The organism is Nitratidesulfovibrio sp. 1201_IL3209 (assembly GCF_036763125.1).
Lineage (GTDB): Bacteria > Desulfobacterota > Desulfovibrionia > Desulfovibrionales > Desulfovibrionaceae > Cupidesulfovibrio.
Map to the genome: position 1 here is coordinate 1 of NZ_JBAIYT010000028.1, position 53,534 is coordinate 53,534.

The 53,534-nt window shown below is 65.5% G+C and carries 61 protein-coding genes, 2 tRNA genes and 1 pseudogene; 12 read left to right on the top strand and 52 right to left on the bottom strand.

The window, feature by feature from the left end; genetic code table 11:
* From tnpA to rpsL, 33 genes are all read right to left on the bottom strand, one after another.
* The coding region (gene tnpA, locus V6B97_RS12685) for an IS200/IS605 family transposase (protein ID WP_333506892.1) at positions 1–233 on the bottom strand (233 nt) is incomplete at its 3' end.
* Between the two features lie 202 nt (positions 234–435).
* On the bottom strand, positions 436–837 hold the full coding sequence (gene rplQ / locus V6B97_RS12690) for a 50S ribosomal protein L17 (protein WP_333506893.1): 402 nt from the start codon (positions 835–837) through the stop codon (positions 436–438).
* Positions 827–1,870 (bottom strand): DNA-directed RNA polymerase subunit alpha, encoded by a 1,044-nt coding sequence (locus tag V6B97_RS12695; RefSeq protein WP_333506894.1) that lies wholly within the window; start codon positions 1,868–1,870, stop codon positions 827–829. Before V6B97_RS12695 ends, rplQ begins: the two co-directional genes overlap by 11 nt.
* Before the next feature lie 12 nt (positions 1,871–1,882).
* Positions 1,883–2,509, bottom strand: a complete 627-nt coding sequence (gene rpsD, locus V6B97_RS12700) for a 30S ribosomal protein S4 (protein ID WP_333506895.1) — start codon at positions 2,507–2,509, stop codon at positions 1,883–1,885.
* Positions 2,510–2,525: 16 nt separating this feature from the next.
* Positions 2,526–2,915: a 30S ribosomal protein S11 gene (rpsK, locus tag V6B97_RS12705; protein WP_007521058.1), complete on the bottom strand. Its 390-nt coding sequence runs from the start codon at positions 2,913–2,915 to the stop codon at positions 2,526–2,528.
* Positions 2,916–3,067: 152 nt separating this feature from the next.
* Positions 3,068–3,436, bottom strand: coding sequence for a 30S ribosomal protein S13 (gene rpsM / locus V6B97_RS12710; RefSeq protein WP_012611260.1), 369 nt, complete (start codon positions 3,434–3,436; stop codon positions 3,068–3,070).
* A gap of 17 nt (positions 3,437–3,453) precedes the next feature.
* Entirely contained in the window at positions 3,454–3,567 is a 114-nt protein-coding gene (gene rpmJ / locus V6B97_RS12715; protein ID WP_007521055.1) for a 50S ribosomal protein L36, read from the bottom strand.
* Between the two features lie 85 nt (positions 3,568–3,652).
* Positions 3,653–4,447, bottom strand: coding sequence for a type I methionyl aminopeptidase (gene map / locus V6B97_RS12720; RefSeq protein ID WP_333506896.1), 795 nt, complete (start codon positions 4,445–4,447; stop codon positions 3,653–3,655).
* Position 4,448: 1 nt separating this feature from the next.
* On the bottom strand, positions 4,449–5,762 hold the full coding sequence (gene secY, locus V6B97_RS12725; RefSeq protein ID WP_333506897.1) for a preprotein translocase subunit SecY: 1,314 nt from the start codon (positions 5,760–5,762) through the stop codon (positions 4,449–4,451).
* Positions 5,763–5,765: 3 nt separating this feature from the next.
* On the bottom strand, positions 5,766–6,215 hold the full coding sequence (gene rplO / locus V6B97_RS12730) for a 50S ribosomal protein L15 (RefSeq protein ID WP_333506898.1): 450 nt from the start codon (positions 6,213–6,215) through the stop codon (positions 5,766–5,768).
* Entirely contained in the window at positions 6,215–6,385 is a 171-nt protein-coding gene (rpmD, locus tag V6B97_RS12735; RefSeq protein ID WP_007521049.1) for a 50S ribosomal protein L30, read from the bottom strand. Before rpmD ends, rplO begins: the two co-directional genes overlap by 1 nt.
* Before the next feature lie 9 nt (positions 6,386–6,394).
* On the bottom strand, positions 6,395–6,886 hold the full coding sequence (gene rpsE, locus V6B97_RS12740) for a 30S ribosomal protein S5 (protein ID WP_167128961.1): 492 nt from the start codon (positions 6,884–6,886) through the stop codon (positions 6,395–6,397).
* Positions 6,887–6,904: 18 nt separating this feature from the next.
* Positions 6,905–7,264, bottom strand: a complete 360-nt coding sequence (rplR, locus tag V6B97_RS12745) for a 50S ribosomal protein L18 (protein WP_007521046.1) — start codon at positions 7,262–7,264, stop codon at positions 6,905–6,907.
* Positions 7,265–7,278: 14 nt separating this feature from the next.
* Positions 7,279–7,815 carry a 50S ribosomal protein L6 gene (rplF, locus tag V6B97_RS12750; RefSeq protein ID WP_333506899.1) on the bottom strand — a complete coding sequence of 179 codons (537 nt, stop codon included), beginning with the start codon at positions 7,813–7,815 and terminating at the stop codon, positions 7,279–7,281.
* Positions 7,816–7,824: 9 nt separating this feature from the next.
* A complete protein-coding gene (rpsH, locus tag V6B97_RS12755; RefSeq protein ID WP_333506900.1) occupies positions 7,825–8,205 on the bottom strand; it encodes a 30S ribosomal protein S8 in 381 nt (126 codons plus the stop codon).
* Positions 8,206–8,223: 18 nt separating this feature from the next.
* Complete coding sequence (locus V6B97_RS12760) at positions 8,224–8,409, bottom strand: type Z 30S ribosomal protein S14 (RefSeq protein ID WP_007521040.1); 186 nt, start codon at positions 8,407–8,409, stop codon at positions 8,224–8,226.
* 12 nt (positions 8,410–8,421) lie between these two features.
* The gene (gene rplE / locus V6B97_RS12765; protein WP_007521038.1) at positions 8,422–8,961 is read right to left on the bottom strand and encodes a 50S ribosomal protein L5; all 540 of its coding nucleotides are present in this window, start codon (positions 8,959–8,961) and stop codon (positions 8,422–8,424) included.
* A gap of 11 nt (positions 8,962–8,972) precedes the next feature.
* Positions 8,973–9,296, bottom strand: coding sequence for a 50S ribosomal protein L24 (rplX, locus tag V6B97_RS12770; protein WP_333506901.1), 324 nt, complete (start codon positions 9,294–9,296; stop codon positions 8,973–8,975).
* A gap of 10 nt (positions 9,297–9,306) precedes the next feature.
* Positions 9,307–9,675 (bottom strand): 50S ribosomal protein L14, encoded by a 369-nt coding sequence (gene rplN, locus V6B97_RS12775; protein ID WP_007521033.1) that lies wholly within the window; start codon positions 9,673–9,675, stop codon positions 9,307–9,309.
* Positions 9,676–9,684: 9 nt separating this feature from the next.
* Positions 9,685–9,951: a 30S ribosomal protein S17 gene (gene rpsQ, locus V6B97_RS12780; protein WP_333506902.1), complete on the bottom strand. Its 267-nt coding sequence runs from the start codon at positions 9,949–9,951 to the stop codon at positions 9,685–9,687.
* A gap of 4 nt (positions 9,952–9,955) precedes the next feature.
* Complete coding sequence (rpmC, locus tag V6B97_RS12785; RefSeq protein WP_007521028.1) at positions 9,956–10,141, bottom strand: 50S ribosomal protein L29; 186 nt, start codon at positions 10,139–10,141, stop codon at positions 9,956–9,958.
* Between the two features lies 1 nt (position 10,142).
* Complete coding sequence (rplP, locus tag V6B97_RS12790) at positions 10,143–10,556, bottom strand: 50S ribosomal protein L16 (RefSeq protein WP_012611251.1); 414 nt, start codon at positions 10,554–10,556, stop codon at positions 10,143–10,145.
* The gene (rpsC, locus tag V6B97_RS12795; RefSeq protein WP_333506903.1) at positions 10,556–11,197 is read right to left on the bottom strand and encodes a 30S ribosomal protein S3; all 642 of its coding nucleotides are present in this window, start codon (positions 11,195–11,197) and stop codon (positions 10,556–10,558) included. Before rpsC ends, rplP begins: the two co-directional genes overlap by 1 nt.
* A gap of 3 nt (positions 11,198–11,200) precedes the next feature.
* Complete coding sequence (gene rplV, locus V6B97_RS12800) at positions 11,201–11,539, bottom strand: 50S ribosomal protein L22 (RefSeq protein ID WP_012611250.1); 339 nt, start codon at positions 11,537–11,539, stop codon at positions 11,201–11,203.
* A 12-nt stretch (positions 11,540–11,551) separates the two neighbouring features.
* Positions 11,552–11,833, bottom strand: a complete 282-nt coding sequence (gene rpsS, locus V6B97_RS12805; protein WP_007521020.1) for a 30S ribosomal protein S19 — start codon at positions 11,831–11,833, stop codon at positions 11,552–11,554.
* A 9-nt stretch (positions 11,834–11,842) separates the two neighbouring features.
* On the bottom strand, positions 11,843–12,673 hold the full coding sequence (gene rplB / locus V6B97_RS12810; RefSeq protein ID WP_333506904.1) for a 50S ribosomal protein L2: 831 nt from the start codon (positions 12,671–12,673) through the stop codon (positions 11,843–11,845).
* Positions 12,674–12,676: 3 nt separating this feature from the next.
* Positions 12,677–12,967: a 50S ribosomal protein L23 gene (gene rplW / locus V6B97_RS12815; RefSeq protein WP_333506905.1), complete on the bottom strand. Its 291-nt coding sequence runs from the start codon at positions 12,965–12,967 to the stop codon at positions 12,677–12,679.
* Between the two features lie 11 nt (positions 12,968–12,978).
* A complete protein-coding gene (gene rplD / locus V6B97_RS12820; protein ID WP_333506906.1) occupies positions 12,979–13,599 on the bottom strand; it encodes a 50S ribosomal protein L4 in 621 nt (206 codons plus the stop codon).
* An 18-nt stretch (positions 13,600–13,617) separates the two neighbouring features.
* Complete coding sequence (gene rplC, locus V6B97_RS12825; protein WP_333506907.1) at positions 13,618–14,247, bottom strand: 50S ribosomal protein L3; 630 nt, start codon at positions 14,245–14,247, stop codon at positions 13,618–13,620.
* A 12-nt stretch (positions 14,248–14,259) separates the two neighbouring features.
* The gene (gene rpsJ, locus V6B97_RS12830) at positions 14,260–14,577 is read right to left on the bottom strand and encodes a 30S ribosomal protein S10 (protein WP_007521013.1); all 318 of its coding nucleotides are present in this window, start codon (positions 14,575–14,577) and stop codon (positions 14,260–14,262) included.
* Between the two features lie 802 nt (positions 14,578–15,379).
* Positions 15,380–17,455, bottom strand: a complete 2,076-nt coding sequence (fusA, locus tag V6B97_RS12835; RefSeq protein ID WP_333506908.1) for an elongation factor G — start codon at positions 17,453–17,455, stop codon at positions 15,380–15,382.
* Positions 17,456–17,473: 18 nt separating this feature from the next.
* Positions 17,474–17,944 (bottom strand): 30S ribosomal protein S7, encoded by a 471-nt coding sequence (rpsG, locus tag V6B97_RS12840; protein WP_012611244.1) that lies wholly within the window; start codon positions 17,942–17,944, stop codon positions 17,474–17,476.
* A gap of 15 nt (positions 17,945–17,959) precedes the next feature.
* On the bottom strand, positions 17,960–18,331 hold the full coding sequence (gene rpsL, locus V6B97_RS12845) for a 30S ribosomal protein S12 (protein ID WP_007521010.1): 372 nt from the start codon (positions 18,329–18,331) through the stop codon (positions 17,960–17,962).
* A 1,181-nt stretch (positions 18,332–19,512) separates the two neighbouring features.
* Between rpsL and sat the strand changes: the two genes are divergently transcribed.
* Positions 19,513–20,799, top strand: a complete 1,287-nt coding sequence (sat, locus tag V6B97_RS12850; RefSeq protein WP_333506909.1) for a sulfate adenylyltransferase — start codon at positions 19,513–19,515, stop codon at positions 20,797–20,799.
* 190 nt (positions 20,800–20,989) lie between these two features.
* On the opposite strand, the gene V6B97_RS12855 is transcribed toward sat, so the two are convergent.
* Positions 20,990–21,988, bottom strand: a complete 999-nt coding sequence (locus V6B97_RS12855) for a M48 family metallopeptidase (RefSeq protein WP_333506910.1) — start codon at positions 21,986–21,988, stop codon at positions 20,990–20,992.
* A 100-nt stretch (positions 21,989–22,088) separates the two neighbouring features.
* Here V6B97_RS12855 and V6B97_RS12860 point away from each other — a divergent pair, with 100 nt between their 5' ends.
* From V6B97_RS12860 to dsrP, 7 genes are all read left to right on the top strand, one after another.
* Positions 22,089–23,153 carry a hypothetical protein gene (locus V6B97_RS12860; RefSeq protein ID WP_333506911.1) on the top strand — a complete coding sequence of 355 codons (1,065 nt, stop codon included), beginning with the start codon at positions 22,089–22,091 and terminating at the stop codon, positions 23,151–23,153.
* Between the two features lie 343 nt (positions 23,154–23,496).
* Positions 23,497–24,042, top strand: a complete 546-nt coding sequence (locus V6B97_RS12865; protein ID WP_333506912.1) for an RsbRD N-terminal domain-containing protein — start codon at positions 23,497–23,499, stop codon at positions 24,040–24,042.
* Between the two features lie 15 nt (positions 24,043–24,057).
* The gene (dsrM, locus tag V6B97_RS12870; RefSeq protein WP_333506913.1) at positions 24,058–25,065 is read left to right on the top strand and encodes a sulfate reduction electron transfer complex DsrMKJOP subunit DsrM; all 1,008 of its coding nucleotides are present in this window, start codon (positions 24,058–24,060) and stop codon (positions 25,063–25,065) included.
* 9 nt (positions 25,066–25,074) lie between these two features.
* Positions 25,075–26,685 carry a sulfate reduction electron transfer complex DsrMKJOP subunit DsrK gene (dsrK, locus tag V6B97_RS12875; RefSeq protein WP_333506914.1) on the top strand — a complete coding sequence of 537 codons (1,611 nt, stop codon included), beginning with the start codon at positions 25,075–25,077 and terminating at the stop codon, positions 26,683–26,685.
* Between the two features lie 2 nt (positions 26,686–26,687).
* Positions 26,688–27,068, top strand: coding sequence for a sulfate reduction electron transfer complex DsrMKJOP subunit DsrJ (dsrJ, locus tag V6B97_RS12880; RefSeq protein ID WP_333506915.1), 381 nt, complete (start codon positions 26,688–26,690; stop codon positions 27,066–27,068).
* Complete coding sequence (gene dsrO, locus V6B97_RS12885) at positions 27,068–27,847, top strand: sulfate reduction electron transfer complex DsrMKJOP subunit DsrO (protein WP_333506916.1); 780 nt, start codon at positions 27,068–27,070, stop codon at positions 27,845–27,847. The genes dsrJ and dsrO overlap by 1 nt, the downstream gene beginning before the upstream one ends.
* An 11-nt stretch (positions 27,848–27,858) precedes the next feature.
* Positions 27,859–29,022: a sulfate reduction electron transfer complex DsrMKJOP subunit DsrP gene (gene dsrP, locus V6B97_RS12890; RefSeq protein WP_333506917.1), complete on the top strand. Its 1,164-nt coding sequence runs from the start codon at positions 27,859–27,861 to the stop codon at positions 29,020–29,022.
* Positions 29,023–29,424: 402 nt separating this feature from the next.
* On the opposite strand, the gene V6B97_RS12895 is transcribed toward dsrP, so the two are convergent.
* From V6B97_RS12895 to ftsH, 11 genes are all read right to left on the bottom strand, one after another.
* Complete coding sequence (locus tag V6B97_RS12895; protein ID WP_333506918.1) at positions 29,425–30,726, bottom strand: OmpP1/FadL family transporter; 1,302 nt, start codon at positions 30,724–30,726, stop codon at positions 29,425–29,427.
* A gap of 446 nt (positions 30,727–31,172) precedes the next feature.
* Positions 31,173–32,900, bottom strand: a complete 1,728-nt coding sequence (locus tag V6B97_RS12900) for a response regulator (protein WP_333506919.1) — start codon at positions 32,898–32,900, stop codon at positions 31,173–31,175.
* A gap of 138 nt (positions 32,901–33,038) precedes the next feature.
* Positions 33,039–33,431: a response regulator gene (locus tag V6B97_RS12905; protein ID WP_333506920.1), complete on the bottom strand. Its 393-nt coding sequence runs from the start codon at positions 33,429–33,431 to the stop codon at positions 33,039–33,041.
* Between the two features lie 168 nt (positions 33,432–33,599).
* Positions 33,600–33,767, bottom strand: a complete 168-nt coding sequence (locus V6B97_RS12910) for a hypothetical protein (RefSeq protein ID WP_007520997.1) — start codon at positions 33,765–33,767, stop codon at positions 33,600–33,602.
* A 180-nt stretch (positions 33,768–33,947) separates the two neighbouring features.
* Entirely contained in the window at positions 33,948–36,380 is a 2,433-nt protein-coding gene (gene priA, locus V6B97_RS12915) for a replication restart helicase PriA (RefSeq protein WP_333506921.1), read from the bottom strand.
* A gap of 100 nt (positions 36,381–36,480) precedes the next feature.
* The gene (galU, locus tag V6B97_RS12920; protein ID WP_333506922.1) at positions 36,481–37,356 is read right to left on the bottom strand and encodes a UTP--glucose-1-phosphate uridylyltransferase GalU; all 876 of its coding nucleotides are present in this window, start codon (positions 37,354–37,356) and stop codon (positions 36,481–36,483) included.
* Between the two features lie 159 nt (positions 37,357–37,515).
* Positions 37,516–38,868, bottom strand: a complete 1,353-nt coding sequence (gene glmM / locus V6B97_RS12925) for a phosphoglucosamine mutase (protein WP_333506923.1) — start codon at positions 38,866–38,868, stop codon at positions 37,516–37,518.
* A 200-nt stretch (positions 38,869–39,068) separates the two neighbouring features.
* The gene (locus V6B97_RS12930) at positions 39,069–39,968 is read right to left on the bottom strand and encodes a CdaR family protein (protein WP_333506924.1); all 900 of its coding nucleotides are present in this window, start codon (positions 39,966–39,968) and stop codon (positions 39,069–39,071) included.
* Between the two features lie 2 nt (positions 39,969–39,970).
* Positions 39,971–40,714 (bottom strand): diadenylate cyclase CdaA, encoded by a 744-nt coding sequence (gene cdaA / locus V6B97_RS12935; RefSeq protein ID WP_007520992.1) that lies wholly within the window; start codon positions 40,712–40,714, stop codon positions 39,971–39,973.
* On the bottom strand, positions 40,714–41,709 hold the full coding sequence (folP, locus tag V6B97_RS12940; protein ID WP_333506925.1) for a dihydropteroate synthase: 996 nt from the start codon (positions 41,707–41,709) through the stop codon (positions 40,714–40,716). Before folP ends, cdaA begins: the two co-directional genes overlap by 1 nt.
* Complete coding sequence (gene ftsH, locus V6B97_RS12945) at positions 41,706–43,748, bottom strand: ATP-dependent zinc metalloprotease FtsH (protein ID WP_333506926.1); 2,043 nt, start codon at positions 43,746–43,748, stop codon at positions 41,706–41,708. Before ftsH ends, folP begins: the two co-directional genes overlap by 4 nt.
* Positions 43,749–43,994: 246 nt before the next feature.
* On the opposite strand from ftsH, the gene V6B97_RS12950 reads away from it, so the two are divergent.
* Positions 43,995–44,088: transfer RNA gene (locus V6B97_RS12950), tRNA-Sec, on the top strand.
* 315 nt (positions 44,089–44,403) lie between these two features.
* Positions 44,404–45,252: a substrate-binding periplasmic protein gene (locus V6B97_RS12955; protein WP_333506927.1), complete on the top strand. Its 849-nt coding sequence runs from the start codon at positions 44,404–44,406 to the stop codon at positions 45,250–45,252.
* Positions 45,253–45,383: 131 nt separating this feature from the next.
* Here V6B97_RS12955 and V6B97_RS12960 read toward each other — a convergent pair whose 3' ends face one another.
* The 5 genes from V6B97_RS12960 to argF all read right to left on the bottom strand — a co-directional run bounded on the left by V6B97_RS12960 (position 45,384) and on the right by argF (position 50,504).
* Entirely contained in the window at positions 45,384–45,650 is a 267-nt protein-coding gene (locus tag V6B97_RS12960; protein WP_007528059.1) for an RNA recognition motif domain-containing protein, read from the bottom strand.
* Between the two features lie 279 nt (positions 45,651–45,929).
* Positions 45,930–46,550 (bottom strand): hypothetical protein, encoded by a 621-nt coding sequence (locus V6B97_RS12965; protein WP_333506928.1) that lies wholly within the window; start codon positions 46,548–46,550, stop codon positions 45,930–45,932.
* Between the two features lie 264 nt (positions 46,551–46,814).
* Positions 46,815–48,197: an argininosuccinate lyase gene (gene argH / locus V6B97_RS12970; RefSeq protein ID WP_333506929.1), complete on the bottom strand. Its 1,383-nt coding sequence runs from the start codon at positions 48,195–48,197 to the stop codon at positions 46,815–46,817.
* Positions 48,198–48,315: 118 nt separating this feature from the next.
* Positions 48,316–49,521: an argininosuccinate synthase gene (locus tag V6B97_RS12975; protein ID WP_333506930.1), complete on the bottom strand. Its 1,206-nt coding sequence runs from the start codon at positions 49,519–49,521 to the stop codon at positions 48,316–48,318.
* 80 nt (positions 49,522–49,601) lie between these two features.
* Positions 49,602–50,504 carry an ornithine carbamoyltransferase gene (argF, locus tag V6B97_RS12980; RefSeq protein WP_333506931.1) on the bottom strand — a complete coding sequence of 301 codons (903 nt, stop codon included), beginning with the start codon at positions 50,502–50,504 and terminating at the stop codon, positions 49,602–49,604.
* A gap of 197 nt (positions 50,505–50,701) precedes the next feature.
* On the opposite strand from argF, the gene V6B97_RS12985 reads away from it, so the two are divergent.
* Entirely contained in the window at positions 50,702–51,526 is an 825-nt protein-coding gene (locus V6B97_RS12985) for a UPF0280 family protein (protein WP_333506932.1), read from the top strand.
* A gap of 68 nt (positions 51,527–51,594) precedes the next feature.
* On the opposite strand, the gene V6B97_RS12990 is transcribed toward V6B97_RS12985, so the two are convergent.
* Positions 51,595–52,872: a MerR family transcriptional regulator gene (locus V6B97_RS12990; protein WP_333506933.1), complete on the bottom strand. Its 1,278-nt coding sequence runs from the start codon at positions 52,870–52,872 to the stop codon at positions 51,595–51,597.
* A gap of 369 nt (positions 52,873–53,241) precedes the next feature.
* Here V6B97_RS12990 and V6B97_RS12995 point away from each other — a divergent pair.
* A tRNA-Thr gene (locus V6B97_RS12995) sits at positions 53,242–53,317 on the top strand.
* Positions 53,318–53,429: 112 nt separating this feature from the next.
* On the opposite strand, the pseudogene V6B97_RS13000 reads toward V6B97_RS12995, so the two are convergent.
* Positions 53,430–53,534, bottom strand: a pseudogene (locus V6B97_RS13000) (IS200/IS605 family transposase); the annotation flags it as partial.

The following is a 53,534-nucleotide window of genomic DNA, read 5'->3' on the forward strand; positions in this document are numbered from 1 at the left end:
ATAAATCCCGACACACTCATTTTCGGAGGGATTTCAAGAAGCATATGGATGTGGTCGGGGCAGCACTCCGCTTCGACTATATGCACCCCCTTCCACTCACACAGCTTGCGTAGAATTTCCCCTATCGCCCGCTTCTTCTCGCCATAGAATACCTGTCGGCGGTACGTTGGTGCAAAAACGATGTGGTATTTGCAGTTCCACTCGGTGTGAGCTAGACTCTTGGCGTCACCCATCGTGACCTCCTTTTGATTTGTTTGACTTGCAGTTGCCAGACCGCAGGTCTTTCATAACAAATCAAAAGGAGTTTTTCTTACATCACCATAGCTGTAAGCTTACGAGAACCCCGCGCATAGCGCGGGGTTTTCTACATACAAAAACGGGGCGGACCATGCGGTCCGCCCCGTTCTGGGTGCGTGGTACGAAAGGCGTCGCCGGTTACTCGGCGGCCTTCTTCTCTTCCGCCGGAGCGGCGGCGGCGGGCTGGTGGGTCAGTTCGATGACCGCCAGCGGGGCGCAGTCGCCCTTGCGGGGCAAGCCCAGCTTCACCACGCGGGTGAAGCCGCCGGACACGCCGGAGAAGGCGGGGCCGATGTCGTCGAACAGGCGCTTGACCAGCTGGTGCGAACCCAGCACGTCGTACGCCAGGCGGCGGGAGTGCAGGTCGTTGCGCAGGGCCAGGGTGATCAGCGGTTCGACGATGCGACGCAGTTCCTTGGCCTTGGTCTCGGTCGTGCGGATCTTGCCGTAAGTCAGCAGGGCCTTGGCCATGTTGCGGAACAGGGCCTTCCGGTGGGACGGCGTCCTGCCCAGCTTCTTGCCGGAATTGCTATGCCTCATTTTGCTGCTTCCTCTTCCATTCCTGGTATTTCTTCTCGAAGCCGTCGACCTTCATGCCGAAGTCCAGGGTCATGTCGGACAGCACGCGCTTGATTTCATCCAGCGACTTGCGGCCGAAGTTCTTGGTCTTCAGCATTTCGTTCTCGGACTTCTGGACCAGTTCGCCCACCAGGGTGATGTTGGCGCTCTTCAGGCAGTTGGTGGCGCGCACGGACAGTTCGAGTTCGTCGATCCCCTTGAACAGGTTTTCGTTGACGTCGCTGCTGCCCGACGAGTTGCCGGAGCTTTCGCCCGAAATGCGCTCATCGAAGTTGATGAAGACGGAGATCTGATCCTTGATGATCTTGGCGCTGTAGGCAATCGCATCCTCGGGGGTCACGGAACCGTCGGTCCAGACCTCGATGATGAGCTTGTCGTAGTTGGTCATCTGGCCGACGCGAGCCTGCTCCACCGTGTAGGCGACCTTGCGGACCGGGGCGAAGCTGGAGTCCAGCTTGATCAGGCCGATCTCCTCGCTGAGGCCCTCGTGCATGTCGGCGGGCACGTAGCCCTTGCCCATGCGCACCTCGAACTCGAAGGTGAGTTCCAGGTCTTCGGTCAGCGTGGCGATGTGCAGGTCGGGGTTGAGGACCATCACGTGCTGGTTGGTCTTGATGTCGCCGGCCTTCACCGCGCCCTTCTTGTTCACGGAAAGCTCCAGGAACTGGGGCTCGTCCGTGTCCATGGCAAGACGCACCTGCTTCAGGTTGAGGACGATGTCGGTCACGTCCTCGAGCACGCCGGGAATGGTGGTGAACTCGTGCTGCACGCCCGAGACCTTCACCGAGACGAACGCCGCGCCCTGAAGCGACGACAGCAGAACCCGGCGCAGCGCGTTGCCGATGGTGGTGCCGTAGCCACGTTCCAGCGGTTCGCACACGAACTTGCCGTACATGGCATCGGCCGGGTCGCTGTCCCGGGTGATCTGCTCGGGCTTCACGAGCTCCGACCAGTTCCGGGTGTTGATAAGCCTGTCGCCTTGTTTGATGAGCATGCTCACACCCGCTTATTTGGAGTAAAGCTCGACAATCAGGTGTTCGTTGATCGGGAACTGAATGTCTTCGCGCTGCGGCAGGGCCTTGACCATGCCCTTGAAGTTCGGGCCGTCCACTTCGAGCCACGAGGGGCAGCCGCGGCGGGCGATGACTTCCTGGGCTTCGGCGATCACGGGAATCTTGCGGCTGGCTTCGGGCACTTCGATGGTATCGCCCACGCGCACCTGCAACGAGGGGATGTTCACCTTGCGGCCGTTCAGCGTGAAGATGCCGTGGCGCACCAGCTGGCGCGCCTGCTGGCGCGAGTTGGCGAAGCCGAGACGGTAGATCACGTTGTCGAGACGACGTTCGAGAATGGCCAGCAGGTTGGCGCCGGTCACGCCCTTGGTCATGTCGGCCTTGTGGAAGTAACCGCGGAACTGGCGTTCAAGAACGCCGTACACGCGACGGACCTTCTGCTTCTCGCGCAGCTGGACGGCGTAGTCGCTCACCTTCTTGCGGGCGCGGCCATGCTGGCCGGGCGCGTAGGGGCGACGGTCGTAGGCGCACTTGTCGGTGTAGCAGCGGTCGCCCTTGAGGAAAAGCTTGGTGCCTTCACGCCGGCACATCCGGCACTTTGCGTCATTGTACTTAGCCAAGGCTGGATCCTCCTAACTAGACCCGGCGCCGCTTGGGCGGACGGCAGCCGTTGTGGGGAATCGGGGTGATGTCACGGATGAAGGCGACCTTGAAGCCCGCGGCGTTGACGGCGCGCATGGCGGCTTCACGGCCGGAGCCGGGGCCCTTGACGTAGATGCCCACGGTACGCATGCCGTGATCCTGGGCACGCTTGGCCGCCTGTTCGGCAGCCACCTGCGCGGCGAACGGGGTGCTCTTGCGCGAGCCCTTGAAACCGCTCTGCCCGGCGCTGGCCCAGCTGATGGTGTTTCCCCGCGTGTCCGTGAAGGTCACGATGGTGTTGTTGAACGTCGCCTGAATGTGAACGATCCCGACCGGGACGTTCTTCTTCTCTTTCTTTTTGACCGTACGCTTGGGTCTTGCCATGACTTACTCTCTGCGGACTAGAATTAGGGGGCTTGCAGCCGGAACCTCAAAACGAGCTCAGTCATGACAGAGCCGTGCCGCGCTGGTCACCGGGAAATTTTGCATGCCCTGGCGACGCAGGTGAGATTCCACGCCTTTGTGCTAGCCTTGGATTACTTCTTCTTGCCGACGGCGCCGCGACGGGGACCCTTGCGGGTGCGGGCGTTGGTGTGGGTGCGCTGACCATGCACCGGCAGACCGCGACGATGGCGCAGGCCGCGGTAGCAGCCGATGTCCATCAGACGCTTGATGTTGCTGGAAATCTCGCGACGGAGATCGCCTTCAACCTTGTGGTTCTGCTCGAGTTCCTTACGGATTTCGTTGACCTCGTCGGCGCTCAGGTCGTCGATGTTCCGGCTCCAGTCAACGCCGGTAACATCCAGAATCTGAAGCGCGGTAGTCCGCCCGATACCGTAGATATAGGTAAGGGCGATGTCAACGCGCTTGCCACGGGGCAGATCGACACCTGCAATTCTGGCCACTGTTTACTCCTGACGGCTTAGCCCTGGCGCTGCTTGTGCCGGGGGTTGTCGCAAATGACCCTGAGAATGCCCCGGCGGCGGATAACCTTGCACTTGGGGCACATCTTCTTGACGGAAGGCCTGACTTTCATGTTCGACTCCGTTGTTTGTCTTTGACCCGACATGACGGAAGAGCAACGTCGGAACAGGGGTGCATATCACCCCCACCGGCGTCCGTCAACCGGCAAGTCGCGCCGCCTCTGCCTGCGACAGGCTGAGAATGATCGGCCCGTCCGGCGTGATGGCCACGCTGTGCTCGAAGTGGGCCGACAGCTTGCGGTCGCGGGTGACCGCCGTCCAGTTGTCGGCGAGGATTTCGACCTCGTACGTCCCCACCGTGACCATCGGTTCGATGGCCAGCACCATGCCCGGCTTCAGGGGCACGCCCTGCATGCCGCGCGGCACGAAGTTGGGAATCTCGGGCTTCTCGTGCAGCGAACGGCCGATGCCGTGCCCCACGAACCTGCGCACCACCCCGAACCCGGCCGCCTCGACGTGCCGCTGCACGGCCGCCGAGATGTCGTACAGGGTGTTGCCCACCCGCGCCTCGGCGATGCCCTCGAAGAGGGATTCGCGGGTCACGCGGATGAGGCGCGCGGCCTCGTCGCTCACGGTCCCCACCGGGTAGGTGCGGGCCGAGTCGCCGTAGAAACCGTCGTACACGACGCCCATGTCGAAGCTGACGATGTCCCCTTCCTGGAGAATCCGCCTGGCCGAGGGAAAGCCGTGCACCACCTCTTCGTTCACCGAGCAGCACAGGGCGAACGGAAACCCGTGGTAGCCCTGGAAGGCCGGACGGACGCCGTGCTTGCGGCACTCCGCCTGGGCCAGCTCCTCGAAATGCATCGTCGGGACGCCCGGGCCCACGTTTTCGCCCAAGACGTCCAGTATCGCGGCAACGATTCGATTGGCCTCCCGAAGGAGGCCAATCTCGTTGTCGTTCTTGATGAAGACACCGCGAAACTTCTTCAACTCACTGCCGTCCCTTGATGCGGGTCTTGTTCATGAGACCCTCGTACTGCCGTGAGATCAGGTGCGATTCCACCTGGGACATGAAGTCCATGGCCACGCCCACCAGAATCAGCACGCTGGTGCCGCCGAAGTAGAACGGCACGTTGAACTGCGCGATGAGGATCATGGGCAGGACGCAGATCGCGGATATGTAGATGGCCCCCCAGACGGTCATCCGGGTGAGCACCCTGTCGATGTACTGCCGGGTCTTGTCCCCGGGGCGGATGCCGGGAATGAACCCGCCGCCCTTCTTCAGGTTTTCGGCGATGTCCTTCGGGTCGAAGATGATCGCCGTGTAGAAGAAGCAGAAGAACACGATGAGGCTGATGAACAGGATGTTGTACATCACCGTGTGCGGCGCGAACCACGCGGCCACCCGTTGCAGCGTCTCGTTGGCCGAGAAGCTGGCGATGGTCGCGGGGAACAGCAGCAGCGACGAGGCGAAGATGGGCGGAATGACGCCCGCCGTGTTGATGCGCAGCGGCAGGTGCGTGCTCTGCCCGCCGAACATCTTACGGCCCACCTGCCGCTTGGCGTAATGGATGGGGATGCGCCGCTGCCCGCGTTCCATGAACACGATGCAGCCGAGCACCACCGCCATCACCGCCAGCACCAGGATCGCCGTGAACACGCTCATGTCGCCGGCCTTGATGAGCTGGCCCGACTTGACGATGCCGCCGGGGATGCCGGCGACGATGCCCGAGAAGATGATCAGCGAAATGCCGTTGCCGATGCCCTTCTCGGTGATCTGCTCGCCAAGCCACATGATCAGCACGGTGCCGGCGGTCAGGGTTGCGATGGTGATCATCCGGAAGGCCCAGCCCGCTTCCAGCACCACGGGCGCGCCCGCGGGGCTGTGCATGTTCTCGAGGCCCACGGCGATGCCGAAGCCCTGGATCACGGTGATCAGCACCGTGGCGTAGCGGGTGTACTGGGTGATCTTCCGGCGGCCCGCCGCCCCTTCCTCCTTGGCCATCCGCTTCAGCTCGGGGCTTACGACCTGCAGAAGCTGGATGATGATGGAGGCCGAGATGTAGGGCATGATGCCGAGGGCGAACACCGACAGATTGCGGAGCCCGCCCCCGGAGAACATGTCGAAGAGGCCGAAAAGGGTGTTCTGGACGCTGGCGAAGAAGTCGGCCAGCGCTCCGGAATCCACCCCGGGGACCGGGACGTGAACCCCGATGCGGTATGCGGCCAGCAACAGGAACGTCCAGATGAGCTTCCTGCGAAGCTCCGGCAGACGCGCCAGGTTTTCTACACCACTAAGCGCCACGGCTTACCCTTCCAATGCCTTGGCTTCGCCACCGGCGTTGCGGATCTTCTCGGCGGCGGAGGCGCTGAACTTGTGCGCTTCCACCGTAAGGGCCACGCTGACCTCGCCCACGCCCAGGATCTTCACCGACGCGCCGACCTTGCACAGGCCGCGTTCGTAGATGTCTTCCAGGGTGATGTCGGTCTTGCCTTCGAAGGCCGCCACCAGGCGATCGAGGTTGATCACCTCGTAGGTGGCCTTGAAGGGGGCGTTCTTGAAGCCGCGCTTGGGCAGGCGGCGCTGGAGGGGCATCTGGCCGCCTTCGAAACCGGGGCGTACGCCGCCACCGGCGCGGGCGTTCTGACCCTTGTTACCTTTGCCGGAGGTGCAGCCGAGCCCCGAACCGGAACCGCGGCCCACGCGCTTGCGCGATGCCCGTTCCTCGGCGAACGGATAGAGTTCGTGCAGTCTCATTATTCACTGACCTCGACCAGGTGCTTGACTTCGGCGATCATGCCGCGGATGGCGGCATTGTCCTCAAACGACTTCTCGCAACGGATCTTCCGCAGGCCAAGCGCGTCAAGAACCTTGCGCTGCTTGGGTTTGCAGCCGATCCAGCTGCGTACGAGCTTCACCTTGATCATGATTGCGTCCTACTTTCTGGGCGCTTCGAGCTTCATGCCGCGAAGCTGGCTCACGTACTCTGCGCTGCGCAGCGAGGTAAGCCCCGCCATGGTGGCGCGCAGCACGTTGTGCGGGTTGTTGGTGCCGATGGCCTTGGCAAGCACGTCGGTCACGCCCACGGCTTCCATGACGGCGCGCACGGCACCACCGGCGATGATGCCGGTACCCTTGGAGGCGGGCTTCAGCATGACGCAGCCGGCGCCGAACTCGCCCTGGATTTCGTACGGAAGGGTGCCGTCCACCAGCGGAATCTGGACCATGTCCTTCTTCGCGCGTTCGGTGGCCTTGCGCAGGGCTTCCGGCACTTCCTGGGCCTTGCCGAGGCCGAAGCCCACGGCGCCCTTGCCGTCGCCCACGACAACGAGGGCGCTGAAGCTGAAGCGGCGGCCGCCCTTCACAACCTTGGCAACTCGGTTAAGGTAGACGATCTTCTCTACCAACCCGAACTCATTCTGTTCCATGCCAGTACCTACCACCCGTTAGAATTCCAGGCCGCCCTCACGGGCACCGTCGGCAACAGCCTTGATGCGCCCGTGATACAGGTAGCCGTTACGGTCGAACACCACGCGCTTGATGCTCTTTTCGCCGGCAAGACGCGCGATTTCCTTGCCCACCAGTTCCGCCCCGGCCTTGTTGCAGTGCGCTCCGGCCTGGGCCTTGCCGATGGCAAGGGTGGAGGTGGCAACAAGCGTGGCACCGGTGGCGTCGTCCACGATCTGGGCGTAGACGTGCAGGTTCGAGCGGTAGACAACCAGCCGGGGACGCTCGGTGCTCCCGGCGATCTTCTTGCGAATGCGGACCTTGCGCCGCTTTCTGGCATCGTTCTTGGTCATCGTCATTTTCTCATACCTGCCTATTTGCCACCAGACTTGCCGGCCTTGCGGCGAATCTGCTCGTTGTCGTACTTGATGCCCTTGCCCTTGTAGGGTTCGGGCTTACGCACGCGGCGGATGCGTGCGGCGATCTCGCCGACCACTTCCTTGCTGATGCCCGAGATGGTCAGCTTCTGGCCTTCCACCTTGGCTTCGACGCCTTCGGGCATCTCCATGATCACCGGGTGCGAGAAACCGACCGCGAGTTCCACCAGGTTGCCCTTGACGGCGACCTTGTAGCCGACGCCGATGACTTCCAGGGTCTTGGAGAACCCCTTGGTCACGCCCTGGATGCAGTTGGCGAGCAGGGTGCGGCGCAGGCCGTGCTGGGCACGGGCGGTGCGGGTTTCGGCGGTGCGGGTGATGACGACGTGGCCGTCTTCCACCGCGTAGTTCAGTTCAGCATGGGTAGGGGTGACGAGCACGCCCTTCGGGCCCTTGACCTCCACGGCTTCGGTCCCGACCTTCACTTCGACGCCGGAAGGAATGGCGATGGGGAGTTTACCGATTCGCGACATGTCCGTACCCTACCAGATTTCGCAGAGCAGTTCGCCGCCGACCTTGCGGTCGCGGGCCTGCGTGCCCGCAAGGACACCGCTGGAGGTGGACAGGATGCAGATGCCAAGGCCGTTCTGGACCTTGGGGATGTCGGTGGAGCCGACATACACCCGGCGGCCGGGCTTGCTCACCCGCTTGAGGCCGGAAATGACCGGCTTGCCCTTGAAATACTTGAGGGAGATCTTGATCTCGGCCTCTTCCACCGCCACGTCTTCGACGTAGCCTTCCTGCTTCAGGATGACGGCGATGGATTCCTTGATCTTCGAGCGCGGCACACTCACTTCCTTGTGCAGGGCCAAGTGTGCGTTGCGGATACGCGTGAGCATATCAGCAATAGGATCAGTCAGCATTCCTTACTCCTTGGTGACTTACCAGCTCGACTTGCGAACGCCGGGCAGTTCGCCGCGCAGGGCCATGTTGCGGAAGCAGATACGGCAAAGACCGAACTTGCGCATGTAGGCACGCGGGCGGCCGCAGACCGGACAACGGTTGTAGGCGCGGGCGGAGAACTTGGGCTTGCGCTGCGCCTTCACTTCAAGCGATGTACGAGACAAAGCCGTTTCTCCTTACTTCTTGAAAGGCATGCCGAGCTGGTCGAGCAGCAGCTTGCCTTCCTTGTCCGTCTGGGCAGTGGTAACGATCGTGATGTTCATCCCCTTGGGGTTGTCAACGCGATCCACTTCCAGCTCGGGGAAAATGGTGTGTTCCTTGATGCCCAGGGTGAAATTGCCCCGGCCATCGAAGCCACGGTCCGGAATCCCTCTGAAGTCGCGCACGCGGGGCAGCGCGAAGTTCATCAGCTTGTCCAAGAAGTCCCACATGCGTTCCTTGCGCAGCGTCACGCGGCAGCCGATGGGCATGCCTTCGCGCAGCTTGAACGACGCGATGGACTTCTTCGCACGGGTCACGACGGCCTTCTGCCCGGCGATGGCGGTCAACTCCTTGATGGCTTCTTCCATCAACTTGTTGTTCTGGCTCGCGGCGCCGAGGCCGATATTCAGAGAGACTTTCTCAATCCCGGGAACCTGCATCGAAGAAGTGTAGTTGAACTCCTTCTGCAATACCGGAACCACTTTCTCGCGGTATATCTGTTCAAGACGCGTCATCGTCTCTCACCCTATCCGATGATTTCGTTGCACTTCTTGCAGAAGCGAACCTTCTTGCCGTCCTCGGTGTAGCGGTAGCCCACCTTGGTGGCCTTGGCGCACGCATCGCACATCACCATCACGTTGGAGATGTCTACAGGCATCTCCTTCTCGATGATGCCGCCCGGCTGCTGCCGGTACGGATTGGCGCGCATGTGGCGCTTGACCATGTTGACCTTCTCGACAAGCACGCCGTCCTTCTTGCGAAGGACCTTCAGCACCTTGCCGATCTTGCCCTTGTCCTTGCCGGCGATGACGACCACTTTGTCGTCCTTGCGGATGCGGAACTGTTTCATTTCTGGGCTCCTAGAGCACTTCGGGCGCCAGCGAGACGATCTTCATGAAGTTCTTGCCGCGCAGTTCGCGGGCAACGGGGCCGAAGATGCGGGTGCCCACCGGCTCGCCCTGCTTGTTCAGCAGAACGGCCGCATTGGAATCGAACTTGATGTACGAACCGTCGACGCGGCGGACTTCCTTGCGGGTGCGCACGATGACGGCCTGCATCACGTCGCCCTTCTTCACCTTGCAGTGCGGCAGGGCTTCCTTCACGGAAACGACGACGATGTCGCCCACGGTGGCGTAGCGGCGCTTGGAGCCGCCGAGCACCTTGATGCACGCGACCTTCTTCGCACCGGAATTGTCCGCCACCTGCAGCGTGGATTCTACCTGGATCATCGCAAACCCCTACACGGCTTTTTCGAGAATGGAGACCAGATGCCAGCGCTTGTTGCGGCTGAGCGGACGGTACTCGATGATCTTCACCTTGTCGCCGACGCCGCACTCGTTCTGGGGATCGTGAGCGGTGAACTTGTTGCGACGGCGCACGTACTTCTTCAGCAGGGGATGCTGCACCAGCGTTTCGACGCGAACGACGATGGTCTTGTCGTTCTTGTCGCTGACGACGATCCCGGTGAGCACCCTGCCCTTGCGGTTCATCAGTTCTTCGGACATGGGCTTACCCCTTCTCCTTCAGGATGGTCAGAATCCGGGCGATCTCGCGCTTGGTCGCCGGGAGGTTGGAGGTCTTCTCCAACTGCGCGGTGGCGTGGCGGAAGCGCAGATCGAACAGTTCCTTGCGGGATTCGGCCAGCTTGTCCTTGAGCTGTTCAGCGCTGAGCTTTCTCAGTTCTGCGGCGTTCATTCTAGAGGCCCTCCCGCACGACAATGGTCGTCTTGATGGGGAGCTTGTGGGCGGCGCGCGTCAGAGCTTCCTTGGCCAGCTCCAGGCTGACGCCCTTGATTTCGTAAAGCACGCGGCCCGGCTTCACCGGAGCGCACCAGCCCACCGGGGCGCCCTTGCCGGAACCCTGGCGGGTTTCGAGGGGCTTGGCGGTGACCGGATGGTCGGGGAAGATGCGGATCCAGACCTTACCGCCGCGCTTGATGTGGCGCATCATGGCGATACGGGCGGCCTCGATCTGCTGGCTGGACAGCTTGCCGTGTTCCACTGCCTTGAGACCGATATCACCGAAGGAGACAGTGGCGCCGCGGGTGGCCATGCCACGCAGACGGCCCTTCTGCCACTTGCGGAATTTAACCTTTCTGGGGCTCAGCATTACTGTTCTACCTCGTTGTCCAGAATTTCACCCTTGAAAATCCAGACCTTGACGCCGATCACCCCATAGGTGGTGCGGGCCTCGGCAAAACCGAAGTCGATGTCGGCGCGCAGGGTCTGCAGGGGCACGCGACCATCGCGGTACCATTCGGTACGGGCGATTTCGGCCCCGGCGAGGCGGCCGGAACAGGTCACCTTGATGCCTTCGGCGCCGAACTTGCGCGACATGGACACCGTGCGCTTCATGGCGCGACGGAAGGCCACGCGGCGTTCAAGCTGCAACGCGATGTTTTCGGCAACGAGCTGGGCTTCCACTTCGGGGCGGCGGATTTCGTTCACCTCGATGGAGAACTCGCGCTTGAACTTCCTGCGCAGGTCGCCACGGAGCTTTTCGATTTCCACGCCCTTGCGGCCGATGACGATGCCCGGACGCGCGGTGGAGAGGATCAGCCGCACCTTGCCGCCGGCGCGCTCGATCTCGATCTTGGAGAGACCGGCGTGGTACAGCGTCTTCTTCACGTACTTGCGGATGTTGTGATCCTCGAAGACGAAGCCGGGGTATTCCTTCTTGCTGAACCAGCGCGACTGCCAGTTCTTGTTGTACCCCAGCCGGAAGCCGTAAGGATGTACTTTCTGACCCATAACCTATTCCTGCCCTTCTGCGAGAATCACGGTGATGTGGCTGGTACGCTTCCGGATCTTGGTGGCGCGACCCTGCGCACGCGGAAGAAACCGCTTCCAGGTGGGGCCTTCGTTGATGACGATCTGCTTCACGACCATGGCGTCCACATCGATGCCGGGCAGCTGCTCGGCGTTGGCGAGGGCGGAACGCAGCACGCCGAAGATGATGTCGGCGGGCTTGTTGGGCGTGAACTTCAGGATATTCATGGCGTCTTCGACAGGCAGCCCGTTCACGTTCTGGGCGACAAGGCGGGCCTTACGCGGCGACACACGCATGAATTTCGCGGTGGCTCTCGATTCCATCGGATTCACCCACTACTTCTTTGCTTTGCTCTTCTTGTCCGCGGCATGCCCGTAGAACGTGCGGGTCGGGGCGAATTCGCCCAGCTTGTGACCCACCATGTTCTCGGTGACGAACACGGGAATGAACTTCTTCCCATTGTGGACCGCGAACGTCAGGCCGACCATCTCGGGGGCGATGGTGGACCGACGCGACCACGTCTTGATGACGCGGCGGTCGCTGTTCGACACGGCCAATTCCACTTTCTTGATCAGATGGTCGTCGATGAACGGACCTTTCTTCAGGGATCTGGGCATGCTCTACTCCTACTTCTGACCGCGACGCTTGACGATGAGCTTCGTGGAAGCCTTCTTGCGATCGCGGGTCTTGTACCCCTTGGTGGGCACGCCCCACGGGGTCACCGGATGGCGACCGCCGGAGCTGCGGCCTTCACCACCACCCAGCGGGTGGTCGATGGGGTTCATGGCGACGCCGCGGACCTTGGGACGACGGCCGAGCCAGCGATTGCGGCCCGCCTTGCCCAGCGAGATGTTCTCGTGGTTCACGTTGCCGACCTGGCCGATGGTGGCGCAGCAGGCGGCGAGCACCTTGCGCACTTCGCCCGAGGGCATGCGCAGGAGGGCGTACTTGCCTTCCTTGGCCACCAGTTGGGCGTAGGTACCGGCGGCGCGGCAGAACTGGCCGCCACGACCGGGGTAGAGCTCGATGTTGTGCAGCACGGTGCCGACGGGGATGCGGGACATGGCCATGGCGTTGCCGGGCTTGATGTCCGCGCCTTCGCCGGCCTGCACCATGTCGCCCTGCTTGATGCCGAGCGGGGCGAGGATGTAGCGCTTCTCGCCATCCGCGTAGTGCAGGAGGGCGATGCGGGCGGTACGGTTGGGGTCGTACTCGATGTGCGCGACCGTGGCCGCGATGCCGAGCTTGTTACGACGGAAGTCGATGATGCGGTACAGGCGCTTGTGACCGCCGCCGCGACGGCGCATGGTCACGCGGCCATTGTTGTTGCGACCGCTTTTCTTGGTAAGCCCCTCGGTAAGGGACTTCTCGGGCGTGCTCCTGGTGACTTCCTCGAAATCCGAGACGGTCTGGAAGCGGCGACCGGGAGATGTCGGTTTCAGCTTGCGAACAGCCATTGCTTACACTCCCTCGAAGAATTCGATTTTTTCGCCGGGAGCCAGGGTCACGTAAGCCTTCTTGCAGCCGGAGATCCGGCCCACGACGCGGCCCTGGCGGACCTTGTCGGCAGGCTTCTTGGTGACGACGTTGACGTCGGTCACCTTGACCTTGAAGGCGGCTTCGACGGCCTTCTTGATTTCGATCTTGTTGGCCCGGGGGTTCACGAAGAACACGACCTGCTGGGCCTGTTCCTTCACGAAGGTGGCCTTTTCGGACACCAGGGGCTTCACGAGAATCTGCGTATAATCCATGACCAACCTCCCTACTTCAGCCTGGCCTGGACAGATTCGACGGCGCCCTCGAACATCACCAGCGTCGGGTGCTTCAGAATCTCGTAGACGCTGAGCTGGTCGGCGGTGATCAGGGTGATGCCGGGAATGTTGCGGGCCGAAAGGGCGAGGGTGGTGTCCGCTTCGGCGGTGATCACCAGGGCCTTTCCGAGGCCCAGGGTGTCGGCCACCTTGGCGAACAGCTTGGTCTTGACTTCGGGCAGTTCGATGCCCTTGACCACCATCAGGTTCTCGCCGGCAAGCCGCGAGCTCAGCGCCATCTTGAGGGCCAGCTGGCGGACCTTCTTGTTGACCTTGAAGGCGTACTCGCGGGGCTGGGGGCCGAAAATGACGGCCCCGCCGCGCCAGATGGGCGAGCGGTTCGAACCGGAACGGGCGCGGCCGGTGCCTTTCTGGCGCCAGGGCTTCGCACCGCCGCCGGAAACGAAGGCGCGGGTCTTGGTGGCATGGGTGCCGGAGCGCAGCCCGGCGCGGTGCGCGCGGACCACGAGATTGAGAATCTCAGGCTTCACCTCGACCTCGAACACCTCGGGAGCGAGCGTCAGTTCGCCGGCTTCCTTCTTGTTCTGATCGTATACTTTCACCACAGCCATGTGATCATCCTCATTTCGTTACTGCTTGCGCACCAGGACGAGGCCGTTCTTGGGGCCGGGAACGGCGCCCTTCACCAGAATGACGTTGTCTTCGGCGCGGACGTCGACGACCTCGAGATTCTTGATCGTCACGCGCTCGTCACCCCAGTGGCCGGCCATCTTCTTGCCCTTGAACACGTGGCCCGGGAAGGTGTTGTTACCGATGGAGCCACCGGAACGATGCACCTTTTCGCAGCCGTGCGTGTCCTTGGAACCGGCGAAGTTCCAGCGGCGCATGACGCCCTGGTACCCCTTGCCTATGCTGGTGCCGGTCACCTTCACCTTTTCGCCGGCGGCGAACAGGGACACGGTGAGTTCCTGGCCGACTTCGAATTCGGCGGGCGCTTCCAGGCGGATTTCGCGGAGGTTGCGGAAAAGACCCTTGCCGGCCTTGGCGAAGTGGCCGCGGGCGGGCTTGGTGACGTGCTTTTCCTTGGCTTCCTCGAAGGCGATCTGCACGGCGTCGTAGCCGTCGGTCTCGCCGTTGCGGACCTGGATGACCGGACAGGGACCGGCCTGGATGACCGTAACAGCCACGGCGGAACCATCACTGGCGAAAATGCGGGTCATGCCGACCTTGCGACCCAGGATACCCAATTTCTCAGCCATGACTTCCTCTCACTAGAGCTTGATTTCGACGTCCACACCGGCGGGCAGGCTCAGCTTGCCCAGTGCGTCCACGGTCTGCTGCGTAGGCTCGAGGATGTCCATGAGCCGCTTGTGGATGCGCATCTCGAACTGCTCGCGCGACTTCTTGTCGACGTGCACGCTCCGGTTGACGGTGTACTTGTGAATGTTGGTGGGCAGGGGGATGGGACCAGCCACCCCGGCGCCCGTGTTGCGCGCCGTATCCACGATTTCCGCCACAGCCTTGTCGAGGATGCGGTAATCGTAAGCTTTCAGCTTGATTCTGATACGATCACTGCTAACTGTCGTCATTGTTGATTACTCCGTTATCTGGCAAACGTACCCTTGCCGTCCGGCGCCCGACTGCCATGAGGTGAGAGGCAGGTGCCTTGGGCTGCAGAGTTCCTCACGTTCGGTGGCGGCACACCGAGACCCGCCATAAGCATCCGGAGCTACGCGATACCCGGACGCCGCTTCCGCGACGCGGGCACAGGTGGCGCATGACGTCATGGCGGCTTGCCGTCCGGCGGGGGACGGGGTGCCGTGATCTTCTGGGATTCGGAGCGATGGAGAGAAAGGCGGGAGGGGGGCCGGCCGGCACACCCAAAGGCCTTCTCGTTCGCCTCGCGGCGCCGCGTTCGCGGCATCCGTCCGGGAAGATCACCCATGTTGTCGCCAGCCTGGCCCAGGCCGGAGCATGCTCCGGCGAGTGCAGGTGGTCCACAGGGGTCACCGAATAGGGCGCAACGCGCCCCGCACGTACAGTACCTTACAGCCCGCCAACAAGGGGTTAACGACGGACTGGAACGGCATGACATATTTGCGGCATTCGGTAACGCCTGCAAATGTCAAAGCTCGGCTTGCGCCAAACACATCAGGACAGGCTCGACCCGTCCTTCCCCTGCCGTTACAGGGGCCCCCGCCGCTGCGGGGGAACTCGTTTTTCGCACCGGAGAACCGGCGCGAGTGGATTCATTACCCCACCGCACCGCCCCCGTCAAGAATTTTCAGAAAAAAAAGAGCCCCGGACATGTTGCCCGGGGCTCTGCTTTCTACGGAGGCCTTTACCGATGGCTCCGTCCCCACCGCGAAGGGCAAGGGGGCAGTGCGAAGGTTAGCCCTTCTTCTTCACCACTTCTTCGGCGAGCTGGGCCGGAACCCGCTCGTAGTGGTGGAACTGCATGGAGAAGGTGGCGCGGCCCTGCGTCTTGGAACGCAGGTCGGTGGCGTAGCCGAACATCTCGGACAGCGGCACCTGGGCGCGCACGGCCTGGGAGCCCACGCGGGCTTCCATGTTCTGCACGCGGCCGCGGCGGCCGTTCAGGTCGCCCATGACGTCGCCGAGGTATTCGTCGGGGGTCACCACTTCCACGTCCATGATCGGTTCAAGCAGAACCGGCGAGGCCTTGTGGATGGCGTCCTTGATGGCCATGGAGCCGGTCACGTAGAACGCCTGCTCCGAGGAGTCGACGTCGTGGTACGAACCGAACACCAGGTTGACCTTGATGTCCACGGTGGGGAAACCGGCCAGCACGCCGCTCTTCATGGCGTCCTGGATGCCCTTGTCCACCGGGGCGATGTATTCCTTGGGGATGACGCCGCCGGTGATCGAGTTGACGAACTCGTAGCCCTTGCCGGGGTTCGGTTCGATCTCGATGACCGCGTGGCCGTACTGGCCGCGCCCGCCCGACTGCTTCACGTGCTTCATGTCCGACTTGGACGAGGCGGTGATGGTCTCGCGGTAGGCCACCTGGGGCTTGCCCACGTTGGCGTTGACGCTGAACTCGCGGGTCAGGCGGTCGACGATGATCTCGAGGTGCAGTTCGCCCATGCCCGCGATCAGGGTCTGGCCGGTTTCCTCGTCGCCCTTCACGCGGAACGACGGGTCTTCCTTGGCCAGCTTGGCGAGGGCGGCGGACAGCGCGTCGCGGTCGGCCTTGGTCTTGGGCTCGATGGCCACTTCGATGACCGGCTCGGGGATATCCAGCGATTCGAGCACCACGGGGCGCTTTTCGTCGCACAGGGTATCGCCGGTGGCGGCCTGCTTCAGGCCCACCACGGCCACGATGTCGCCGGCGCCCGCCCACTTGATCTCTTCACGCTTGTTGGCGTGCATGCGCAGCAGGCGGCCGACGCGTTCCTTCTTGCCGGTGGTCGAGTTCAGCACGGTCATGCCGGACTCGATGAAACCGGAGTAGACGCGGAAGAAGGACAGGTGGCCGATGTACGGGTCGGAGAACAGCTTGAACACCAGACCGGCCAGGGGTTCCTTGTCGCTGCAATTGCAGACGATGGTTTCCGCTTCGTTGTCCGGGTTCATGCCCTTCATCTGTTCGATGTCCAGTGGCGAGGGCAGGAAGGCGACCACCGCGTCGAGCAGCGGCTGCACGCCCATGTTGCGGAAGGCCGAGCCGCAGAACACCGGAACGATGTTGCGGGCGATGGTGGCCTTGCGCACGCACGAGATGATTTCTTCCTCGGTCAGCTCTTCGCCGCCCAGGTACTTCTCGAGCAGGGCTTCGTCCTCTTCGGCCACGGCTTCCACCATGGCGAGGCGCTTCTCCTCGTACAGGTCCATCATGTCGGCGGGCACGTCTTCTTCGGTGAACTCCACGCCCTTGCTGGACTTGTCGAACTTGATGGCCTTGCCCCGGATGAGGTCGACCACGCCTTCGAACTTGTCCTCGCTGCCGATGGGCAGCTGGATGGGGATGGGCTTGGCGCGCAGGCGTTCGACCATCATGTCGACGCAGCGGAAGAAGTTGGCGCCGATGCGGTCCATCTTGTTGACGAAGCAGATGCGGGGCACGCCGTAGCGGTTGGCCTGGCGCCACACCGTTTCCGACTGCGGCTCCACGCCGGCGACGGCGTCGAACACGGCCACGGCACCGTCGAGCACGCGCAGCGAGCGTTCGACTTCGATGGTGAAGTCCACGTGGCCGGGCGTGTCGATGATGTTGATGGTGTGGTCCTTCCAGCTGCAGGTGGTGGCGGCGGAGGTGATGGTGATGCCGCGCTCCTGCTCCTGCTCCATCCAGTCCATGGTGGCCGCGCCGTCATGGACTTCGCCGATCCTGTGGGAAACGCCGGTGTAATAGAGGATACGCTCGGTGGTCGTGGTCTTGCCCGCATCAATGTGGGCCATGATCCCGATGTTCCTCTGCCGTTCGAGGGGGACGGTTCTTGACACGATGGGTACTCCGGCGCCCTACCAGCGGTAATGGGCGAAGGCCTTGTTGGCTTCGGCCATGCGGTGGGTGTCTTCCTTCTTCTTCACGGCGCCGCCGCGACTGTTGAAGGCATCGATAAGTTCGGCGGAAAGCTTCGCGGACATGCCCTTCTCGCCACGCGAACGGGCGTAGTTGATCAGCCAGCGGATGGCCAGCGAGACCTGACGGTCGGGGCGCACGTCCATGGGCACCTGGTAGGTGGCGCCGCCCACGCGGCGGGCCTTCACTTCCAGGTGCGGCTTCACGGATTCGACGGCGCGCTCGAACGCCTTCAGGGGTTCTTCGCCGGTCTTTTCGCCCAGGGTTTCGAGCGACTTGTAGAACAGCTTTTCCGCAACGCCCTTCTTGCCGTCGTACATCAGGCGGTTGATGAAACGGGCGGCCAGCCGGCTATTGTACACCGGATCGGGCAGAATTTCACGTCTGGGGACGGGACCTTTACGAGGCATCGAAATACTCCCTTGCTATTTGGGACGCTTGGCGCCGTACTTGGAACGGCCCTGGCGACGGTCCTGCACGCCGGCAGTGTCGAGGGTGCCGCGCACGATGTGGTAGCGGACACCGGGCAAGTCTTTCACGCGGCCGCCGCGGATCATGACGACCGAGTGTTCCTGCAGGTTGTGGCCTTCACCGGGAATGTAGGCGGTAACTTCGATACCGTTGGTGAGGCGCACGCGGGCAACCTTACGCAAGGCGGAGTTGGGCTTCTTCGGGGTGGTGGTGTACACGCGGGTGCACACGCCACGGCGCTGCGGGCAGGCCTGGAGAGCGGGGGTCTTCTTCCGCTTCAGCACTGCCTTGCGCTCTTTGCGAATGAGCTGGTTGATAGTGGGCATTCTGCTCCTCCGTGAAAGTGGATCGGAAACAATCGGTAAAGGCGCATGGGCATAGCCCAGCGCCTGACCGTTGTCAAGCAACATGATACGGAGCCCGCCCGATCACCTACGGGCAGGTTCACGCCGAACGCACGGTCACACGGGCTACCGGACGCGCCGCAAGCGCTCCGGTGGGGCGGGGTTCCAGCAGCCAAGCATCCCCGCAAAATCGCCCACCATGGTCCTGAACCCAATTTCTGTACCCCTTTTCCCACCGATGGACAAGTTTTTTCCATGCAAAACCCCGGGCGCCACACGTCGGCGCAGACAGCGCCGGGCTGTGCCCGCCGTATCGGACGGTGCCGGACGGATGCCCACGCCTTCCGCCCCCCCCCAAACACACTCACGCTGTTGCGCCATGGTTGGCCAACGGATCGCCGGGGCGTGGCGTCATGCCCGCAGCGGAGGCGTGCTCTGGTCCGGAATCCCGCCCCTTCGCGCGGGTGGGAACCGTGCCCCCTGCCCCCGGCCGCGCCCCGCAACGGGAATATATCTGTAAGGATGCACCCGGAACGGCCGGATTCCGGCGGCCCGCCCCCCTGTGACACGCTGCACACGAAACCGGACGCTCCATTGACCGCGCAGTCCTTGGTCATTTTATCACAACCAGAATGGTGGACATTCGTCACTTTCGGCGGCCAGCCGGTCACTATCCCTTCCGGCCGCTCTCGCCAGCCCGCCGGACCGGCCTGGAGGACTCCGCCTTTCGGGCGCGATTTCACCCGACTACAAACCCGGCACACCGCAACCGGGGATGCACGGCGGATGCGCCCGCACGAGGGGCGCCCCCGCCCCGCGCATCACGACGCCACGCGTTCGCGCACTAGGTCGCCCCGCGCGCCGTTCCAACGTGGACGCAACGATCCGCAGCAGCCCCCGGCGCCTTCGTTTCCGCGCCCCGCGCCGCACGGATCGCGGACCTGGCCGGGCAAAAGCAATGACCTGCCGCTTTTCCGCCATTTGCCGCTTGACATTATGTAAAATATTTCACAAGAGGGATTCGTGAACGGCGACATGCACTCCCGAATGCACCGCCGCTTCCGCCCGCTTCTCTCACGAGAACAGCTTTTTTTCGTTCGGCGCCGCCCCCGAAGCGGCGCGCCATGGCAACAACACATTCATTCATTTGGAGGATGGAAGGTATGTCCAAGCTGGTTCCCCCTCATGGTGGTAAGGGCCTCGTCTGCTGCCTGCTCGAAGGTGCCGCCCGCGAAGCCGAACTCAAGAAGGCCGCCGGTCTGAAGCAGATCGAAATCAGCTCGCGCGCCAAGGGCGACCTCATCATGATGGGCATCGGCGGCTTCTCTCCGCTGAACGGCTTCATGAAGAAGGCCGACTGGAAGAGCGTCTGCGAAAAGATGACCACCGCCGACGGCACCTTCTGGCCCGTGCCGGTGACCCTCGACATCTCCAAGGAAGACGCCGCCGCCATCAAGGCCGGTGACGAAGTGGCCCTGGTACGCAAGGGCGAAACCTTCGCCACCATGAAGATCGAAGAACTCTACGAAATGACCGAAGCCGACAAGAAGTGGGAATGCGAACTCGTCTTCAAGGGCGACGGCCCCGACTCCCAGAAGTTCTGGGAAGTGGCGCTCGAAGACCACCCCGGCGTGAAGATGGTCATGGAACAGAAGGAATTCAACGTCGCGGGCCCCGTCAAGGTGCTGTCCGAAGGTGACTTCCCCGTGAAGTTCGCCGGCGTGTACAAGCGCCCCGCCGAACTGCGCGCCGAAATGGAAGAACGCGGCTGGGCCAACGTCGCCGCCCTGCAGCTGCGCAACCCCATGCACCGCTCGCACGAATTCCTGGCCAAGATCGCCATCGAAGTGTGCGACGGCGTGGTCATCCACTCCCTGGTGGGCACCCTGAAGCCCGGCGACATCCCCGCCGAAGTGCGCGTGAAGTGCATCGACACCCTGGTCGAAAAGTACTTCGTGAAGCAGAACGTCATCCAGGCCGGCTACCCGCTGGACATGCGCTACGCCGGTCCCCGCGAAGGCCTGCTGCACGCCACCTTCCGCCAGAACTACGGCATCAACCGCATGATCATCGGCCGTGACCACGCCGGCGTGGGCGACTTCTACGGCATGTTCGAAGCCCAGACCATCTTCGACAAGATCCCCTACGTCAACGAAGCCTGCCCCGAACCCGGCAAGGCCCTGATCTGCACCCCGCTGAAGATCGACTGGACCTTCTACTGCTACAAGTGCGACGGCATGGCCTCCCTGCGCACCTGCCCGCACGGCAAGGAAGACCGCGTCATCCTGTCCGGCACCAAGCTGCGCAAGGCCCTGTCCGACGGCGCCCCCGTCGCCGACCACTTCGGCCGCGACGAAGTGCTGGAAATCCTGCGCGCCTACTACGAAGGCCTGACCGAAAAGGTCGAGGTCAAGATGCAGCAGGCCGCTTCCGGCTCCGTGATGAAGTAGGCCCCGGCCGCTTCAACGCTCGCTACATCGGGGAGGCGCCGCAAGGCGCCTCCCTTTTTTGCGGATGCTCGCGGGGAATATTGGGAAACAGTTCGAGTGGATGTTTCCGCAACAGCAGCATGGCCGCGCCGGAAGAACTCCGGGGCGGCCATGTTTCATTCATGCGGGCAAAAGCAGAATGCCGTGGCCCCTACCGGGCCCACCACGGCACATGCGACCAGCCCGAGCGCAGCCCTTCGCGCCACTGGGCGGCATCGGGGTCCACCCTGGCCAGCAGGTCGTGGAAACGGGGGGAATGGTCCAGGTGCACGGTATGGCAAAGCTCGTGCAACAGCACGTGGCGGGCCAGGTCGCGTGGCAGGAACAGCAGGCTGGCGTTGCAACTGATGGTGCCCCGAGCGGAACAGCTGCCCCAACGGGTCTGCTGCATGCGCACCACGCAGCGCTGGTAGCGGAAACCGTGCTCCACGGCCAGCCCGTGCAGCCACGGGGCCAGCCGCCGCCGGGCCACGGCGCGCAGCCAGTCGCGCAGGAGGTCCACGGCCACGCCGTCGCCCGCACCGCCATCGGGCACGCGCAGACGCAGGGCGGCCTCCACCTCGCGCAGTTCCGGGCGCATGCCCGGCGCAAGGGGCGCGCGGATCACGGCATAGCGGGCCTGCACGGCGGGCAGGACCACCTCGGCGGGCACGCTGCGGATGCCGTGCGGCCCGAGAAACACCCCGCCGCCGGAGTGCTCCTGCGGCCCCTGCGCCGAATCCGGCACGAGACCGGGCACTGGTTCGGCCAGCCCGGCCCGCAGCAGGGCGCGCACAATCCACGTCCGGTGCCGTTCCAGCACTTCCGGTATGCGCGTGGCGCTGAAGCCGGGCGGCACCACCACTTCCAGCCCGCGCCGGGGCACGATGCGCAGCCGCACCCGCCGGACGCGCGGGCTGGTGCGCACGTCGTGCCGGGGGGGCCAGGCCACTTCGGGGGATGGCGCATCGGCCAGCGCATCGGCCAGTGCGCCGTCCGATACATTGCCCCGTGCGCCGCACGCTGCATGGTCAGCCGAATCACCTGCCAAAGCATCCGCTGCGTCGGCCAGGCCGTCGTGCCCCGCATCGGGCACGGCGTCCGGTCCTGCGTCGGACCACCCCGAACGGATACCGGCGAACCGCCGCATCAGGTCCTTCAATGGAATCATGGGGCTCATGGGGACGGGTCTTTACCTGTGCCTGTTTACCGCATACTATCGCATCGCCTCGGGCTGGCCTTACGCAAGACCCGCACTGGAGATTCGAGACATGCTCGCGTCCAATCGTTCCGCCTCCATCTGGGGCGGCTTTCTGCTCGCCGCGCTGGGCGCGGTCTTCTGCACCTGGGCCGCCATCGCCCCGTCCGAGTCGCTGTGCGTCAGCACCGGCTGCTCGCTGTACAGCAACCTCACGGTATTGGGGCTGCCCCTGTGGTGGTACGGCACCGGGGCGTTCTCGCTCCTAGCCCTGTTCTGCATCTTCGGCAAGCAGGGCGCCGCGCGCGGGTTCGTCTGGCTGATGCTGGCGGCGGACACGGCGCTGCTGGCCCTGATGGCCCTTACCGCCCCCTGCGCGGCCTGCCTGGTGGTGGCCGCGCTCATCGCGGGCGCCTTCGTGGCCATTCCCGCCGAACCGCGCCGCGACCGGCAGCAGCGCATCTCCATCCTGCTTCTGGCATGGGGCGGCCTGTTCTTCGCCAACGGGACGGCCCTGGCCACCGAGCGCATGGGGGCATGGAACCTCCAGGGGCCGGAAAACGCCCCCGTCACCCTGTACTTCTCTCCGTCGTGCCCGGCCTGCCGCCAGGCCATCGCCGCCCTGGCCAACGCCGCCCCGGACACCGTGGCCTACCGCCCGGTGGCCGAAAACGACGACGACATCCCGGCCATCGAGCAGATGCGGCGTGACGTCGAACAGGGCACGCCCGTGGCCGAGGCCCTGCGCAAGGTGGTGGAAACGCCGCCCGCCCCCGCCATGTCCCTGTTCGAGCAGGCCCGCCTGCGCTGGAAGCTGCTGCGCAACAAGGCCCGCGTGCTGTCCACCGGCGCGGACCGGCTGCCCGTGATGCTCATGTCGGGCATGCCCCGCCTGCCCTTCGGCCACGCAGCGGACGGCGCATCGCCGTCCCCGGCCTCGCGTCCCGCCGCCCCCCAGCAGGGACCGTCCTCCCCGGTGCAGGGGCCGGTGCAGGGCCAGGGCGGCAAGCCCGCGGCCGGTCCGGGCGTCGGGTCAGTCACGGGGCCAGGCGCCGGGCAGGACTCCGCCCTGCCGTTCCTGAGCAACGACTTCGCGGGGTGCGGGCAGACGCCCGCCAGCAACGCCACCTGCGACTAGGTTTCACGCGGGCCTCGCCGCCCTCGACCTTCCCATACCCCGGGCACGCGCCACAGGCCGTGCACGGGCCGGGCGCATGGGCCTGGGCATCCCCTATTCTTACGGAACGGCATACAGATTGATCAATCAATCAGAACCTGCATGATTTGTTGACGTTTCGGGTGTTTCAGACTATGTGAAAAAAATCATTTTTTCAGACATCACACCCGCGCGCGCCGTGCACGGGGTCTGCCCGGGGAGGCGTCGCATCCCCCCTTTTCGCTTGGACAAAGCGGAAAAAACGCCGTATAGGGGGGTGCGCCGCCAGAGGCGTGCCCGCCAACCACAACGGCAAAGAGTTCACATGACCATCCGGGACCTGCTCGTCGAGCACAAGGACGCCATCATCCACAAATGGATAGACGCCATGTACGGCACCTATCCGTTTGACACCGTCGGGTTCCTGCGCAGCAGCAGGGACCAGTTCTCCAATCCCGTGGGGCACACCACGGCGGCCTCCGCGGTGGTCATCTTCGACGCCGTGGCCGGCGACGACGTGGACGACGCCCGCCTTTCCGAGGCCATAGAGGATGTCATCCGCATCCGGGCCATCCAGAACTTCACCCCCGAGCAGGCCGTGGGCGTGCTGTTCGTGCTGAAGACGGTGATCCGCCAGATGCTGCGGTCCGCCATCGTGCAGCACGGGCTGCACGACGCCCAGCTGGAGGTGGAATCGCGCATCGACACCGTGGCGCTCCTGGCCTTCGGCAAGTACGCCGCCTGCCGCGAACGCCTGCACATGATGAAGGTGGACGACTTCAAACGTGGATACGCCCAGCTCCTGCGCAGGGCTGAACGTATATTGGACAAGCCGGTAGGGGAACCGGACACGCAGAAACCGATAGCCTAGCAGCGAGGTAACGGAATGTTCATTTCACTTTTAGCGGTCATTGCGCTGGGTTGCATCGCCTGGCTGGGAGCTGCCTCAGGCTTCCAGTACCTTATCGGGGTGGTGTTGCCGTATGCCGCGGTGCTCGTGTTCATCGGCGGTTTCGTCTGGCGGATCGTGGACTGGGCCAAGTCGCCCGTGCCCTTCCGCATCCCGACCACGGGCGGCCAGCAGAAGTCGCTGGACTGGATCAAGCCCGCCCGGCTCGACAGTCCCTTCACCACCGCCGGCACCGTGGGGCGCATGCTTCTCGAAGTGCTGCTGTTCCGGTCGCTTTTCCGGAACACTTCGGTCGAAATCCAGAAAGGCCCGCGCGTGGTCTACTATTCGGCCAAGTGGCTGTGGCTTTTCGCGCTGCTGTTCCACTACTGTTTCCTGCTCATCTTCATCCGGCATTTCCGGTTCTTCCTCGAGCCGGTGCCCTTCGCCCTGACGGCCATCGAATTCGTTGACGGCATCATGCAGATCGGCGTGCCCCGCATGTTCATGTCCGACGTGCTGGTGGTGGCCGCCCTGGGCTTCCTGCTGGCCCGCCGCCTGTTCAGCGAGAAGATCCGCTACATCTCGCTGGCCAACGACTACTTCCCGCTGTTCCTGCTGCTGGGCCTCGTGGGCAGCGGCATCTGGATGCGCTACTTCGCCAAGGTGGACATCGCCGCGGTCAAGGTGCTGACCATGGGCCTCGTCACCATGAATCCCGTGCTGCCCGAAGGCATCGGCGCGGCGTTCTTCATCCACATCTTCCTGCTCTCGTGCCTGCTTGCGTACTTCCCGTTCAGCAAGCTGATGCACATGGGCGGCGTCTTCCTCAGCCCCACGCGCAACCTGCCCAACAACACGCGCGCGGTGCGCCACGTGAACCCCTGGAACCCGCCCAAGAAGTACCGCACCTACGCGGAATACGAGGACGAGTTCCGGGAACTGATGGAAGAGGCGGGGCTGCCTGTCGACAAAACCTCTGAAGAAGCCGCTGCCGCCGAGTAAGGAGCCGACATGTCCAAACTGCCAACTCCCGACAAGCTGATCGCGACCATCCCCGCCTTCCCCATGGAAGGGTGGATGGACACCAAGCCGGAGTTCAAGCCCGGCACGTGGTGCTACCCGGCCAAGGTCGAAAACATGAAGGCCCTCGGCATGCCGAACCCGCACGAGTGGTCGGCCGACCAGGAAGACTGGAACCTGCCGGAGAACTGGGAAGAGATCATCTACGAGGGCCTCAAGGAACGCCTGGCCAAGCACCGCTCGCTCAAGGTCTTCATGGACATCTGCGTGCGTTGCGGCGCCTGCGCCGACAAGTGTCACTTCTTCATCGGCACGGGCGACCCCAAGAACATGCCCGTATTGCGCGCCGAACTGCTGCGTTCGGTGTACCGCCGCGACTTCACCACCGCCGGCAGGCTGCTGGGCAAGCTGGCCGGCGCCCGCAAGCTGGACAAGGACGTCATCAAGGAGTGGTTCTACTACTTCTACCAGTGCACCGAATGCCGCCGCTGCTCGCTGTTCTGCCCCTACGGCATCGACACGGCGGAAATCACCGCCATCGCGCGCGAGCTGCTGCACGAACTGGGCCTCGGCATCCACTGGATCATGGAGCCGGTGTTCAACTGCAACCGCACCGGCAACCACCTTGGCATCCAGCCGCACGCCTTCAAGGAAATCGTCGAGTTCCTCTGCGAGGACATCGAGACGGTGACCGGCATCAAGATCAACCCGCCCTTCAACGAAAAGGGCCACGAGATCGTGTTCATCACGCCCTCGGGCGACGTGTTCGCCGACCCCGGCATCTACACGTTCATGGGCTACCTGATGCTGTTCCACGAAATCGGGCTGGACTACACCCTGTCCACCTACGCCTCGGAAGGCGGCAACTTCGGCTCGTTCACCACCTTCGACATGGCGAAGAAGCTGAACGCCAAGATGTACGCCGAAGCCGAGCGCCTTGGGTCCAAGTGGATCCTCGGCGGCGAATGCGGCCACATGTGGCGCGTGGTGCACCAGTACATGGACACCTTCAACGGCCCCACTCCGCCCAAGATGGAAACGCCCAGGTCGCCCATCACCGGCACGGTGTTCAAGAACGCGGCGTCGACCAAGATGGTGCACATCGCCGAGTTCACGGCGGACCTCATCAAGCACAACAAGCTGCGCCTCGACCCCAGCCGCAACGACCACCTGACCGTGACCTTCCACGACTCGTGCAACCCGGCGCGCGGCATGGGCCTGCTCGAGGAACCCCGCTACGTGCTCAGGAACGTGTGCAACAACTACGTGGACATGCCCGAGAACACCATCCGCGAGCAGACCTTCTGCTGCGGCGGCGGTTCCGGCCTGAACACCGACGAAATCATGGAAATCCGCATGCGCGGCGGCCTGCCCCGCGGCAATGCCCTGCGGTACGTGCAGCAGAAGCACGGCGTGAACACCATGGCCTGCATCTGCGCCATCGACCGGGCCACCCTGCCCCCGCTGGCCAACTACTGGGCACCCGGCGTCACGGTCTACGGTACCCACGAGCTGGTGGCCAACGCCCTCGTGATGCGCGGCGAACAGAAGCGCACCATGGACCTGCGGCAGGAAGAACTGCCCGGTATGGAGGATGAATAACCATGTATAACGGCAAATACATCATCCCCGGCATCGTGATCTTCGTCGGGCTGTTCACCTTTCCCTTCTGGTCCAACCTGCTGACGCCCAAGTACGAGCGTCCTCAGCTGGCCCTGCCCGCCGGCCAGAAGGAATGCATCGAACCGGCCGAATACATGCGCGCCGAGCACATGCACATCCTCGACGTGTGGCGCGACCAGGCCCTGCGCGAAGGCAAGCGCGCCTATGTCGCCTCCAACGGCAAGGTCTGGGACATCAGCCTGCAGAACACCTGCATGAAGTGTCACGCCAACAAGGCCGATTTCTGCGACAAGTGCCACAACACCAACAGCGTGAGCCCCTACTGCTGGGATTGCCATGTGGCGCCGAGGGGGAACCAGTAATGAGCACCACCAGAAGACAATTCCTGAAGATCGCCGGGCTTTCCGTGTTCGGCCTTGGCGCGGCGTCCGCGCTGGACGTGGCCGACGCCGCCGCCAAGGACATGCCCGGCGCCAAATACGAAGTGGGCGAAAAGCACTTGGCCGCCAAGCGCTGGGCCATGGTCATCGACACCCGCAAGCTGGAATCGCGCGAGGACTTCGAGCGCATCATCCACGCCTGCCACACGGTCCACAACGTCCCCTCGATTCCCAACAAGCAGGAAATCAAGTGGATCTGGACCGACAAGTACGACCGGGTGTTCACCGACGACATGAGCCAGCACCTGTCCCCCGCCGTGCGCGAAAAGGACTACCTGCTGCTGTGCAACCACTGCGAGAACCCGCCGTGCGTGCGCGTGTGCCCCACCAAGGCCACCTTCAAGCGCGCCGACGGCATCGTGGTCATGGACTACCACCGCTGCATCGGCTGCCGCTTCTGCATGGCCGGGTGTCCGTACGGCGCGCGCAGCTTCAACTTCGGCGATCCGCGCCCCTACCTGAAGGACGTGAACCCCGCCTTCCCCACCCGCATGCGCGGCGTGGTGGAAAAGTGCACCTTCTGCTCGGAGCGGCTTGAGGTGGGCCTGCAACCCGCCTGCGTCGAAGCCTCGAACGGGGCCATCCTGTTCGGCGACCTCGACGACCCGAACTCGCCGGTGCGCAAGGCCCTTGCCGAGAACTTCAGCATTCGCCGCAAGCCCTCCATCGGGACCCAGCCCGGCGTCTACTACATCGTGTAGGAGGAGAAGCCATGATCGAGAAGGTTCTGAAAGGCTCCCCGGCGTTCTACATCTGGCTGCTCTTCCTTGGCGGCATCGCGAGCCTGGGCGTCTTCGCGTACATCTTCCAGCTGAAATACGGGCTGACCATCACCGGCATGAGCCGCGACGTCTCGTGGGGGCTGTACATCTCGCAGTTCACCTACTTCGTCGGCGTGGCGGCCTCGGCCGTCATGCTGGTGCTGCCCGCCTACTTCCATCACTACAAGAAGTTCAAGAAGATGATCATCCTCGGCGAGTTCATGGCGATCTCGGCCGTGCTGATGTGCATGCTCTTCATCGTCACCGACATGGGGCAGCCGCAGCGCATGCTGAACGTCATCCTGCACCCCACGCCGAACTCCATCATGTTCTACGACATGATGGTGCTGATGGGGTACCTGTTCATCAACGCGCTGGTCGGCTGGGTCACCCTTGAAGCCGAGCGCCACGATGTCGACCCGCCCAAGTGGATCAAGTTCTTCATCTACCTGTCGGTGGTGTGGGCGTTCTCCATCCACACCGTCACAGCCTTCCTGTACGCGGGCCTGCCCGGCCGCCACTACTGGCTGACGGCCATCATGGCCGCCCGCTTCCTGTCCTCGGCCTTCGCCTCCGGTCCGGCCATCCTGCTGCTGCTGGTCATCGCGCTGCGCCGCCTGACCGGGTTCGATCCGGGCCGCGAAGCCATCCAGACCCTGACCAAGATCATCACCTACGCCATGGCCATCAACGTGTTCTTCTTCCTGCTGGAAGTGTTCACGGCCTTCTACAGCGGCATGCCGGGCCACCAGCATCCGCTCACCTTCCTGTTCGTGGGCCACGACGGCCACGCCTCGTGGGTGGTGGGCTGGATGTGGACGGCCGCCGTGCTGGCCATCCTGTCGCTGTGCCTGCTCATTCCCCCGCAGATCCGCGACAACGAGCGCGTGCTGCCGTGGGCGCTGGGCATCCTGGTCATCGCCAGCTGGATCGACAAGGGCCTGGGCCTGCTGATCGGCGGCTTTACCCCCAACCCCTTCGAGACGGTGACCGAGTACGCGCCCACCTTCCCGGAAATCATCGTCACCGTGGGCATCTATGCCATCGGCCTGATGGTGCTTTCCGTGCTGTGGAAGATCGCCCTCGACGTGAAGAAGGAAGCGGGCACCTTCTAGCCCCCTGCCTTCACCCTGCCTGATTGCAAGGGCCTGCGCCGGATGGCGCGGGCCCTTTTGCATGCCCTCTGGTGAGCGGACCAGACCTGTTCCTCCCCACAAGCCCGGGACGGCACCGAGGATGCGGGCCTCGGAAAACGCACCGGAAGGCCACGGATGGGGCGCAACGGTCCGGCACTCACCTGCCTGCCGCATTGGCGGGATCCCCTGTACGAACCCATACCCGCCGTGTCTTCCCCTCCCGCAGCCCTCACCTCGCCTACTCACCATGGATCGGGACGCCTCCACCAGCGGGCACCCAGCCCTCCATCCCCTTGCCGCGCCCGGCCTGCACGCCACGCCAGAAACGCAAAAGGGCCGCCCCGGAAGGAGCGGCCCCGTGCATGCGAGGAAAGGCCGGACCTAAAACTTGTAGCCCAGCGAAAGGCCGAACACGTGGGTGCGGCCGTCGCGCGAGGAGCCCTCGTAGATGCCGCCGCCCTGGTTGTCGTATTCCGCGTCGGAAGCCACGATGTAGGTGTAGGACAGGTCCACGGTGTAGCTGTCCCAATGGAAGCCGGTACCCACGCTGTACAACTGGCGGTCGTCGGTGGGGATCAGGTAGTCGATCTTGCCGTTGCGAGCCGGGGATTCGTCGTAGGTGAAACCGGCGCGCAGGTCCATCCACGGGGTGGCCGCATATTCCACGCCGATGCTGTAGCGCCACGCGTCGCGCCAATCCTTCTCCTGGTTGACGAGTCTGCCGGCACCGTTATTGAAGGGCGCTTCGTGGTAGATGGGCAGGTTGTCGTACAGCGACCAGCGGGTCAGCAGCGCGCCCACTTCGATGCTCAGTTCGGGAATCGGGGTGTAGGACACGCCGAAGGCGATCATGTCGGGCAGGGTCACGGAGCCCTTCACGTCGCAGTCGGCGTATGCGCCGGGCACACCAGGAATCATTTGGGCAACGGGGCTCAGGGTGAAGCTGTTCTCCCCGCGCGCTTCCTGTTCGATCTGGCTCTTGTAGCTCACACCAGCGGCCCATTGGTCGTTGAACTGATAGTGCAGGCCAGCGGTGAGCCCCCAGCCGTAGCTGTCGGCTTCGAGGTTGGAATCGATATCGCGGGAATTGTCGCCCGGGTTGTTGCTGCCAGGCACGCCCATCGCCGCCGCCGGGTCGCTCTTCTTGTCCATGTTCAGCTTCAGGGTCATGAACTCGACCCCGACGGCGGCGGACAGCTTGTCGGTGAGCTTGAACGCGACGTTGGGGTTGTAGGAGATGGTCTGGATTTCGGCGTTGTAGATGTTGTAGCGGCCGGCCCAATTGTTGTCGTCGTATTCCGTGCCCAGGCCGAAGCGGGTGTAGATGCCCATGCCCAGCCACAGGTTGTCCTTGAGCTGGGTGGTCAGGTAGCCGTGCGGCGGCGTCCACACGTTGTCGGCGCCTTCGCCGGTGTAGGTCCGGCCGCCGTAGTTCACGTCCACCTTGGCGCTGGGGATGATGGCGCTGACGCCGGCCATCACATGGGTGCCTTCCAGCTGGGTCATCAGGGCCGGGTTGTAGGCCACGGCGGAAGCATCGGGCTTGCGGGCCACCATGGTGCCGGCCAGCGCGTTGCCGCGCGCCCCCCATTCGTACAGGGCGAAGCCTTCGGCCTGCGCGGTGCCCGCCAGGGCGGTGCACACCAGCAGACATGACACAGCCAACGATTTCAGTCGCTTCATGGATCTCCCCTAGATGTTTTGTATGCCTGCCGCCAAACGATGCACACGCGCGAAGAGAGTCCCCCGGCGCGGCAACCCGTCCAAGGGAGAACACACGGAACGTTCCGACGTTTTCAGGCAGAATGACGATTGCCGTTCCCCCGCGCGTTCCCTCTCGGCCAGCGGCCGAACGCACGAACCGGGGCACGGCACCCCTTAAGCACAATCGGTTTTAGCTATACGATTCGTCAACGATTTGCAACCATTCGGAAACACCTCGGAAACACGGCGGAAGTGGCGCTCGCGCCAGGCACGGTGGCGCTGCACTCCCGGCCCCGCGTCGTCTCCTGCCGCGCCCGCCACGCGCGGAACGCACCGGGGGCGCGGAGCCCGGACCCGTCGTCCGTTCCCCGCGCCCCCGGCACGCGTGCGCCATGCACGCGTCATGCGTGACAGGCAGTGTTCCGTTATTCCGGCCCGTCCAGCGGCGTATCCAGCAGGCCCCGCGCGCCAAGCACGTTCTCTATCTCGGCCACCAGGCAGCCGAAATCCACGGGCTTGGAGACGTAGCCGTCCATGCCCTCGGCCAGGAACCGCTCCCGGTCCCCGGCCATGGCATGGGCGGTCATGGCGATGACCGGCACCCGGACCTGGCCGCCCCTGCGGCCGCGCAGCGCCCGCACCGTCTCCAGCCCGTCCATCTCGGGCATCTGGATGTCCATCAGCAAGAGGTCGCAGGATTCGCGCTCCAGCCCGGCCAACACCTCGATGCCGCTGGACACGGTGATGACGTCGTGGCCCATGCGCTCGAAGAAATAGACCGCCAGCTTGCGGTTGATCACGTCGTCCTCGGCCACCATGATGCGCAGCCGCCGGCTCACGCCACGGATCACCGGCAGGCTGGCGTCGCGCGGGCGGGGGGCGGCCGATTCGCCCACGGCGAAGCGCATGGTCAGCACGAAGGTGCTGCCCGCGCCCTCCTGGCTGCGTACCGCGATGTCGCCCCCCATCATCCGCGCTATCTCGCGCGAAATGGCAAGGCCAAGTCCGGCGCCGCCGTACTTCTTGGTCAGGAAATTCTCGGCCAGGGTGAACGGCTCGAAGATGCGCTCCCACTTTTCGGGCGCGATGCCCACCCCGGTGTCCTCCACGGTGACGCGCAACGCCACCGAGCCCGACGGGTGCCCGGAACGGACGCCAGCGGCGGCGGGCGCGTCCTGTCGACCGCCGTCCAGTTCAACGGACAGGGAAACCCCGCCCACCTCGGTGTACTTGATGCCGTTGATGACCAGGTTGGTCAGCACCTGGCGCAGCCGGGCCGCGTCGCCCACCAGCCGGTCGGGCACCTCGGGCGACACGTCGCAGACCAGGGTCAGGTTCTTCCAGCGGGCCTGCACGTCCAGCACGCGGATCAGGTCGCCCACGGTCTCGCGCAGGTTGAACGGGGCCTCGTTGAGGGCGATGCGCCCGGCCTCGATGCTGGACATGTCCAGCAGATTGTTGACGATGGCCAGCAGATCCAGCCCTGCCTGGCGCACCATGCCCAGGCACTCTTCCTGTTCGCCGGCGGGTCCGGCGGCCAGCAGCAGTTCGGTAAGCCCGATGATGCCGTTGAGCGGGGTGCGCAGTTCGTGGCTGATGTTGGCGAGGAACTGGGTCTTGGCGCGGTTGGCCGATTCCGCCTCCACCCGGGCCTGCTCCAGTTCCCGGGTGCGCAGGGCCACTTCTTCGGCCAGGCGTTCGTTGTAGCGGCGGTTCTCGGCGCGCAGCCGCCCCTGCTCGATGGCCAGGCGCACCCGGTGGCCCAGTACGTCCAGGTCCATGATGGGCTTGAGGATGAAATCCCACGCGCCGCGGCGCACCGCCTCTATGGCGTCCTGCATGACCCCGGTGCCGGACACCACGATGGTGGGCATGTCCGGCCGCTCGGCCGTCAGTTCGCGCAGCACGTCCAGCCCGTCGATGCCGGGCATGCGCAGGTCCACCAGCACGGCGTCCGGCTGCACCGCGCGCACCAGTTCAAGGCCGGTGCGGCCGTCGGTGCCCTCGTGCACGTCGTAGCCCAGGTCTTCGAGGTAGGCGGTGATGCTGCGCCGCACCACCGTGTCGTCGTCGATGACGACTACCGCAGGGGGCGCAGGGAGCGCAGGAGGGGTAGGGACCGCAGGGGGGGCGGGGACGTTGCGCTCAGGCATGGCGTCCCCCTCGCTCCGCCGCGCGGCCCGGTGCGGCAGCCGCGTCCGGCAGCGCACGGAGGATCACCCGCCGCGTACCGCGACGGCCTGCCTCCGCGTGGGCGGGCGGGCACGGGGCAGGACGGCGGCCAAGATGGTTCATGCACGCTCCGGCGCGGAAAGGCGGCGGAAGATGCCCTGCACCAGATCGTCCATGTTCTGGAGCGGCTTGATGTAGATGTCGGCGCGCTCCACGCCGATGGCGATGAGTTCCGGCGGCAGCTTGTAGTTGGTCGAGCCGGTGTGGATCAGATAGCGCAACGAAGGCAGCACCTGATGGGCGCGGATGATGAAATCGTTGCCGCTCATTCCCGGCAGTCGCATGTCGATGATGCCCACGTCGGGCCGATGGCCCTCCAGCAGATCCAGCGCGTCTTCGCCGCTGCCCGCCGTGACCACCCGGAACCCTTCGTCCTCGAGGTACGCCTCGAGGTTCTCGCGCACCATCTCTTCATCATCCACCACTAGGATGAGGATGTCGGCATTGCTCATAGCTACCCCGTGTGCCCCGATGCTTCCCCCGCCCGGTGTACCTGGTGGAATGGCCGGCCGCCGTCAGGACGAGCGGCCTTCGCATACATCTTAGCCGGACGCGGCACCTCGCGCAACGCCGGAATGCGCATCCGCCCCCTGGTGCGCCGCCAGTCCGGGCGCTTCCCCCTACGACGCCTCGCGGACGATAGCCTGCTCGCGCCGTAGCGGACACCACGAGGGACGGTCCTGCGCGGGGTCCAGGGGACGGTGCTTGGGGGTGGACAGGTTGCAGCGGGCGGGTTCGCCCTGACTACAGAAGGGACAGTCGCTGCACTTGCGCACGACGATGATCATGGCGGTATCCTGGGGGCCGCGCGCGGGCGCGGGTTAGGGGCTGTTTCCAAATTAGGATTTTCGTTCGTTGGCAAGGAAAACGAGCCTGCCATGAGGGAGCATACTCTTCTCGTATTCGACCGATATGGCAGGTGAAGTTTGACGTAGCCAACGGGCGAAAAGACAATTTAGAGACAGCCCCTACAGCATGTTGACGGGATCCAGGTCCAGCGAAATGCGCAGATGGCCGGTGCCCGGCGCGGCCCCCGCCGCCCCGAACAACGAGCGGATGCTCGGCCAGTCGTCGGCTTTCAGCAGGCACTGGAAGCGCTTGCGCCCGCGCAGCAGCGGCAGCGGCGAAGGCGCGGGCCCCAGCACCTGCACGCCGCGCTCGCGCCCCTGGGCGCGCACCGCGTTGGCGAAGCGGGCCAATTCCTCGGGCCCGCCCGCGAAATCCATGGGATAGCTGATGCGCACCAGCGCCAGCCGCACGAACGGAGGGTACCTGCGCCGCTGGCGGATGGCAATCTCGTGGGTGTAGAAGCCCTCGTAGTCGGCCGTGCGCACGAAGTTCCAGCAGTAGTGGGAAGGATCGCGGGTCTGGATGAGCACCCGGCCCGGCTTTTCGCCGCGCCCGGCCCGTCCGGCCGACTGCACGAGCAGTTGGAAGGTGCGCTCCGCCGCGCGGTAGTCCGGCAGATTCAGGCCAAGGTCGCCGTCCGCCACCACGGCCAGGGTCACGTCCGGAAAATGGTGCCCCTTGGACAGCATCTGGGTGCCCACCAGCACCTGCGCCTCGCGCCGGGCGAAGGCCCCCAGGATTTCCTCCATCCTTCCCGGTCGCCGGGTGGAGTCGCGGTCCAGCCGCAGCACCTTGCCCCCGGCGGGCAGCAGGGCCGCCAGGGTTTCCTCCAGCTTTTCCGTGCCCTCGCCCATGGGCAGGTAGTGCATGCACTTGCAGTTGGGGCAGGTGGCCGGGTACGGCACCGCATGGCCGCAGTAGTGGCACACCAGCCGTTCGCGCCCCTTGTGGTAGGTAAGGCCGATGTCGCAGTGCGGGCAGCGGGCCACGGCGCCGCAGTCCAGGCAGTACATCAGCGGGGCGTACCCCCGCCGGTTCAGCAGGATGACCGCCTGCTCGCCGCGCTCCACCGTCTCGCGCAGGGCCGCGCCGCTCTGGGCGGCCAGCACGGAATCGGTGGAGGAAAGGTCCTTGATGTCCACCAGTTCCACGTCGGGCAGGGTGCCGCCCCCGGCCCGCTCGGGCAGGGCCGCCATGGGCAGCCGCCCCTCGCGCATGGCATGGAAGGTCTTCACGTCCGGCGTGGCCGAGCCCAGCACCAGCAGCCCCGCGCCCTGCCCCACCCGGAACCAGGCCACCTCCTTGGCCTGGTAGGCCAGCCCTTCGTCCTGCTTGAACGAGGTGTCGTGCTCCTCGTCCAGCACCACCACGCCAAGGTCGGGCGCGGGCAGGAACAGGGCCGAGCGGGTGCCCACGACAAGGCACGGTTCGCGCCGGGCCGCCAGGGCGCGGAAGGTACGCTCGCGCCGGGCCGGGCCCTGGTAGCCGTGAAAGAAGAACAGCGGCGCGCCGGGCAACCGTTCGTTCACGTCGCGGCGCAGCTTGCAGGCCAGGGCCACCTCCGGCGCCAGCAGCATCACCGAGCGGCCCCGCGCCAGGCATTCCCGCGCAAGGTCCAGGTACACCGCCGTCTTGCCGCTGCCGGTCACCCCGTACAGCAGGCGGTGTTCCGCGCGCGGGCCGTCCAGCGCGGCCAGAAAGTCGCCCAGGGCCGTGTTCTGGTCCGCGTTCAGTTCGAAGGGGGCGCCAGAGACCACGTCGGGCGGGCCGTACAGGCAGGCCGGACCTTCGCCCTCGGCCGCCTCGTCGCACGCGCATTCGGCCTCGTCGCGCCGGGTCACCGTGACCAGCCCGCGCTTCAGCAATCCCTCCAGCGCCGTGGACGACGCCGCGCCAAGGTCGCGCAGCACCGCACGACGGCTGGCCGAGCCCTTGTCCCACAGGTATTCCAGCAACTGCACCTGGCGCACGGCGGAAGGCCGCACCGGCCACGGCGGGTCCGCCGTCACGGAGCACAACTCCGCGTCGGCGGCGTCCTCGGCCTTGTCCAACACCTCGCCCCGGCCGTCCATCCAGGCCCGGCCCAGCCGGTGCAGCGCCGAAGGATCCTTGTGGGCCAGGGGCGCGAGATCGCGGAACCGCAGCGTGCGCGCCCGGCCGTCCTCGAAGAAGCGCAGCCGCACCTGCGTGGTGCGCAAGCCCACGGGCAGGAAGTTGCCCAGGATCTGCCCCTCGCTCACCGCCTGGCGCAGCGCCAGTTGCCGCACCATGTCCAGGTACCCGGCGTCCAGCAGCGGTTCACGCTCCAGCGGCCACAGCATGGGCCGGGGCACCACCCCTTCCGGCAGCGCCCGCCCTTCCACTGCCGCATGGGCCTCGTCGTCCAGCAGCACGCCCACGCGCACCGCGCCGTTGCCCAGCGGCACGGCCACCCGCGTGCCGCGCCGCCACGCCCGAGGCGGCAGCCACGGCGGCACGGCGTACGTCAGCGTGGCGTACGGCGGACTGAGCAGCGCTACGGCGCGAAGCGGCTGGGCGGCGTTGGTGGGCATGGCGCAAGGGGTAATGAAGAGGGGGAAGGCACAAGAAGAAAACCGGGGGGCGGATACTCCTCCCCCGGCCTTTGTTCACGACACTCCGGAATACCGGGGACTACGCGCCGCCGTACGGCAGCAGCGGCTTGAGCTGGCGCACCAGTTCGTCGCGCAGTTCTTCGTCCTGCAGGGCGAAATAGATGTTGGCGGTAAGGTATTCCGCCCAGTCGCCCGCGTCGAAGCGCATGCCGCGAATCTTCACGGCCAGCAGGCCCCGTTCGTCGGCCAGCATCTGCAGGGCGTCGGTGAGCTGGATTTCGCCGCCGTGGCCCGGCTTGACCTGTTCCAGACAGCGGAAGATGTCCGGGGTGAGCACGTAGCGGCCCACGATGGCCAGGCGCGAGGGCGCCTCACCCAGTCTGGGCTTTTCCACCAGCTTGCCCACCTTGAAGATACCGGGGGCGAACTCCTCGCCGGAAATGATGCCGTAGCGGTTCACCTTGTCGGCGGGCACTTCCATCACCCCGATGACGGGCAGACGTTCCGACGCGGCCACGTCGATGAGTTGCTTGATGCCCGGCGTCATGCCGAACATCAGGTCGTCGCCCACCATGACGGCGAAGGATTCGTCGCGCACCACGTCGCGGGCGCACAGCACCGCGTGGCCAAGGCCCAGTTGCTGCTTCTGGCGGATGGAGATGATGTTGACCATCTCGGCCACCTCGCGCACCTGCCGCAGCATTTCGGTCTTTCCGGCGCGCTCCAGCACGCCTTCCAGTTGCAGGTTGTAGTCGAAGTGGTCCTCGATGATCTTCTTGTCGCGGTTGGTGACGAAGACCACGTCGCCGATGCCCGAACGGATGGCCTCTTCCACCACGTACTGCACCACCGGCTTGTTGTAGACCGGCAGCATTTCCTTGGGAATGTTCTTGGTGGCGGGAAGCGAACGGGTACCCCAGCCGGCGACGGGAATGACGACCTTGCGGATGTTCATGGGGTCCTCCTTTGGAATGTGTCGTCGTGTCGGCCTTCGCAAAGGCGGGTGCGGCGCGGGCTGGCGTCATGGCCGCGGGGAGCGCCCGGCGGCCACGCCTCGCGCCCTTGGGGCCGGTCAGCCAACGGGCGAAAGGGCCATTTGCAGAGGCTGCGGAGGCTAGCGCAGGTGCTTCTGCACCGCCTCGGCCAGCAGCCCGGCCAGATGCCGCACCTGCTCGGAATCCTCGCCCTCCACCATCACGCGGCAGACGGCCTCGGTGCCCGAGTAGCGCAGCAGCACGCGGCCCCTGTCGCCCAGTTCCGCCTCGACCCTGGCCACCGCGTCGAGCACGGGCTGGCACTGTTCGAAGGGAATCTTCCGCTCCACATGAACATTGATAAGCTCCTGCGGGAAAAGCTGCAACTGGCCCGCCAGTTCGGACAGGGGCCGGTCGCGCTCGCGCATGATGCGCAATATCTGCAGGGCGGCCATCAGGCCGTCGCCGGTGGTGCCGTGGTCCATGAAGATCAGGTGTCCGGACTGTTCGCCGCCAAGGTTGGCGCCCTCGCGGCGCATGGCCTCGACCACGTAGCGGTCGCCCACCGGGGTGCGCAGCAGCTTGCAGCCGCGCTCCTTCATGAACACCTCCAGCGCCATGTTGCTCATGACCGTGGCCACAAGGGTGTTGTTGCGCAGCGCCCCGCGCCGCAGCATGTCTTCCGCGCACAGGGCCATGATCTGGTCGCCGTCGAGCACGGTGCCCTTCTCGTCCACCACGATGAGCCGGTCGGCGTCGCCGTCCAGGGCCAGGCCCACGTCGGCGCGGGTTTCCAGCACCTTGCCCGCGGCCACGCCCGGATACAGCGAGCCGCACTGGTGGTTGATGTTCAGGCCGTTGGGCTCGGTGCCGATCTTGATGACCTCCGCGCCCAGTTCTTCGAGCGCCAGCGGGGCCACCTTGTAGTTGGCGCCGTTGGCGCAGTCGAGCACCACGCGCATGCCGTCCAGGGTAAGGTGCGCGGGAAAGCTGTTCTTCAGGTAGACGATGTACCGGCCGGGCGAGTCCTCGATCTTGGCGGCGCGGCCCACGCGTTCCGGCGCGGGGTAGTCCCACTGCCAGCCGGGGTCCAGCACCATGTCGGTGATCTTGTTCTCCGTCTCGTCGGGCAGCTTGAAGCCGTCCTTGTCGAAGAACTTGATGCCGTTGTCCATGAACGGGTTGTGCGAGGCGGAGATGACCACGCCAAGGTCCGCCCGCATGTTGCGGGTAAGGAAGGCGATGGCGGGCGTGGGCAGCGGCCCCACCAGGTACACATCCATGCCCGCGGCGCACAGCCCCGCCGTCAGGGCCGATTCGAACAGGTAACCGGAAAGGCGCGTGTCCTTGCCGATGACCACCCGGTGGCGGCGATGGCCGTTGCGGAAGTGGGTGCCCGCCGCAAGGCCCAGACGCAGGGCCACGTCGGCGGTCATGGGATAGATGTTCACCTGGCCGCGCAGGCCGTCGGTACCGAACAGGCGTTTGCCCATCAGCGGATCCTCTCTGGAGTGTTGCGTTGGCGGCAGCGCCGCCGGTGCGCCTCAGTACAGCATTTGCAGGGGTTGTTCAATGGTGCGCGCGGACTGCGGACGGGCGGCGGACGGCACGGCGGACGGCGCGGCAGGGGCCGGAAACGGAAGACGCGGCGGGACGGGCCGCGATGTGCCGCCCGGCGTCCTTCCGGCCCTTTCTACTTGCGGAAGGTCACGTTCACCATGTCGGGCGAGATGTCCTTCAGCCGCGCCCTGTCCGGCAGGTCCACCCGCACGGGCAGCTTCTCCTGTCCGGGGCCGACGCCCTCGGGCACTTCGGCGTACACCCGGATGGAGCGCAGCGCTTCCGCGTCGGCGGCCATGGAGGCGGGCATTTCCAGCAGCAGGGTGACCGTGCGCGGCGAAACCTGGGCCCGCAGCCCGTGCGGCGCCTGCACCTCCACCTCGCGCTTGAGGGTGGTTTCCTTGATGCGCAGGGCCGTGACAAATTGCACGGACACTGTGGGCGGCATCGACTCCGTGGCCTCGGGCAGGGTCGGGGTGGCCTGCACGTCCACCGTGCCCGCCTGGTCCAGGGCCGGGGCGGCCACCGCCACCTTGACCTTGTCGATGCGCGACACCAGCGATTCCGGCCCGCGCAGGTGCACCCTGGCGGGGGTCACCTCGGTCTTGTCGATGCGCAGGTCCACGGGCATGGTGCCGTTGAGGTCCACGGCCACGGGCACGTCCTTCTCGACGATGGCGTCCACCTCCAGCGTCAGCCGCGAGGGGGTGATCTCCACCACCTCGAAGGCCCGCGCCTCGGGCAACTTTTCGGCCGTCAGGGGCACGATGTTGGTGCCGCGCTTCAGCCCGCTGAGGTCGATGGCGTAGCTCATGTCACGGGCGTTCATGACGCGCACCAGCCCCTTGGGGCCGCGCACGCGCACACTGACCTTGTTGACCAGCCCTTCGCGCACCACAAGATTTTGGGGAATGCCCTTGAATTCCAGCCGCACCTCGCCCACCACTTCCACCCGTTCGCGCCCGGTGACCATGTACCACAGGGTGACGGACATGACGAAGGCCATGACGGCGTACTGCCAGTTGGAACGCACCGCTACTTCTCCAGGATGTTCTTGAGCACGCGCTTCAGGCGCGTGGCGTCGAGGCTGGTGGTCAGCTTGCCGCCCACGGCCACGGTGACGGCCCCGCGCTCTTCGGAGACCACCACGGCCACGGCGTCGCTTTCCTCGGTGATGCCCAGCGCCGCGCGGTGCCGGGTGCCGAAGTCCTGCCGGTCCACGGTGGCCAGGGGCAGGATGCACGCGGCCGCCGCCACCTCGCCCTTGCGGATGATCACCGCGCCGTCGTGCAGGGGGGTCTTGGGAAAGAAGATGGTGATGAGCAACTCGCGCGAGAGCGCGGCCCCCAGCTTCACCCCGCGTTCGATCATGTCGCCCAGGGCCACGTTGCGCTCGATGACGATGAGCGCGCCGATCTTGCGCTGGGCAAGGTACAGCGCGGCGCCGATGATCTCGTTCAGGGTGTCGTCGGCGGTGGTCTTCTTGCGGAAGAAGCTGCGCGCCCCCATGTCGGTGAGGGCCTGGCGGATGTCCCGCTGGAACAGCACGATGATCACCAGGAACAACGAGCCGAAGAAGCTCTCCAGCAGCCACCCCAGCGTGTACAGCCCGAGCTCGCGCGACACGAAGTAGGTGACCACCAGCAGCAGCAGCCCGTAGATGGCCGACACGGCGCGCGTGTCCTTGACCATGACGATGATGCGGTAGAACAGCGCGGTGACCAGCGCGATGTCCAGAAGGTCGCGCCAGTTGGCGGTGACGTTCTCCAGGCCCAGCATCAGTTCTCCGTCCGTGGCGCGGGGGCCATGGCTTGGGTGAGGCGCAGGGTGCGCACGGTTTCCGCCACGTCGTGCACGCGGTGGCAGAGCACGCCGCGCGCGGCCAGCAGTGCCGTGGCCACCTGGGTGGCGCCGCCCCGCTGCCCGTGCCCGAGGTCCAGCAGTCCGCCGAACAGCGACTTGTTGGAAAGCCCCATCAGCACGGGGCGGCCCAGCGCGTGGAGCCGTTCGATATGGCGCAATATCTCGAAATTGTGTTCCGTCAGCTTGCCGAACCCTATGCCGGGGTCGAGCAGGATGCGCGACTCCGGCAACCCGGCGCGCACGAGCACATCCATCTTTTCGTGAAAGAAGTCCAGCAGCGAATCCACCACGCTGGCGTAGGCCGGGGCGTCCTGCATGGTTTCCGGCCGGCCCGGACTGTGCATCAGCACGTAGCCGGGCTTGTAGTGGGCCACCACGTCGAGCAGGCCGGGGTCGAAGGCGCAGGCGGAAATGTCGTTGATGATGTCCACGCCTTCGTCCAGCACCGCCGCCGCCGTGCCCGCCTTGTAGGTATCGACGGAAAGCAGCGGCGCGCCCCCGGCCGTGCGGGGGGGCTGACCGGGCTGACCGTCCGCCGGACTGGCCTGACCGGCCAAGCTGGACTGGACGGACTGGACGGGCTGGGCGGCCACGTGGCTCGCGTAGCCGTCGCGGATGCCGCGCACCACGGGCAGCACCCGCGCCAGTTCTTCTTCCAGGGGCACCGGGTCGGCATAAGGCCGCGACGATTCGCCGCCTATGTCCAGCACGTGCGCGCCCTCTGCCGCCAGGCGCAGGCCGTGGGCCACCGCCGCCTCGTGGGTGACGTAGCGGCCCCCGTCATGGAACGAGTCGGGCGTGACGTTGACGATGCCGAACACCACAAAGGGATGAGGGGGGGCGGGCGTCACCGCCCTTCCCCCCCTTACGGTCCAGATGGCCTGTGGCGCGTGGCCGCACGCCGTCGTCATCGACGCCCCGCCCCGCCGTTGGGATCGTCGCTGCCGCCGCGTTCGGGGCTGTCGTCGGCCTCCAGCGTGAACTCGTCGCGCCCGGCGGCGTCGGCGTCAGCGCCCGTCGGGGCCGCCTGGGCCGCTTGGGCCGCCTGGGCGGGACCGGGCTGCGCGGCGGAGGTTGAAGACGCCACGCCGCTTCTGCCGGACGCGGGCTGCTCCCCCGCACGGGCGGCTCCGGGACGGTTGTTGGGCTTTTCCGGCGGCAGCGGTTCGCCGCGCATCAGGATGTCGATGTCGTCGCCGCTGATGGTTTCGCGTTCCAGCAGCGCCCCGGCGATGGCGTGCAGCGAGTCGATGTTTTCTTCGAGCAGGGCGCGGCAGCGCTGCCGCGCCTCGTCGATGATGCGCTTGACCTCGGCGTCCACCAGGCGGGCGGTTTCCTCGCTGAAGTTGCGGGAATGCGCCCATTCGCGGCCGATGAACACCTCTTCGCCCTGCTCGCCGATGTTCAGCGGGCCGATGGCGTCGCTCATGCCCCATTCGCAGACCATCTTGCGGGCCATCTTGGTGGCGCGCTCGATGTCGTTGCCCGCGCCGGTGGTGATGTCGTTGAACACCACCTCTTCGGCCACGCGGCCGCCCAGCAGCAGCGCCAGGTTGTTCAGCAGGAACGAGCGCGAGTAGCCGTGGCGGTCGCCTTCCGGGAGCTGCATGGTCACGCCCAGGGCGCGGCCGCGCGGGATGATGGTCACCTTGTGCACCGGGTCGGAGCCGGGCAGCAGCTTGGCGGCCAGGGCGTGGCCCGCCTCGTGGTAGGCGGTGATGCGCTTTTCCTCGTCGCTCAGGATCAGGCTGCGGCGCTCCTTGCCCATCAGCACCTTGTCCTTGGCGTACTCGAAGTCGTGCATGTCCACGGTGTCCTTGCCCACCTTGGCGGCTTGCAGGGCGGCCTCGTTGACCAGGTTCTCCAGGTCCGCGCCCGAGAAGCCGGGCGTGCCCTTGGCGATGATGTCCAGTTCCACGCCGGTGGCCAGGGGCGTGCGGCGGGTGTGCACTTCAAGGATGCGCCGGCGACCGCGCACGTCGGGGGTGGGCACCACCACCTGGCGGTCGAAGCGGCCGGGGCGCAGCAGCGCCGGGTCCAGCACGTCGGGGCGGTTGGTGGCGGCGATGAGGATGACGCCCTCGTTGGATTCGAAGCCGTCCATCTCCACCAGCAACTGGTTCAGGGTCTGCTCGCGCTCGTCGTGCCCGCCGCCAAGGCCCGCGCCGCGCTGGCGGCCCACGGCGTCGATTTCGTCGATGAAGATGAGACAGGGGGCGTTCTTCTTGCCCTGCATGAACAGGTCGCGCACGCGGGATGCGCCCACGCCCACGAACATTTCCACGAAGTCGGAGCCGGAAATGGAAAAGAACGGCACGCCCGCCTCGCCCGCCACGGCGCGGGCCAGCAGGGTCTTGCCGGTGCCGGGGGGGCCGACCAGCAGCACGCCCTTGGGAATGCGGCCGCCAAGGCGGGTGAACTTGCGCGGGTTGGACAGGAATTCCACCACTTCGCTCAGTTCTTCCTTGGCCTCGTCCACGCCCGCCACGTCCTCGAAGGTGACGCGGGCCGATTCCGGCGTGATCATGCGGGCGCGCGAGCGCCCGAACGACATGGCCTTGCCCCCGCCGCCCTGCATCTGGCGCATGAAGAATATCCACACGCCGATCAGCAGCAGCATGGGGAACCAGGAAACCAGCAGGGTCATGTACCAGGGGGCTTCTTCCTGCGGTTCCGCCTTCACCTCGACCTTCTGGGAGATGAGGCGCGAAACCAGTTCGGGATCATGCGGGGCATAGGTCTGGAACGCCTTGCCCTCGGAGCTTTCGCCCGTCAGCTTCTGGCCCTGGATGGTCACGCGCAGCACCTCGCCGCGTTCGACCTTCTGCAGGAATTCCGTATAGGTAAGACGCACCTGCGTCCCCTGTGGCTGATTGAACATGTTGAACAGGACGACCATCAGCAACGAGATGATCGCCCAGAGAATCAGATTGCGCGAAAACTGGTTCAAGTCTGGCCTCCGTGCGGAAGTGAACGTCCGTCGTGCGGACGATTTCTCCTTTTTAAGTCGTCGGGAACTATTTGACAATGCGCGCGGGCGCACTTTCCCCGCCTTTTCGGACCATGCGGGGTACGCGGGCGCCTGTCGTCCACTCCCGTGCGCCCGTTCCGCGGCCATGCGGACGCACACCGCGCGGACACGTTTCCCCGTCTTGCCGTGCCACCCCGATTCTGCTAGATACGCCGAACCCTACGCGGAAGCGTTTCGTCACCGGTGTGGCGCCCGGTCTTCAAAACCGGTGGTGGGCAGAGATGTCCATGGTAGGTTCGACTCCTATACGCTTCCGCCACGATGCCAAGGCCCCTGTTTCCGGGGCCTTTTTCGTTGCACGGCGCACAGCGCGCGGTTTCGCCGCCATCCCGCCCAAGCCGCTCCCCGCCCGCATCGGCGCCCTCCGGCGTTATATTGCATTGCCTTTTCTCATATCCACGGCATGTTATGCATGCCGTTACCTTTGCAGACGGCGCAAAATCCCGCGTTGCCGGAGGGCATTGCCATTTGCCGCGCATCTGCTATGACTCGCCCGCCGGTGCGCCACCGGCCCACCCGCATCGCGGAATATCCCGCGCCCGGCCCGTCCGGGCGCCCACGCAGCAGGCCCTTCATGCCATCGTCACCGGTCCGGTCCCTCCACCATGCGCCATGCCGTCCGGCCAGCGCCCTGCCGCTGCTGTTCCGGCTCGTCCTGTTCGCGTTGTGCGGCCTGCCCGCCCTGGCCCTGGCCGACAACGGGGCTCCGGCCAACGACGACCGCAACGGCGCGTTCCTGCTGGTGAACACCGTCTACCCCCCGTACACCATGGCCATCGATGCGGGCCGCGTGAGGGGCGTCGCCACCGCGCTTGCCGATGAACTGTTCCGCAGGCTGTCCATCCCCGTACGGCAACGGCTGCTGCCTTGGAACCGCGTGCTGCACATGGTGGAGGCCGGCAGCGCCGACGGGGTGAGCATGCTGGCCCATTCCGCCGAGCGCGAGGCCACCATGGCGTTCTCCGTGCCGGTGGCCGAGGCGCGCCAGTCGCTCTACTACTCCCGGCACGGCCATGACGGCTTCGCCTGGCAGCACTTCGAAGACCTGCGCCCCTACCGCATCGGCCTGGTGCAGGGCTACACCTACTCGCCGGAATTCCTGGCGGCGGTGGACCGGCTGGGGCTGTTCGTGGAGTACGCGCCGTCGGACGACAGCAACTTCGCCAAGCTGCGCAGCGGCCGGGTGGACCTGTGCCTGAGCAACGACCTGGTGGCCGAAGCCTACCTGAACGCCCGGCCCGACATCCGGGCCGCCGTGGGAAGGGCGGAACGTCCGGTACGCAGCTATCCGCTGTACATGGCCTTTTCGCGCCACTCCCCGCTGTCCGGCCGCCTGCCCGAGATCAACGCGGAAATCGAGCGGATGCGGGCCGACGGCACCCTGGCGAGCATTCTTTCGCCGGAGCGGACCCAGCCGCGCTGACCGGCCGCCTGCAAGCGAAAAGACCCGCCTGACCGGTACTCCGGCAGGCGGGCCTTGTGATTGCTGCGTATCCGCGTGGTCACCGGCTCATGGCGCGCATGACGCCCGAAGCGGGTGCGGCCGCGCCGGTACTACCAGCGGGGCGGACGGGGAGCGCGGGGCTGGGCTTCGTTGACCTTCAGGGCGCGGCCGCCGAAGGAGTAGCCATTCAGGGCTTCCACGGCGCTGCTGGCGTCGGCGGCTTCCATTTCGACGAAGCCGAAACCACGGGGACGGCCGGTTTCACGGTCGGAGATCAGCTTCACGCTGAGCACCTGGCCGTGCTGGGAGAACAGGTCGCGGATTTCGTCTTCGGAGGCGGAGAAAGGCAGGTTGCCCACATACAGAGACTTGGACATCAGGAAAACTCCTTGCAGGGAAAATGGGGGGGTTCGCTCGTGCGAAAGATCGGGCAGAAACTCTGTAGGTGGGATGCCTATCGACTCGCCGAAACTCTTGCCACAAGCCCGTGCCGATCCCGACGCACGGCACACCCGGAGCATCGACCGACACGATTGGAGAATTAGTCGGACTTTTTCCGGCGGTCAAGTAGAATCTGTCACGATTCCGCCTGAAAACGGCAGAACGGACGCCCGGCTACCGCGTTCCTATATCCGCGCCCCCATCGCGCGGCCCGCCTACTGCCCCACTCCCGCGGGTCCCACGGTCAGTCCGGCTGCCCCCGGCGCCGCCGGTATGCCGTCATTTCCGGAGGTTGCGGCTTCGCCGGACTGCGGCTGCCCGCCCGTTGCCAGTTGCGCCCAGGCGTCGATGATGTGGGCGTACGCGTCGCGCCGCTGGTCGAGCTTCGACAGGTTGCGCGCCGCGCGCACGGAATACTTGATGGTGGCGCGCGTCTTGGCCGCCTCCCGCACCACGGCCTGGAGCACGTCCTCGCGCGGTTCGGGGCGGTACATGACCTCGGCGGCGGTGATGGCCACGGCGAACTTGCCCGCCTCCAGGGCGCGCGAGGCGGCCAGGGTCAGCGAACGGTCGCGCGCGTCCTTGTAGTACCTGCCGCTGGCGGCCTGGGTGACCATGGCCATCCATTCGTTGTCCGAGGCCGTCTCGTCCGCCGTGTTCAGGGCGGTCACCTCGGCCTTGAGTTCGGCGGGCAGCAGCGCCGAGCCGTCGTCGCCCTGCTCCACCACCTGGCCGCTGCCGGGCAGCATCCCGGAGACGGCCAGCAGGTTGTACAGCGCCCAGCTGAACAGCACGGCCAGCAGCAGGGCGGGAATGAGCTTCTTGTTGCGTTGCATGGCATCCTTGCGTGGCCCGCACGGCAAAGCGGCGGGCCATGTTTGCGCCGGGCCGCCCCCTGCCGGAAGGCGGCCCGTTTTCAGGCAGTTTATCGGCAATCTGGCCAGGGCGGTCTTAGGGTCTGTTTACGCCATGAGGATTTTTGTTCACTGCCAAGGAAGAATGATTTTTTGTGGAGGGAATATACTCTTGCTGTATTTGACCGGAATAAAAAATCATTCTGACGACGGCAGGGGACAAAAGGACCATGGCGTAAACAGACCTTACCCTTCCAGCCAGTCGGCCAGCTCGGCCAGTTGCGCCGCCACGGACGCGGGGCCGGTGCCGCCGGGCATCTCGCGCCGGGCCACGGCGGCCGCCGGGTCCAGCACGGCGTAGACATCGTCGCCGATGCGGTCGCAGATGGCCCGCAGGTCGGCCAGGGGGAGTTCCTCCAGCGTGACGTTGCGTTCTTCCGCCAGGGCCACGGCGGCCCCGGTCAGGTGGTGCGCCTCGCGGAAGGGAATGCCCTTGCCCACCAGGTAGTCGGCAAGTTCAGTGGCGTTCAGGAAGCCCGCGCGCAGGGCGGCGCGCATGCGCCCCTCGTTGAAGCCCAGTTCGCGCAGCATGCCCGCCATGATCTCCAGCGACGCCGACACGGTGCGGTCGCAGTCGAGGAACGGTTCCTTGTCCTCCTGCATGTCGCGGTTGTAGGTCATGGGCAGGCCCTTCACCGTGGTCAGCATGGCGGTCAGCGCGCCATACACGCGCCCCGTCTTGCCGCGCATGATCTCGGCCACGTCGGGGTTCTTCTTCTGCGGCATGATGGACGAACCCGTGGCGTAGGCGTCGGGCAGCCGCACGAAGCCGAAGGCCGGGTTGGCCCAGATGATGATTTCCTCGCACAGGCGCGACAGGTGGGCCATGATCGTCGCCCCGCAGAACAGCGATTCAAGCACGAAGTCGCGGTCGGACACGGCGTCCATGCTGTTGCGGAAGGTGCCGTACATGTCCAGTTCGGCGGCCACGAAGGCCGGGTCCAACGGGTAGGTGGTGCCCGCCAGCGCCGCCGCGCCCAGCGGGCACACGCGCGCCCGGCGGTCGCAGTCGGCCAGGCGTTCGGCGTCGCGGCGCAGCATCCACGCATAGGCCAGCAGGTGGTGGCCAAGGCTCACCGGCTGGGCGGGCTGCATGTGGGTGCAGCCGGGCAGCAGCGTGCCCGCGTGCTCGCCCGCGCGCTCTGCCAGCACGGCCACCAGGTCGCGCGCAAGGCCGCGCCAGGCGCGGATGCGGTCGGACACGAACAGGCGGAAGTCCAGCGCCACCTGATCGTTGCGGCTGCGCCCGGTGTGCAGCTTCTTGCCCACGTCGCCAACCAGTTCGGTGAGGCGGCTTTCGATGTTCATGTGCACGTCTTCCAGCTCGCGCCGCCAGACGAAGGCGCCACCCTCTATCTCGGCCAGCACCATGTCCAGCCCTTCCACGATGCGCGCGGCCTCGTCGGCGGTCAGCACGCCCTGCTTGGCCAGCATGCGCGCGTGCGCCTTGGAACCCGCGATGTCCTGCGCGTACAAAGCCCGGTCGAACGATACGGACTGGGTGTATTCCTCGACCAGGGCGGCGGTGGCCTGACGGAACCGCCCCCCCCACATCTTCTTTTCGGCCATTGCTGGTCCCTGCCGTTGCGGCGGCTTGGTACGCGCAAGGCCCCCCATACGGGAGGCCCCACGGAACATGCTGAACATATTGACCGCCGGAGGCAGGCTGCCCCTCCGGCCGGAACGCCTAGCCCTTCTTCACCCGCTGCGCATACCCGCGCACGCGCAGCCCTTGCAGCCTGATGAAGCCCGCGGCGTCGGCGTGGTCGTAGGTGGCGCAATCCTCGAAGGTGGCCAGGTCGTGGCAGTACAGGGTGTTGGGCGAGGTGCGGCCCACCGGGAAGGCGTTGCCCTTGTACAGCTTGAGGCGCACGGCGCCGTTGACGGTCTCCTGCGTCCTGTCGATGAACGCCTGCATGGCCTCGCGTTCCGGCGCGAACCAGAAGCCGTTGTACACGGCCTCGGCGTAGCGCGGGATCATCTGGTCGCGCAGGTGCATGGATTCGCGGTCCAGGCAGATGCCTTCCAGGTCGCGGTGGGCGATGTGCAGCACGGTGCCGCCGGGGGTTTCGTACACCCCGCGCGACTTGATGCCCACGAAGCGGTTTTCCACCATGTCCAGGCGGCCGATGCCGTGCCTGCCCGCGATGGCGTTCAGGGTGCGGACGATGGTGGCCGGGCTCATGGCCTCGCCGTTGACGGCCACCGCGTCGCCCTTCACGAAGTCGATGGTGATGTATTCCGGCGTGTCCGGGGCCTGTTCCACGGGCACGGCCATGACGTGGCTGTTGGGGCCGGGCTCGCACCACGGGTCTTCCAGTTCGCCGCCCTCGAAGCTGCAATGCAGCATGTTGCGGTCCATGCTGTACTGCTTGGACGATGTGGACAGCGGAATGCCGTGCTTTTCGGCGAAGGCGGTGAGGTCGGTGCGCGAGCGCAGGTCCCAGATGCGCCACGGGGCGATCACGTCCAGGTCGGGGGCCAGCGCGTTGACCGCAAGCTCGAAGCGCACCTGGTCGTTGCCCTTGCCGGTGGCGCCGTGGGCCACGGCCTGCGCGCCCTCGGCGCGGGCGATGTCCACCAGGCGCTTGGCGATGAGCGGACGCGCGATGGAGGTGCCCAGCAGGTAGCGCCCTTCGTACACCGCGCCGGAGCGCATCATGGGGAAGATGAAGTCGCGCGCGAACTCCTCGCGCAGGTCTTCCACGTAGGCGCGGCTGGCGCCGGTGCGCAGGGCCTTGGCGTCCACGCCGTCCAGGTCCTCTTCCTGCCCGAGATCGGCGGTAAGGGTCACCACCTCGCAGCCGTAGGTGACGGCGATCCACTTCAGGATCACCGACGTATCCAGCCCGCCGGAATAGGCGAGCACGACCTTCCTGATATCCTTGGCCATGTCGTTTCAGCCCCGTTGTACGGTATGTTGTGCGGTATGTTGCGCGGCATGCGCCGCGCGGCGCGCGCCGTGGCGCGGTGCTATTCCGAGAAGACCCATTCCAGAATGGCCTTCTGGATGTGCAGGCGGTTTTCCGCCTGGTCGAAGATGATGGAGGCCGGGCCTTCCATCACCTCGTCGGTCACTTCCTCGCCCCGGTGGGCGGGCAGGCAGTGCATGAACCTGGCGTCGGGCGCGGCAAGGGCCATCAGCGCATCGTCGATGCGGTAGCCCTTGAAGGCAGCCTCGCGCTTCTTCTGTTCCTCTTCCTGGCCCATGGAGGCCCACACGTCGGTGTTCACGTAGTGCGCGCCGTCCACGGCCATGCGCGGGTCGTGCGTCAGGAATATCTTGGCCCCGGCCTGCATGGCGTAGCCCAAGAGGTCGCGGTCGGGCTCGTAGCCTTCGGGGAAGGCCATGAACAGCTCGAACGGGAAGTAGATGGCCGCCTCGATCCACGAATTGGCCATGTTGTTGCCGTCGCCCACCCAGGCCACGCGCACCTTGGACAGGTCGGGGGTGCGCTCGTACATGGTCAGCACGTCGCCCATGACCTGGCAGGGGTGCCCTTCGTCGGTCAGGGCGTTGACCACGGGGATGGAGCCGTATTCGGCCAGTTCCTCGATCTTCGACTGGCCGAAGGTGCGCACCACCAGGCAGTCGGCGTAGCGCGAGAGCACGCGGGCGGTGTCGCGCAGGGGTTCGGAGCGGCCCAACTGGCTTTCCGCCGGGGTCATGAAGATGGTGGAGCCGCCAAGGTGGCGCACCGCCATCTCGAAGGACACGCGCGTACGGGTGGACGCCTTCTCGAAGATGAGGATGGCGGTCTTGCCTTCCATGATCTTGCCCCGGTGGGCGGTGTCCTTCATTTCCTTGGCGCGTTGCAGCAGCTTCCAGGCGCCCTCGTAGCCGAGGTCCCTGATTCGCTTGAAATGTCTGGGCATGGCTCCATCCTTGTGTTGCGGCACTGCGAAACGTGATGCGGAAAAGGGTTTCCTAGCCTCAAAGCCCGCCGCTTGTAAAGAATGCGGGCCGCCCCGGAAAGGAGGGACGGCGAGGACGGCGGGAACGACGGGGGCGCGGGTCTGCGGCGAGCACGGCGGGAATTGACGCCCGCCCGCCCCTGTGGTGAAACCGCCCCATGAGCACCAGACGCAACAACACCGGCAAACGCCCGGCTCCCCCCGCCCCGGAAGCCATCACCGTGCATACCGACCACGTGCGCGGCTACCGCAAGCGCACCGCCCGCCACCAGGACGAGGTGGTCTTTCAGGTCGTGGTGGAGGAAACCGACCTGTGGGTGACCGCCAGCGCGGGGCAGTCCGGTCTGCCCATAGTGCCCGACCTGCCTGACCGGATCGCCGCCTACGTCACCGAACTGCGCGGGCAGATCAAGGCGTGGATGCTGCTGGCGCCGGACTTTCGCACCAGCCTCGCGCCCGTGCCCACGCCCGCCAGCGCCCCGGAAGTGGCCCGGCGCATGGCGCACGGGGCCGACATCGCCGGGGTTGGCCCCTTCGCGGCGGTGGCGGGCACCGTGGCCCAGATGGTGGCGGAACGCTTTGCCCCGGTGTCGCCGGACCTCATCGTGGAGAACGGCGGGGACATCTACATCTGCTCGCGGCGCGACCGGGTGGTGGGCCTGCTGCCCGACCCGTCCAGCGGCGAGATGATCGGCGTGGTGGTGAAGGGGGCGGACTGCCCGGTGTCGCTGTGCTCGTCGTCGGCCACCATCGGCCATTCGCTGAGCCTGGGCGTCGGCGACATCGCGGCGGTGCGGGCGCGCGACGCCAGCCTGGCCGACGCGGCGGCCACCCTGTTCGGCAACATGCTGCAAGGCCCGGACGACGTGGCCCGCGTGACCGAACGCGCGGCGGCCATGGCGCACCTGGGCATAGAGGGCGTGTACGCCCAGTGCGGCGGGCGCGTGGGCATTTGGGGGAACATGGAGCTTGCCGTGGCCTAGGGGCAGGCACGGGAAGCCCCCGCGGACCGTACAACCCGGACGCGAGACTGTCCGTGCCGCGGGCACACCTAGCGGGACTCGTAGCTTTCCTTGATATTCCGAAACAATTCCAGCAGGAAGCGGTCCGGAACCGTATCGCCGTTGATGGCGAGGCGCGAGAGCCGGGTGACGTGGTTGCCGCTGGGCGTGGTGACCAGTTGCAGGGTCAGTTCATGGGTGCGGCTGCCGCCCTGCCTGCCGCTGGCGGGCTCGTCCGTGGTCAGGCGCAGCACCCACGCGGAGCCGGAGCGTCCCCAGTCCATGCCCACACGGTGCCGCCGGGCGGCGTGACGGTCCACCAGCGCCAACAGTTTGCGCAGGGTGAACGCCTTGTCGCGGCCGGACACGCCCAGGTATTCGCTGTTGCGCCGGATGACCAGCGGCAGGTCGAACAGGGTTGCGGGCGGCGTGGTGACGGAATCCTGGCCGGACGCGGCCCGCGCATCGCCGGATTTTGTTTTTGAGGTGGAGTCTGAAGCATCGGCGCCTGAGGCGCCATCTTCGGGCGCGTCGGCACCGGATGCGTCCTGACCGGATGCATTCCGTCCGGCCCCGGCAGCATCGGTGTGCGTGCCATTGCCAGTCGTCCCTTCTGCCCCGCCTGCTTCGGCTCCCGCAGGCCCGGCTCCCGCAGGCTCCGACACCACCGTATAGTAATCGTCCACAAGGCGAGTGACGGCCTCCGTGCGTTCGCGGCGCAGCAGTTCCAACGCTTCGTCCAGCCGGGCCGCCCGCTCGTCAAAGGCGGCCAGCAGCGTGTCGCGGTCGGCCCGCAATTCCTCCACCTGGCGGCGCAGGCTGGAAAGTTCCGCCAGCATGTGCCCCTGCACCTGAAGCAGCGTGGCCATGCGGTCGAGCATGCCCGGCAGCCCTTCCACGGCCGGGTCTGGGGCAGGGCCATCCGCCATGCGCGGGGCGGCGTCCAGAGGGCGGTCCATGCCCGGCGCTCCGTCGGAGGCGCGGAACCGGTCCCGAAGGTGTGGTTCCGCCCCGGTGCCGGATGGACGCGCGCCCGACCTCGCGCCCGGTTGGCCCGCCGGTTGGCCGGACTGCCCCACGGAAGCGGACAGCGCGGCCACCAGTTCCTCCAGCCGTTCCTCGATCTGTTCCGCCGCCACGTTGCGCGTGTACATGCTCCTGATCTCCCTGAAGATGTCCAGCACATGCACGGGATAGCGCAGCCGCCTGCCCCGCCCTTCTCCGGCGGGCAGGAAGCGCGCGAACCTGTCCTTGTAGTAGGCGATACTGGAGGGGGGCACGTCGAGGCGGCGGGCGATTTCGCGGAGGGTCAACATTTCGCGGATCATGAGGAGGTGCTCCAGTTCTTGTTGTTGCACAGTTGCGCGACGCGGAGCATTTTGTCAAGAAATCCGCATAAAAATATTCTCTAGAAAATTGACCAACAACCTTGGACAACTTGATGGGGTTGGATGGGGCGGAATGCGAACGGAGAGGCCGCGACTGTTCCGGATGTGACAGGACCGGGCTGGGGATGGCGGGCAGTGAATGATGCCCCATCGGCGGACACCAGGAAGACACGCGCAATGCCCACCATCTCCCGGCCCTGCCCGGCATGCAGCACCCGCCGCCACCCCACAACCCGCTTGACTTCACCTGCCAACTTCCATATCAAGCATTTCTCGCTTCCGGCGGAGCCATCCGCCAGCAGCCCGCAAGCCAGCATAGCTCAGTTGGTAGAGCAGCTGATTCGTAATCAGCAGGTCTGGAGTTCAAGTCTCCATGCTGGCTCCAGAAATAAAAATCCACCGGCATAGCCGGTGGTATTTCATATGCGCCTGTAAGGCTCTGTTACCAGCAGCGCCCTAGCAGGCGCATATTTAGAGATCTGGCATCTGCATATCTGCTACTTGCGGCCCGTAAACGGGCTTCCGGGATACGGTAGGGACAACTGGTCACCAAGTTTATCAGACTCTAGCTGATGTTTGATGTATTCCTGAATCTTACGGGT

Coding starts and splice junctions, on each gene's coding strand:
- rpsK (WP_007521058.1), bottom strand. CDS start 2,915: ATGGCAAGACCCAAGCGTACGGTCAAAAAGAAAGAGAAGAAGAACGTC.
- V6B97_RS12960 (WP_007528059.1), bottom strand. CDS start 45,650: ATGTCCAAGTCTCTGTATGTGGGCAACCTGCCTTTCTCCGCCTCCGAA.
- rplP (WP_012611251.1), bottom strand. CDS start 10,556: ATGCTGAGCCCCAGAAAGGTTAAATTCCGCAAGTGGCAGAAGGGCCGT.
- rplE (WP_007521038.1), bottom strand. CDS start 8,961: ATGACGCGTCTTGAACAGATATACCGCGAGAAAGTGGTTCCGGTATTG.
- rplQ (WP_333506893.1), bottom strand. CDS start 837: ATGAGGCATAGCAATTCCGGCAAGAAGCTGGGCAGGACGCCGTCCCAC.
- rpsQ (WP_333506902.1), bottom strand. CDS start 9,951: ATGTCCGAAGAACTGATGAACCGCAAGGGCAGGGTGCTCACCGGGATC.
- rpsC (WP_333506903.1), bottom strand. CDS start 11,197: ATGGGTCAGAAAGTACATCCTTACGGCTTCCGGCTGGGGTACAACAAG.
- V6B97_RS12910 (WP_007520997.1), bottom strand. CDS start 33,767: ATGATCATCGTCGTGCGCAAGTGCAGCGACTGTCCCTTCTGTAGTCAG.
- rpsG (WP_012611244.1), bottom strand. CDS start 17,944: ATGCCTCGTAAAGGTCCCGTCCCCAGACGTGAAATTCTGCCCGATCCG.
- rplC (WP_333506907.1), bottom strand. CDS start 14,247: ATGGCTGAGAAATTGGGTATCCTGGGTCGCAAGGTCGGCATGACCCGC.
- argF (WP_333506931.1), bottom strand. CDS start 50,504: ATGCCCAGACATTTCAAGCGAATCAGGGACCTCGGCTACGAGGGCGCC.
- rplV (WP_012611250.1), bottom strand. CDS start 11,539: ATGGAATCGAGAGCCACCGCGAAATTCATGCGTGTGTCGCCGCGTAAG.
- dsrK (WP_333506914.1), top strand. CDS start 25,075: ATGTCCAAACTGCCAACTCCCGACAAGCTGATCGCGACCATCCCCGCC.
- sat (WP_333506909.1), top strand. CDS start 19,513: ATGTCCAAGCTGGTTCCCCCTCATGGTGGTAAGGGCCTCGTCTGCTGC.
- rpsL (WP_007521010.1), bottom strand. CDS start 18,331: ATGCCCACTATCAACCAGCTCATTCGCAAAGAGCGCAAGGCAGTGCTG.
- dsrJ (WP_333506915.1), top strand. CDS start 26,688: ATGTATAACGGCAAATACATCATCCCCGGCATCGTGATCTTCGTCGGG.
- dsrO (WP_333506916.1), top strand. CDS start 27,068: ATGAGCACCACCAGAAGACAATTCCTGAAGATCGCCGGGCTTTCCGTG.
- rpsE (WP_167128961.1), bottom strand. CDS start 6,886: ATGGAACAGAATGAGTTCGGGTTGGTAGAGAAGATCGTCTACCTTAAC.
- V6B97_RS12965 (WP_333506928.1), bottom strand. CDS start 46,550: ATGCAACGCAACAAGAAGCTCATTCCCGCCCTGCTGCTGGCCGTGCTG.
- rplR (WP_007521046.1), bottom strand. CDS start 7,264: ATGACGATGACCAAGAACGATGCCAGAAAGCGGCGCAAGGTCCGCATT.
- rplX (WP_333506901.1), bottom strand. CDS start 9,296: ATGAAACAGTTCCGCATCCGCAAGGACGACAAAGTGGTCGTCATCGCC.
- glmM (WP_333506923.1), bottom strand. CDS start 38,868: ATGGGCAAACGCCTGTTCGGTACCGACGGCCTGCGCGGCCAGGTGAAC.
- folP (WP_333506925.1), bottom strand. CDS start 41,709: ATGACGACGGCGTGCGGCCACGCGCCACAGGCCATCTGGACCGTAAGG.
- rplO (WP_333506898.1), bottom strand. CDS start 6,215: ATGAGACTGCACGAACTCTATCCGTTCGCCGAGGAACGGGCATCGCGC.
- V6B97_RS12990 (WP_333506933.1), bottom strand. CDS start 52,872: ATGATCCGCGAAATGTTGACCCTCCGCGAAATCGCCCGCCGCCTCGAC.
- galU (WP_333506922.1), bottom strand. CDS start 37,356: ATGAACATCCGCAAGGTCGTCATTCCCGTCGCCGGCTGGGGTACCCGT.
- V6B97_RS12985 (WP_333506932.1), top strand. CDS start 50,702: ATGAGCACCAGACGCAACAACACCGGCAAACGCCCGGCTCCCCCCGCC.
- rplD (WP_333506906.1), bottom strand. CDS start 13,599: ATGGCTGTGGTGAAAGTATACGATCAGAACAAGAAGGAAGCCGGCGAA.
- priA (WP_333506921.1), bottom strand. CDS start 36,380: ATGCCCACCAACGCCGCCCAGCCGCTTCGCGCCGTAGCGCTGCTCAGT.
- rpsS (WP_007521020.1), bottom strand. CDS start 11,833: ATGCCCAGATCCCTGAAGAAAGGTCCGTTCATCGACGACCATCTGATC.
- rpmD (WP_007521049.1), bottom strand. CDS start 6,385: ATGATCAAGGTGAAGCTCGTACGCAGCTGGATCGGCTGCAAACCCAAG.
- rplB (WP_333506904.1), bottom strand. CDS start 12,673: ATGGCTGTTCGCAAGCTGAAACCGACATCTCCCGGTCGCCGCTTCCAG.
- rpsJ (WP_007521013.1), bottom strand. CDS start 14,577: ATGACGACAGTTAGCAGTGATCGTATCAGAATCAAGCTGAAAGCTTAC.
- V6B97_RS12695 (WP_333506894.1), bottom strand. CDS start 1,870: ATGCTCATCAAACAAGGCGACAGGCTTATCAACACCCGGAACTGGTCG.
- dsrP (WP_333506917.1), top strand. CDS start 27,859: ATGATCGAGAAGGTTCTGAAAGGCTCCCCGGCGTTCTACATCTGGCTG.
- rpmJ (WP_007521055.1), bottom strand. CDS start 3,567: ATGAAAGTCAGGCCTTCCGTCAAGAAGATGTGCCCCAAGTGCAAGGTT.
- V6B97_RS12905 (WP_333506920.1), bottom strand. CDS start 33,431: ATGAGCAATGCCGACATCCTCATCCTAGTGGTGGATGATGAAGAGATG.
- V6B97_RS12955 (WP_333506927.1), top strand. CDS start 44,404: ATGCCATCGTCACCGGTCCGGTCCCTCCACCATGCGCCATGCCGTCCG.
- rpsH (WP_333506900.1), bottom strand. CDS start 8,205: ATGCTGACTGATCCTATTGCTGATATGCTCACGCGTATCCGCAACGCA.
- argH (WP_333506929.1), bottom strand. CDS start 48,197: ATGGCCGAAAAGAAGATGTGGGGGGGGCGGTTCCGTCAGGCCACCGCC.
- V6B97_RS12975 (WP_333506930.1), bottom strand. CDS start 49,521: ATGGCCAAGGATATCAGGAAGGTCGTGCTCGCCTATTCCGGCGGGCTG.
- V6B97_RS12855 (WP_333506910.1), bottom strand. CDS start 21,988: ATGATTCCATTGAAGGACCTGATGCGGCGGTTCGCCGGTATCCGTTCG.
- V6B97_RS12865 (WP_333506912.1), top strand. CDS start 23,497: ATGACCATCCGGGACCTGCTCGTCGAGCACAAGGACGCCATCATCCAC.
- rplW (WP_333506905.1), bottom strand. CDS start 12,967: ATGGATTATACGCAGATTCTCGTGAAGCCCCTGGTGTCCGAAAAGGCC.
- cdaA (WP_007520992.1), bottom strand. CDS start 40,714: ATGCTGGGCCTGGAGAACGTCACCGCCAACTGGCGCGACCTTCTGGAC.
- rplF (WP_333506899.1), bottom strand. CDS start 7,815: ATGTCGCGAATCGGTAAACTCCCCATCGCCATTCCTTCCGGCGTCGAA.
- rpmC (WP_007521028.1), bottom strand. CDS start 10,141: ATGAACGCCGCAGAACTGAGAAAGCTCAGCGCTGAACAGCTCAAGGAC.
- V6B97_RS12860 (WP_333506911.1), top strand. CDS start 22,089: ATGCTCGCGTCCAATCGTTCCGCCTCCATCTGGGGCGGCTTTCTGCTC.
- V6B97_RS12900 (WP_333506919.1), bottom strand. CDS start 32,900: ATGCCTGAGCGCAACGTCCCCGCCCCCCCTGCGGTCCCTACCCCTCCT.
- V6B97_RS12895 (WP_333506918.1), bottom strand. CDS start 30,726: ATGAAGCGACTGAAATCGTTGGCTGTGTCATGTCTGCTGGTGTGCACC.
- rplN (WP_007521033.1), bottom strand. CDS start 9,675: ATGATCCAGGTAGAATCCACGCTGCAGGTGGCGGACAATTCCGGTGCG.
- dsrM (WP_333506913.1), top strand. CDS start 24,058: ATGTTCATTTCACTTTTAGCGGTCATTGCGCTGGGTTGCATCGCCTGG.